General features: G+C 58.5%; 46 protein-coding genes, 2 tRNA genes and 1 pseudogene (2 of these 49 running past the window's edge). 31 read left to right on the forward strand and 18 right to left on the reverse strand.

The features are described 5' to 3' along the window. The 18 genes from AC4BCN_RS06930 to AC4BCN_RS07015 form a co-directional block, all read left to right on the forward strand. Nucleotides 1–161: the 3' end of an ABC transporter ATP-binding protein gene (locus tag AC4BCN_RS06930; protein ID WP_490492868.1), read on the forward strand. 1,531 nt of this gene lie to the left of the window's left edge; 161 of the gene's 1,692 nt are visible here — the last part of the coding sequence; its start codon lies off the left edge, out of view; the stop codon is at nucleotides 159–161. A 27-nt stretch (nucleotides 162–188) separates the two neighbouring features. Further along, nucleotides 189–1,151 (forward strand): VTT domain-containing protein, encoded by a 963-nt coding sequence (locus AC4BCN_RS06935; RefSeq protein WP_070303333.1) that lies wholly within the window; start codon nucleotides 189–191, stop codon nucleotides 1,149–1,151. Nucleotides 1,152–1,528: 377 nt separating this feature from the next. Then, the gene (locus AC4BCN_RS06940) at nucleotides 1,529–2,548 is read left to right on the forward strand and encodes a glucokinase (protein ID WP_485882449.1); all 1,020 of its coding nucleotides are present in this window, start codon (nucleotides 1,529–1,531) and stop codon (nucleotides 2,546–2,548) included. Nucleotides 2,549–2,567: 19 nt separating this feature from the next. Then, nucleotides 2,568–2,744: a hypothetical protein gene (locus AC4BCN_RS06945; protein ID WP_160309317.1), complete on the forward strand. Its 177-nt coding sequence runs from the start codon at nucleotides 2,568–2,570 to the stop codon at nucleotides 2,742–2,744. 204 nt (nucleotides 2,745–2,948) lie between these two features. Further along, nucleotides 2,949–3,743, forward strand: coding sequence for an SMC-Scp complex subunit ScpB (scpB, locus tag AC4BCN_RS06950; RefSeq protein ID WP_034760153.1), 795 nt, complete (start codon nucleotides 2,949–2,951; stop codon nucleotides 3,741–3,743). Continuing rightward, on the forward strand, nucleotides 3,736–5,829 hold the full coding sequence (gene rluB / locus AC4BCN_RS06955) for a 23S rRNA pseudouridine(2605) synthase RluB (RefSeq protein ID WP_490492869.1): 2,094 nt from the start codon (nucleotides 3,736–3,738) through the stop codon (nucleotides 5,827–5,829). The genes scpB and rluB overlap by 8 nt, the downstream gene beginning before the upstream one ends. Nucleotides 5,830–6,174: 345 nt before the next feature. Beyond that, nucleotides 6,175–6,663 carry a ribosome maturation factor RimP gene (rimP, locus tag AC4BCN_RS06960; protein ID WP_034760462.1) on the forward strand — a complete coding sequence of 163 codons (489 nt, stop codon included), beginning with the start codon at nucleotides 6,175–6,177 and terminating at the stop codon, nucleotides 6,661–6,663. Continuing rightward, nucleotides 6,660–8,225: a transcription termination factor NusA gene (gene nusA, locus AC4BCN_RS06965; protein ID WP_034760148.1), complete on the forward strand. Its 1,566-nt coding sequence runs from the start codon at nucleotides 6,660–6,662 to the stop codon at nucleotides 8,223–8,225. Before rimP ends, nusA begins: the two co-directional genes overlap by 4 nt. 46 nt (nucleotides 8,226–8,271) lie before the next feature. Continuing rightward, nucleotides 8,272–11,130 (forward strand): translation initiation factor IF-2, encoded by a 2,859-nt coding sequence (gene infB, locus AC4BCN_RS06970; protein ID WP_034760145.1) that lies wholly within the window; start codon nucleotides 8,272–8,274, stop codon nucleotides 11,128–11,130. A gap of 114 nt (nucleotides 11,131–11,244) precedes the next feature. Next, nucleotides 11,245–11,661 carry a 30S ribosome-binding factor RbfA gene (gene rbfA, locus AC4BCN_RS06975; RefSeq protein ID WP_035825200.1) on the forward strand — a complete coding sequence of 139 codons (417 nt, stop codon included), beginning with the start codon at nucleotides 11,245–11,247 and terminating at the stop codon, nucleotides 11,659–11,661. A 2-nt stretch (nucleotides 11,662–11,663) separates the two neighbouring features. Next, complete coding sequence (gene truB / locus AC4BCN_RS06980) at nucleotides 11,664–12,599, forward strand: tRNA pseudouridine(55) synthase TruB (protein WP_490492870.1); 936 nt, start codon at nucleotides 11,664–11,666, stop codon at nucleotides 12,597–12,599. 207 nt (nucleotides 12,600–12,806) lie between these two features. After that, entirely contained in the window at nucleotides 12,807–14,639 is a 1,833-nt protein-coding gene (typA, locus tag AC4BCN_RS06985; RefSeq protein ID WP_092716010.1) for a translational GTPase TypA, read from the forward strand. A gap of 120 nt (nucleotides 14,640–14,759) precedes the next feature. Beyond that, nucleotides 14,760–15,755, forward strand: coding sequence for a tRNA dihydrouridine(20/20a) synthase DusA (dusA, locus tag AC4BCN_RS06990; protein WP_485882440.1), 996 nt, complete (start codon nucleotides 14,760–14,762; stop codon nucleotides 15,753–15,755). Then, complete coding sequence (locus tag AC4BCN_RS06995) at nucleotides 15,755–16,216, forward strand: hypothetical protein (protein ID WP_490492871.1); 462 nt, start codon at nucleotides 15,755–15,757, stop codon at nucleotides 16,214–16,216. The genes dusA and AC4BCN_RS06995 overlap by 1 nt, the downstream gene beginning before the upstream one ends. 535 nt (nucleotides 16,217–16,751) lie before the next feature. After that, on the forward strand, nucleotides 16,752–18,494 hold the full coding sequence (locus AC4BCN_RS07000) for a methyl-accepting chemotaxis protein (protein ID WP_219329575.1): 1,743 nt from the start codon (nucleotides 16,752–16,754) through the stop codon (nucleotides 18,492–18,494). Nucleotides 18,495–18,557: 63 nt separating this feature from the next. Then, nucleotides 18,558–18,905 (forward strand): energy transducer TonB, encoded by a 348-nt coding sequence (locus AC4BCN_RS07005; RefSeq protein WP_233516259.1) that lies wholly within the window; start codon nucleotides 18,558–18,560, stop codon nucleotides 18,903–18,905. Between the two features lie 168 nt (nucleotides 18,906–19,073). Next, nucleotides 19,074–19,646 (forward strand): hypothetical protein, encoded by a 573-nt coding sequence (locus AC4BCN_RS07010; protein ID WP_490492872.1) that lies wholly within the window; start codon nucleotides 19,074–19,076, stop codon nucleotides 19,644–19,646. Between the two features lie 149 nt (nucleotides 19,647–19,795). Next, nucleotides 19,796–20,179 carry a hypothetical protein gene (locus tag AC4BCN_RS07015; protein ID WP_490492873.1) on the forward strand — a complete coding sequence of 128 codons (384 nt, stop codon included), beginning with the start codon at nucleotides 19,796–19,798 and terminating at the stop codon, nucleotides 20,177–20,179. Nucleotides 20,180–20,495: 316 nt separating this feature from the next. On the opposite strand, the gene AC4BCN_RS07020 is transcribed toward AC4BCN_RS07015, so the two are convergent. Together AC4BCN_RS07020 and AC4BCN_RS07025 are read right to left on the reverse strand one after the other, a co-directional pair. Continuing rightward, a complete protein-coding gene (locus AC4BCN_RS07020) occupies nucleotides 20,496–20,945 on the reverse strand; it encodes a hypothetical protein (RefSeq protein WP_128140430.1) in 450 nt (149 codons plus the stop codon). Nucleotides 20,946–21,227: 282 nt separating this feature from the next. Next, entirely contained in the window at nucleotides 21,228–23,339 is a 2,112-nt protein-coding gene (locus tag AC4BCN_RS07025; RefSeq protein WP_490492874.1) for a TonB-dependent receptor family protein, read from the reverse strand. Between the two features lie 287 nt (nucleotides 23,340–23,626). On the opposite strand from AC4BCN_RS07025, the gene AC4BCN_RS07030 reads away from it, so the two are divergent. Next, nucleotides 23,627–24,073 carry a response regulator gene (locus AC4BCN_RS07030; RefSeq protein WP_081368151.1) on the forward strand — a complete coding sequence of 149 codons (447 nt, stop codon included), beginning with the start codon at nucleotides 23,627–23,629 and terminating at the stop codon, nucleotides 24,071–24,073. Nucleotides 24,074–24,082: 9 nt separating this feature from the next. Here AC4BCN_RS07030 and AC4BCN_RS07035 read toward each other — a convergent pair whose 3' ends face one another. From AC4BCN_RS07035 to AC4BCN_RS07055, 5 genes are all read right to left on the reverse strand, one after another. Then, the gene (locus AC4BCN_RS07035; RefSeq protein ID WP_490492875.1) at nucleotides 24,083–25,441 is read right to left on the reverse strand and encodes a family 43 glycosylhydrolase; all 1,359 of its coding nucleotides are present in this window, start codon (nucleotides 25,439–25,441) and stop codon (nucleotides 24,083–24,085) included. Between the two features lie 181 nt (nucleotides 25,442–25,622). Then, nucleotides 25,623–25,698: transfer RNA gene (locus tag AC4BCN_RS07040), tRNA-His, on the reverse strand. Nucleotides 25,699–25,831: 133 nt separating this feature from the next. Beyond that, entirely contained in the window at nucleotides 25,832–26,677 is an 846-nt protein-coding gene (gene murI, locus AC4BCN_RS07045) for a glutamate racemase (protein ID WP_490492876.1), read from the reverse strand. Between the two features lie 66 nt (nucleotides 26,678–26,743). Then, on the reverse strand, nucleotides 26,744–28,285 hold the full coding sequence (locus AC4BCN_RS07050; RefSeq protein ID WP_034784516.1) for a fumarate hydratase: 1,542 nt from the start codon (nucleotides 28,283–28,285) through the stop codon (nucleotides 26,744–26,746). A gap of 71 nt (nucleotides 28,286–28,356) precedes the next feature. After that, on the reverse strand, nucleotides 28,357–28,980 hold the full coding sequence (locus AC4BCN_RS07055) for a YqhA family protein (protein ID WP_490492877.1): 624 nt from the start codon (nucleotides 28,978–28,980) through the stop codon (nucleotides 28,357–28,359). Nucleotides 28,981–29,287: 307 nt separating this feature from the next. On the opposite strand from AC4BCN_RS07055, the gene acs reads away from it, so the two are divergent. From acs to AC4BCN_RS07075, 4 genes are all read left to right on the forward strand, one after another. Then, entirely contained in the window at nucleotides 29,288–31,294 is a 2,007-nt protein-coding gene (gene acs, locus AC4BCN_RS07060) for an acetate--CoA ligase (protein WP_490492878.1), read from the forward strand. 203 nt (nucleotides 31,295–31,497) lie between these two features. Then, a tRNA-Ser gene (locus tag AC4BCN_RS07065) sits at nucleotides 31,498–31,588 on the forward strand. A 221-nt stretch (nucleotides 31,589–31,809) separates the two neighbouring features. Further along, the gene (locus AC4BCN_RS07070) at nucleotides 31,810–33,099 is read left to right on the forward strand and encodes a tyrosine-type recombinase/integrase (RefSeq protein WP_338680954.1); all 1,290 of its coding nucleotides are present in this window, start codon (nucleotides 31,810–31,812) and stop codon (nucleotides 33,097–33,099) included. Nucleotides 33,100–33,109: 10 nt separating this feature from the next. Continuing rightward, the gene (locus AC4BCN_RS07075; protein ID WP_338680955.1) at nucleotides 33,110–33,733 is read left to right on the forward strand and encodes an Arm DNA-binding domain-containing protein; all 624 of its coding nucleotides are present in this window, start codon (nucleotides 33,110–33,112) and stop codon (nucleotides 33,731–33,733) included. Between the two features lie 39 nt (nucleotides 33,734–33,772). Here the strand turns inward: AC4BCN_RS07075 and AC4BCN_RS07080 are convergent, their stop codons facing one another. Further along, nucleotides 33,773–34,090 carry a helix-turn-helix transcriptional regulator gene (locus AC4BCN_RS07080; protein WP_338680956.1) on the reverse strand — a complete coding sequence of 106 codons (318 nt, stop codon included), beginning with the start codon at nucleotides 34,088–34,090 and terminating at the stop codon, nucleotides 33,773–33,775. A gap of 1,266 nt (nucleotides 34,091–35,356) precedes the next feature. On the opposite strand from AC4BCN_RS07080, the gene AC4BCN_RS07085 reads away from it, so the two are divergent. Both AC4BCN_RS07085 and AC4BCN_RS07090 read left to right on the forward strand, forming a co-directional pair. Further along, a complete protein-coding gene (locus AC4BCN_RS07085; RefSeq protein ID WP_338680957.1) occupies nucleotides 35,357–36,817 on the forward strand; it encodes an AAA family ATPase in 1,461 nt (486 codons plus the stop codon). Beyond that, nucleotides 36,814–37,755: a hypothetical protein gene (locus tag AC4BCN_RS07090; protein ID WP_338680958.1), complete on the forward strand. Its 942-nt coding sequence runs from the start codon at nucleotides 36,814–36,816 to the stop codon at nucleotides 37,753–37,755. Before AC4BCN_RS07085 ends, AC4BCN_RS07090 begins: the two co-directional genes overlap by 4 nt. Nucleotides 37,756–38,033: 278 nt before the next feature. On the opposite strand, the gene AC4BCN_RS07095 is transcribed toward AC4BCN_RS07090, so the two are convergent. The 9 genes from AC4BCN_RS07095 to AC4BCN_RS07135 form a co-directional block, all read right to left on the reverse strand. Then, entirely contained in the window at nucleotides 38,034–39,218 is a 1,185-nt protein-coding gene (locus AC4BCN_RS07095; RefSeq protein WP_338680959.1) for a hypothetical protein, read from the reverse strand. 277 nt (nucleotides 39,219–39,495) lie between these two features. Continuing rightward, the gene (locus AC4BCN_RS07100; RefSeq protein ID WP_338680960.1) at nucleotides 39,496–41,292 is read right to left on the reverse strand and encodes an ATP-dependent nuclease; all 1,797 of its coding nucleotides are present in this window, start codon (nucleotides 41,290–41,292) and stop codon (nucleotides 39,496–39,498) included. Nucleotides 41,293–42,061: 769 nt separating this feature from the next. Continuing rightward, nucleotides 42,062–43,096 (reverse strand): coiled-coil domain-containing protein, encoded by a 1,035-nt coding sequence (locus AC4BCN_RS07105; RefSeq protein WP_338680961.1) that lies wholly within the window; start codon nucleotides 43,094–43,096, stop codon nucleotides 42,062–42,064. 5 nt (nucleotides 43,097–43,101) lie between these two features. Further along, nucleotides 43,102–44,604, reverse strand: a complete 1,503-nt coding sequence (locus tag AC4BCN_RS07110) for a hypothetical protein (protein ID WP_338680962.1) — start codon at nucleotides 44,602–44,604, stop codon at nucleotides 43,102–43,104. Nucleotides 44,605–45,667: 1,063 nt separating this feature from the next. Beyond that, complete coding sequence (locus tag AC4BCN_RS07115; RefSeq protein ID WP_338680963.1) at nucleotides 45,668–47,401, reverse strand: MAG1210 family protein; 1,734 nt, start codon at nucleotides 47,399–47,401, stop codon at nucleotides 45,668–45,670. Beyond that, nucleotides 47,398–48,135 carry a LemA family protein gene (locus tag AC4BCN_RS07120; RefSeq protein ID WP_046685382.1) on the reverse strand — a complete coding sequence of 246 codons (738 nt, stop codon included), beginning with the start codon at nucleotides 48,133–48,135 and terminating at the stop codon, nucleotides 47,398–47,400. Before AC4BCN_RS07120 ends, AC4BCN_RS07115 begins: the two co-directional genes overlap by 4 nt. Nucleotides 48,136–48,852: 717 nt before the next feature. Then, nucleotides 48,853–50,433 (reverse strand): isocitrate lyase, encoded by a 1,581-nt coding sequence (locus AC4BCN_RS07125; protein WP_490492879.1) that lies wholly within the window; start codon nucleotides 50,431–50,433, stop codon nucleotides 48,853–48,855. A gap of 425 nt (nucleotides 50,434–50,858) precedes the next feature. After that, entirely contained in the window at nucleotides 50,859–51,422 is a 564-nt protein-coding gene (locus AC4BCN_RS07130; RefSeq protein ID WP_490492880.1) for a cysteine hydrolase family protein, read from the reverse strand. Nucleotides 51,423–51,505: 83 nt separating this feature from the next. Further along, nucleotides 51,506–52,810 (reverse strand): MFS transporter, encoded by a 1,305-nt coding sequence (locus tag AC4BCN_RS07135; protein WP_034760055.1) that lies wholly within the window; start codon nucleotides 52,808–52,810, stop codon nucleotides 51,506–51,508. Nucleotides 52,811–52,962: 152 nt separating this feature from the next. Between AC4BCN_RS07135 and AC4BCN_RS07140 the strand changes: the two genes are divergently transcribed. After that, nucleotides 52,963–53,679, forward strand: coding sequence for an SDR family oxidoreductase (locus AC4BCN_RS07140; RefSeq protein ID WP_490492881.1), 717 nt, complete (start codon nucleotides 52,963–52,965; stop codon nucleotides 53,677–53,679). A 21-nt stretch (nucleotides 53,680–53,700) separates the two neighbouring features. Here the strand turns inward: AC4BCN_RS07140 and AC4BCN_RS07145 are convergent. Next, a pseudogene (locus AC4BCN_RS07145) lies at nucleotides 53,701–54,000 on the reverse strand (DUF1993 family protein); the annotation flags it as partial. A gap of 95 nt (nucleotides 54,001–54,095) precedes the next feature. Here AC4BCN_RS07145 and AC4BCN_RS07150 point away from each other — a divergent pair. The 5 genes from AC4BCN_RS07150 to AC4BCN_RS07170 all read left to right on the forward strand — a co-directional run. After that, complete coding sequence (locus AC4BCN_RS07150; protein ID WP_490492882.1) at nucleotides 54,096–54,518, forward strand: hypothetical protein; 423 nt, start codon at nucleotides 54,096–54,098, stop codon at nucleotides 54,516–54,518. 69 nt (nucleotides 54,519–54,587) lie between these two features. Continuing rightward, nucleotides 54,588–55,544, forward strand: coding sequence for a bifunctional helix-turn-helix transcriptional regulator/GNAT family N-acetyltransferase (locus AC4BCN_RS07155; protein WP_490492883.1), 957 nt, complete (start codon nucleotides 54,588–54,590; stop codon nucleotides 55,542–55,544). 94 nt (nucleotides 55,545–55,638) lie between these two features. Further along, nucleotides 55,639–56,277, forward strand: coding sequence for a TetR/AcrR family transcriptional regulator (locus AC4BCN_RS07160; RefSeq protein ID WP_223278823.1), 639 nt, complete (start codon nucleotides 55,639–55,641; stop codon nucleotides 56,275–56,277). A 116-nt stretch (nucleotides 56,278–56,393) separates the two neighbouring features. Beyond that, nucleotides 56,394–57,215 carry an alpha/beta fold hydrolase gene (locus AC4BCN_RS07165; RefSeq protein ID WP_490492884.1) on the forward strand — a complete coding sequence of 274 codons (822 nt, stop codon included), beginning with the start codon at nucleotides 56,394–56,396 and terminating at the stop codon, nucleotides 57,213–57,215. A 148-nt stretch (nucleotides 57,216–57,363) separates the two neighbouring features. Then, on the forward strand, nucleotides 57,364–57,671 hold the 5' portion of the coding sequence (locus tag AC4BCN_RS07170; protein ID WP_490492885.1) for a TonB-dependent receptor. The gene runs 1,897 nt beyond the window's last position; only the first 308 of its 2,205 coding nucleotides appear in the window; its start codon is at nucleotides 57,364–57,366; its stop codon lies off the right edge, out of view.

The raw sequence follows: 57,671 nt of genomic DNA on the forward strand, positions 1-57,671 counted from the left end.
CGCACGATTTGTCGGTGGTGAAATACATCGCCGACCAGGTGATGGTGATGCACAAGGGGCAAGTGGTGGAGCTGGCCGATTCGGATGAGCTGTACCGCAATCCCGTGCATCCGTACACGCGCGCCCTATTGAGCGCCATACCGAAGGGCGTGCAATTGTAAGGGCCTTTTTACGGTAAGATAGCGGCCATGCCCAACCTCATTTACCTGCTCGAACATTACGGTGTCCTGATAGTCTTTGGCATCGTGCTGGTGGAGCAGCTCGGCCTGCCGATTCCCGCTTTCCCCATCCTCGTAGTGGCGGGGGCGCTGGCCGTCGATGGCGACATGAATGGGGCGCTGGTGCTGGCCGCCGCCCTGGGCGCCTGCCTGATCAGCGACTTCACGTGGTTCCGCGCGGGCCGCCATTTTGGCAAGCGCATCCTGCGGCTGCTGTGCCGTATCTCGCTGTCGCCCGATTACTGCGTCAGCCAGACGGAAGACAAATTCAAGCGCTGGGGCCCGAAAGCCCTGATCGTCTCCAAGTTCGTGCCGGGTTTCAATACCGTGGCGGCTCCCATGTCGGGCGCGCTGGGCACGCCGCCGGGCCTGTTCTTCCTGTACGCAGGCCTGGGCGCCTTGCTGTGGAGTGGCACGGGCATCGTCGTCGGCGTGATTTTCCATGCCAGCGTGCAGCAGGTGCTCGACTTGCTCAGCACCATGGGCAGCACGGCCTTGCTGATGCTGGCCACCTTGCTGGGCTTGTTCCTGCTGTACAAATTCCTCGAACGCCGGCGTTTCCGCCAGGCCCTGCAGATCGAGCGCATCGGCATCGATGAATTGCTCGAACTCATAGAGCAGGGCGAGGAACCGCTGATGGTCGACGCGCGCAGCGCCACGGCGCAGGCGCTGGAACCGGCCGTACCGGGCGCCTTGTTCTTCAATGGCAAGGAGCCGGTGCCCGCCATGATCGCCATGGACAAGGACCGCCACATCATCGTGTATTGCAGCTGTCCCAACGACGTGACGGCCGCGCAAGTGGCCAAACTGCTGCACCAGCACGGCTTTCACCGCGCCAAGCCCTTGCATGGCGGCCTGGACGCGTGGAATGCCGCCTACCGCTCGGACCAGCCGGCGCCCGCCAGCCTGCTGGGCGAAGGCTTGCCCTCCTGATTTCCCTCCTTCCTGCTCGCCAGGCGGGCAGTCAAAAACCGGTAGTAATAATACGAAAACCGCTTTGCGGCAGCGCCAGGACGGTGGCGCTGCACCCGCGCCGCCGCGTACAAAGCGGCTTTGCGCAAACTCCGGCATACTGTGTTTTCAAGGCGGCTCCTGCTGCTGTGCAGCATGCTTTTCGCGCGCCTGATGAGTGCAAGCACTTACTATAAATCATTGTTTCTAAGTAATTTTAGCGTTGCCTGTTGCATTTGGAGTGGAACTACCAATAAAGGCTTGTTTTGATGTACTTAAACTACAAACTTCGCTTGCCTCCGGGCGCATTCATCCTTTAAGCTTGGCGTCCCATGCGTCCCACTTCATCATTTAAAATCATGAGCGCTTCGTCTTCTCCCGTACTGCCGACTTCCGCCTTCGCCGATGGACCGCGCCTGCTGGCCGACGTGGGCGGCACCAATGCCCGTTTCGCCCTGGAAGTGGCCGCTGGCCACATCACCCTGGTGGAAGTGCTGCCCTGTGCCGATTACCCTAGCCTGTCCGCCGCCCTGCAAGCCTATCTGGCCTTGCCGCACGTCGCTGCCGCCGGCGGGCAAGCCGTACGCCATGCCGTGATCGCCATCGCCAACCCGGTCGACGGCGATTTCCTCAGCATGACGAACCACCACTGGTCGTTCTCGATCCGCGCCATGCGCGAAGAGTGCGGTTTCACGACTTTGGACGTGGTCAACGATTTCACGGCGCTGGCGCGCTCCCTGCCGCAGCTGTCAAACGAGCAAAAGCACCAGGTGGGCGCGGGCACGGCCCGTCCGAATACGGCCATCGGCCTGATCGGCGCCGGCACGGGCCTGGGCGTGTCGGGCCTGATTCCATCGCACGGCGGCTGGATCGCCCTGCAAAGCGAAGGCGGCCACGTCAGTTTTGCGCCGTTCAATGAAGTGGAAGTGAGCATTTTGCAATTCGCCTGGCGCGAATACGAGCACGTCTCGGCCGAACGCCTGATTTCCGGCGATGGACTGGAACTGATCTACCGGGCCCTGGCCGACCGCGCCGGCGTGCCGGCGGAAGACTTGCCGGCGGCGGAAATCACGCGCCGCGCGCTGGCCGGCGAATCGCAGCTGTGCGACGACGTCATCGAAGCGTTCTGCTGCATGCTCGGCACGGTGGCGGGCAACGTCGCCGTCACCCTGGGCGCGCTGGGCGGCATCTATATCGGCGGCGGCATCGTGCCACGCCTGGGCGCGCGTTTCGACCGCTCCGGTTTCCGCGCCCGCTTCGAGCGCAAGGGCCGCTTCGCCAATTACGTCTCGCAAGTGCCGACCTTCGTCATCACGGCGCAATACCCAGCGTTCCTGGGCGCATCGGCTATTCTCTCGGAGAAACTCGCCTCCCAGTGATGTGCGAGCAGGGGCCGATATGTCGCGCCAGGGCCGGGTAAAACGCGTGTTTTGCCCGGTTTTGCGCTTTTCCGCTTTTTATCAGGTACAATTGGCATCGTTGGATGAAACGACGACTGTCGCTCTCCTGTCTGGCTGGTTCGCCGCCACGGGAAAAGCAGCTGCTCCGGAGTTCGTTTCATTGCTGGTTATTTAAGGCCAGCACCATGGATGGCAGGACTTTCACTGCATCCGCTTTAGTCCCGCTTTGCGCGCATCGGCCAAGGCGTCGGAAAAACAGCCTCAACTAGTAACCCAGCACGGCGTCATCATCGATGTCTGCCATCTGTTACGTTGAAATGAACGTTTTTGATTTCTTTCTCTGCATACGAATTGCAACACACATCCGCACAGAATTGCTATGAATACAATTGAGGCTAAAAAAGTCCTCGAAACCGCGTTGCTGTGCGCTCGTGAATCGCTGACGATCCACAGCTTGAAGAAGCTGTTCGTCGATGCGGACGAGAATGGTCGCGTGCGCGGTGTCGGCGTTGGCGCCGATACGATCAAGCAGTTGCTGGAAGAGTTGCGCGATGAGTGGGAAGGGCGCGGCATCGAGATCGTCAGTCTGGCTTCCGGCTGGCGCTTTCAAAGCCGCCCGGAAATGAAGATGTATCTCGACCGTTTGACGCCCGAGCGGCCGCCCAAGTATTCGCGGGCGACCCTGGAAACCCTCGCCATCATCGCCTACCGCCAGCCGGTGACGCGCGGCGATATCGAGGAAATTCGCGGCGTTGCCGTCAATTCGCAGACGATCAAGATGCTGGAAGATCGTGGCTGGGTCGATGCCATCGGCTACCGCGACGTGGTGGGACGGCCGGCCTTGCTGGCCACCACCAAGCAATTTTTGGATGACCTGGGTTTGCAATCGCTGTCCCAGCTGCCGCCTTTGCAGCAAATCAGCGAGATGCAGGGCAATGGGCTCGAAGCCCTGGAAGCGGCCCTGCAGGAAAATTTTGACAAGGCAAGCAATGAGCTTGTCCCCCAGCTTGGTGCAGGTAGCAATACGGCTGTGACAGATGTAGATGTGACAGCAAGCCTTGATGCCGGCCCCGATGCTTCGCCCACGGACGAAGCCTACACTCACGACCCTGCGCCAGAACTAACGGTTGACGCTGCGCCAGGTCAGCACAGCCAAGAAACGAAGAATGAATAATCCGAACACACCCGAGACAGTTACCGCCAGCGACGAAGCCATCGTTGCCAAGCCCAAGCGCCGCACCAAGGCCCAGATCGAAGCTGATACGGCCGCTGCCGTCGCTGCCGGCGACACCGCCACTGCCAAGCCGAAGCGCCGCACGAAAGCTGACGTGGCCGCCGACGCAGCTGCTGAATCGTCCGTCGTCGCTGCTGCTGAAACTGAAGCCGCGCCAGCCGTCAAGAAAACCCGCGCCAAGCCAGCCTTGAAGGCCGTGGCCGATGCCGCCGAAGCGGCTGCCGAGGCGGTTGCCGCCCCTGCACCGCGTCCGCCGCGCGCCCGCGCTGCCGCCAAGGCCGCTGCCGCCGTCGCTGAAACGGCGCCCGAAGCTGTCGCCGACAAGCCGGCCGAAGCACGTCCTACCCGTGGTCCGCGCCAGATGCGTGGCGTGCAGGCGGAACGCGCACTGCGCCAGCCGCCGCGCGCCGAAGCGCCGCAGGCAGCCGAATCCGTTGCAGCAGCACCTGTCGCCGAGCAAGCCGCCGCGCCTGTGACCGACGTGTTCGATGCCGAAGGCAACCTCGTGTCCGGCCCGCGCCTGCCGCGCGGCCCGCGCAACGACGTGCCGGGCGCTGGCAAGAATGCCGGCAAGAGCCGTAAAAAGGGCAAGGGCCGCCAGGCTGCGCCAGGCAAGCTCAGCGACGCTGATGCTGTCTTCTCGTTCGTTACCTCCGACGCGTTCGACAGCGAAGAGGGCGGCACGGGCCGCGTACAGAAAGTGGCCGTGCGCCGCGACCTGACGTCCGACGACGACGCGCCGAAGCTGCACAAGGTGCTGGCCGAAGCCGGTCTCGGTTCGCGCCGCGACATGGAAGACCTGATCATTTCGGGCCGCGTGTCCGTCAATGGCGAGCCGGCCCACATCGGCCAGCGCATCCTGCCGACCGATCACGTGCGCATCAACGGCAAGTTGATCCAGCGCCGCGTCAGCAAGAAGCCGCCGCGTGTATTGGTGTACCACAAGCCGGCCGGCGAAATCGTCAGCCACAACGACCCGGACGGCCGTCCATCCGTGTTCGACCGCCTGCCGACCATGAAGGCGGGCAAGTGGCTGGCCGTTGGCCGCCTCGACTTCAACACGGAAGGCTTGCTGCTGTTTACCACCTCCGGTGACCTGGCCAACCGTTTGATGCACCCGCGCTATGGCATCGACCGCGAGTACGCCGTGCGTACCCTGGGCGAGCTGGAAGAGGGCATGCGCCAGAAACTGCTGGCCGGCGTCGAGCTGGAAGACGGCCTGGCGCAGTTCTCGAAGATCGCCGATGGCGGCGGCGAAGGCATCAACAAGTGGTACCGCGTGGTGATCGGCGAAGGCCGTAACCGCGAAGTGCGCCGCATGTTCGAAGCGATCGGCCTGACCGTGTCGCGCCTGATCCGTACCCGCTACGGCGCCATGACCCTGCCGAGCGGCCTGAAACGCGGCCGCTGGGAAGAAATGGATGAAAACACCGTGCGCGACCTGCTGGCCGCCTATGGCATCGAAAAGAAAATGCCGGCATCGGGCGATCCGCGTGCCGCTGGCGCAGCCAAGGGCCGCGAAGCGCGCAAGGCGAGCCGCGATGATGAGCCGAATGGCAACCGCATTGATGTGAGCAACCGCAACGCCGATCCTTTCCCGGTCGCGCCGCGCCGTGGCCAGCCGCAAGGCCAGTTTGCCCGTCCGCAAGGTCAGGGTCGTCCAGGCGGCGCCGGTCGTCCAGGCGAAGCGCGTGGTCCTGGCCGTGGCCAGCCGCAAGGTCCATTCCAGGGCGGCCAGCTGCGCTCGTCGGCCTCGTTCGAAGGTGCGCCGCAAGGCCAGGGCCGTCCGCCGCGTGCGGCAGGCCAGGGCCAAGGCCGTCCGGCCGGTGGCGGCGAAGGCCGCGCGCCGCAGCGCGGTCCGCGCCAGCCCGATCCGCTGCAAACGGCATTCGGCTTCGCCAACACGGGTCCGCGCCGCAATACGGGTGGTGGCGCCGGTGGGCAAGCGCGCTCCGGTGGCCAGCCGCGTGGCGGCATGGATCGTGGCGGCATGGATGGCATGCCGCGCCGCCGCAGCAAAGGTTAATCGGGAAGAGTTTCTTCTTGCGCGCCCGCTGATCTGCCGTGGGTGCGCGCTCTTGTAACTGTTGTAAGCCGGGCCGCTCCTCGTGTGCGGCATTGCGGCGAAGTTAATAAGAGGTTATAATCTGCAGCCTAATAAAAGTTCTCCGCAGGGTTGTTTGGTGGGGAGTGCTTTCATCTGGTTGGGGAAATACAAGAAGATGGGCAGATGCCCATTTTTTTTTTGTTGAACCGTTTGTAATGGCGCCAGCAAGGCGCCATATATGACTTGAATGCGTGTTTTTGCATGGTGTCGGCGCTCATTGCGGCGCCGTCATGCCGAAAACGGGCCTTATTTCTGGAGAATTTTTTGCAGCAGTTGGGATTAATTGAAAAGACAGTTACAGGTCTGGGCTATGAGCTCGTTGATGTCGAACGTGCCGAGCGCGGGCTGCTGCGCGTCTTTATTGATTTCAGCGCCGCCGATGCCGCTGAAAAAGGTCCGATCACGGTCGAAGACTGTGCCACGGTGAGTCACCAGTTATCGCATGTGTTGACGGTAGAGAACGTTCCTTACGAGCGTCTCGAGATTTCTTCCCCGGGTCTCGATCGTCCGGTGCGCAAGCTGGAAGACTTCGTCCGTTTCGCAGGCCAGGAAATCATCGTCAAGCTGACTGTGGCGATGCCGGGTACGAACAACCGGAAATCGTTCCAGGGGATTCTGCAAGAACCCGTGGGCGATAAATTGTCGTTGGAATTTGAAGGTAAGGATGGTCCGGCGATGTTGGAGTTTACGCTCGCCGATGTGGATAAGGCACGCTTGGTGCCGCAGGTGGTTTTTAAGGGACGCAAAGCATGAGCCGCGAAGTTTTATTATTGGTTGACGCGCTGGCGCGCGAAAAAAACGTCGATAAAGATGTCGTCTTCGGCGCCCTCGAATTCGCGTTGGCGCAAGCCACGAAGAAACGGTATGAGGGTGAGGTAGACATCCGCGTTTCGATCGACCGCGAAACGGGCGAATTCGAATCGTTCCGCCGCTGGCACGTCGTGCCCGATGAAGCGGGCCTGCAATTGCCGGATCAGGAGATCCTGCATTTCGAGGCAAAAGAACAGATCGCCGATATCGAAGTCGATGACCATATCGAAGAACCGATCGAATCCGTCGAATTCGGCCGCCGTTTCGCCCAGGACACCAAACAGGTCGTCCTGCAGCGCGTACGTGACGCCGAACGCGAACAGATCCTGGTCGACTTCCTGGAACGCGGCGATTCGCTCGTCACCGGCACCATCAAGCGCATGGAACGCGGCGACGCCATCGTCGAATCGGGCAAGATCGAAGCGCGTCTGCCACGCGACCAGATGATCCCGAAAGAGAATCTGCGTATCGGAGACCGTGTGCGTGCCTTCATCTTGCGTATCGACCGCAACATGCGCGGCCCGCAAGTGATTCTGTCGCGCACCGCGCCGGAATTCATCATGAAGCTGTTCGAACTGGAAGTGCCGGAAATCGAGCAAGGCATGCTGGAGATCAAATCCGCAGCCCGCGATGCCGGCGTCCGCGCCAAGATCGCCGTCTACACGGCCGACAAGCGCATCGATCCGATCGGTACTTGCGTCGGCATGCGCGGTTCGCGCGTGCAGGCCGTCACCGGCGAACTCGGTGGCGAACGTGTCGACATCGTGCTGTGGTCGGAAGATCCGGCGCAGTTCGTCATCGGCGCCCTGGCGCCGGCGAACGTGTCGTCGATCATGGTCGATGAAGAAAAACACGCGATGGATGTCGTCGTGGACGAAGAAAACCTGGCAATCGCGATCGGCCGTTCCGGCCAGAACGTGCGCCTGGCCTCGGACCTGACCGGCTGGAAGATCAACATCATGACGGCCGAAGAATCGGCTGACAAAGCTGCCCAGGAAACGGCTGCCGTGCGCATCCTGTTCATGGAAAAGCTCGATGTCGACCAGGAAGTGGCCGATATTCTGGTGGAAGAAGGTTTCGCCAGTCTGGAAGAAATCGCTTACGTGCCAATTTCCGAAATGCTGGAAATCGAATCGTTTGACGAAGATACCGTCAATGAACTCCGTACCCGTGCGCGTGATGCGCTGGTTACCGAAGCGATTGCTTCGGAAGAGGGTCTGGAAGGCATGGACGAGGCGTTGGTGGGTCTGGAAGGCATGGACCGCATTACCGCCGGTAAGCTGGGTCTGGCTGGTATCAAGACCGTTGAAGCATTTGCAGCACTGGCATACGACGAATTTGGCGCAATCCTGGCCTTGTCTGCGGACCGTGCGCGTGAACTGATTACAAGTGAATTTAAAGATGTGACCGACGATGAGATGAAGTTGGTTGACTCGAAATACGACGATCGTGCCAAGGCGTTGCAAGCCAAGGCATGGAGTCTGGCCGAATCCGCAAAGGCTTAATTTGAGTATCTTTATCATCTCCGCGACACATAGAAAAGAGGACTGAATGGCGAGTAACAACGTAGCCCAATTTGCCACCGAACTGAAGATGCCTGCAGATTTGCTGCTGACGCAGCTGCGTTCTGCCGGCGTCGAGAAAAGTTCGACGTCAGATCCATTGTCGAAAGATGATAAGGACAAGCTTTTGGATCATCTGCGCCGCACACACGGCGCAGCGGCTGACACAGAAAAGAAAAAAATCACCGTGACCCGCAAGGAAACGACTGAAATCAAGCAAGCTGACGCCACCGGCAAATCGCGCACCATCCAGGTGGAAGTGCGCAAGAAGCGCACTTTCGTCCAGCGTGACGAAGCTGCGCCGGTCGCGGCAGAACCGGTCGCGCCTGCCGCACCGGTGATCGATCCCGCCGACGTGGCGCGCCGTGAAGAAGAAGCCCGTAAACAGGCTGAACTGATCGCCCGCCAGGAAGCCGATCTGCGCGAAAAGCAAGAACGTCTGGCCAAGCTCGACGCGGAAAAAGAAGCCCAGGCGAAAGCCACGCAACAGGCTGAATTGGCTGCGAAGAAAGAAGCTGAAGCAGAAGCGAAGAAAGCGGCCGCCAAGGCTGCCGCCGCGCCTGCCGCCAGCGCCGCTGCGCCTGTCGTTGACGATGCCGCCGCCGAAGCGAAGAAAGCTGCTGCCGCTGAAGAAGCGAAGAAGAAAGCGGCTGCCGCTGCTGTTGCCGCCAAGGAAGCCGCTGACAAAGCGGAAGCCACCGAGCGTGCACGCAAGGCCGTTGCCGACGAAGTTGCCCAGATCAAGGCCATGATGAACGCGCCACGCCGCGCCATCAAGGCACCGGAACCCGTACCGGTTCCCGTCAAGCCGAAGGCGCCGGAAGGCACCCTGCACAAGCCTGCTGACAAGAAACCAGGCGACAAGCCGGGCGACAAGAAGCCTGCTGTTGCAGACAAGAAATCGATCAAGTCGGCCAATGTGTCGTCCACCTGGTCCGATGACGCGAAAAAACGCGGCACCACCGGTGGTCCCAAGCCACGCGGCAATAGCGGCCCAGGCGGCCGTGATAGCTGGCGCGGTGGCGCGAAGGGCCGTCGCCCGACGCACCATGACGACCGTGAATCGAACTTCCAGGCTCCTACGGAAGCCGTCGTCAAAGACGTGCACGTACCGGAAACGATCACCGTGGCCGAACTGGCGCACAAAATGTCCGTCAAGGCATCCGAAGTCATCAAGCATTTGATGAAATTGGGCCAGATGTGCACGATCAACCAGGTGCTGGACCAGGAAACCGCCATGATTCTGGTGGAAGAAATGGGCCACAAGGCGTTTGCCGCCGAACTGGACGATCCGGAAGCGCTGCTGGCCGATGTGGGCGAACACGCGCACTTCGAAACCAAGCCACGCGCACCGGTGGTCACCGTCATGGGTCACGTCGACCACGGCAAGACCTCGTTGCTCGATTACATTCGTCGCGCCAAGGTTGCTTCCGGCGAAGCGGGTGGCATTACGCAGCATATTGGCGCTTACCACGTCGATACGCCACGCGGCATGATCACCTTCCTCGACACCCCGGGTCACGAAGCGTTTACCGCGATGCGTGCCCGTGGCGCCAAGGCAACCGACATCGTGATTCTGGTGGTTGCCGCCGACGATGGCGTGATGCCGCAAACGAAAGAAGCGATTGCCCATGCGAAAGCAGCCGGCGTACCGCTGGTGGTGGCGATCAACAAGGTCGACAAACCAGGCGGCAACGTTGACCGCGTGACGCAGGAACTGGTCGCAGAGCAAGTCGTGCCGGAAGAATACGGTGGCGAATCGCCATTCGTGCCGGTGTCGGCGAAAACGGGTCAAGGTATCGACGACCTGCTGGAACAAGTGCTGTTGCAAGCCGAAGTGCTGGAACTGACGGCACCGGTCGATGCGCCTGCGCGCGGCCTGGTCGTCGAGGCACGTCTGGACAAGGGCCGTGGTCCTGTCGCGACGATCCTGGTGCAGTCCGGTACCCTGAAGCGCGGCGACGTGATTCTGGCGGGCTCTTCGTATGGCCGTGTTCGCGCCATGCTGGACGAGAACGGCAAGTCGATCGCTGAAGCCGGTCCTTCGATTCCGGTCGAAATCCAGGGTCTGACGGAAGTGCCGGTTGCCGGTGAAGAAGTCGTCGTCATGGCTGACGAACGCAAAGCGCGTGAAATCGGTCTGTTCCGTCAAGGTAAGTTCCGCGACGTGAAACTGGCGAAACAGCAAGCTGCGAAACTGGAAAACATGTTCGATCAGATGGCCGAAGGCGAAGTGAAAAACTTGCCATTGATCATCAAAACCGACGTGCAAGGTTCGCAAGAAGCGCTGGTTGGCTCGTTGCAGAAACTGTCGACCTCCGAAGTGCGCGTACAAGTTGTGCACGCAGCCGTCGGCGGCATCACGGAATCGGACGTCAACCTGGCAGTCGCCTCGAAAGCGGTCATCATCGGCTTTAACGCCCGTGCTGATGCCCAGGCACGCAAGCTGGCCGAGTCGAATGGCGTGGACATTCGCTACTACAACATCATTTACGATGCGATCGACGAGATCAAATCGGCGTTGTCGGGCATGTTGGCACCAGAGAAACGCGAAACCGTTATCGGCCAGGTCGAGATCCGCCAGGTTATCCTGGTCTCGAAAGTGGGCGCGATTGCCGGTTGCCTGGTCACCGATGGCGTGGTCAAGCGTGCTTCTTCCGTCCGCCTGTTGCGCAACAACATCGTGGTGTGGAGCGGCGAGATCGACTCCCTGAAACGCTTCAAGGACGATGCGAAAGAAGTTCGCGCCGGTCTGGAGTGCGGCCTGTCGCTGAAGAACTACAACGACATTCAGGTTGGCGACACGCTGGAAGTGTTCGAAGTCCAGGAAATCGCTCGTACCCTGTAATCACAGAAGCAATGGCGCGGACATAGTGATGTCCGCGCAAACACGTGGGGCGCATTGGTCAACGGGCAACCGTTTGACCCATGCGCCCTGCGGCACTTAGGACAGCATAAAATCATGGCTAAACATAGCAAAACCATGCCAGCGCGCGGCTTGCGCGTGGCCGACCAGATCCAGCGCGATCTGGCTGAAATCGTCGCCTACGAATTGAAGGATCCGCGCGTCGGCACGATGATCACCATTACCGAAGTGCAGATCACGCCCGATTATGCGCACGCCAAGGTGTTTTTCACGATGTTGAAAGACAGCAAGGAAGCCATCAAGAACACCACCGAAGGCCTGATGGCCGCGTCCGGCTTCATCCGCGGTTTGCTGGGCAAGCGCCTGCACATCCACACCTTGCCGATGCTGCATTTCGTGCACGACAGCTCGACTTCGCGCGGCATGGAAATGTCGCTGCTGATCGACAAGGCCAACGCCACGCGCGCGGCTGACGCCGAGCCGGATGTCAAACCAGAAGCGGACGAGCAATAACAGTGGCGGGTCCGAAGAAACCACCCGGCATCAAGCGGGTGCGCGACCTGGTCGATGGCGTCTTGCTGTTGGATAAGCCTGTCGGCTGGTCCAGTAACGACGCCCTGATCAAGGTCAAGCGCGTCTTGAACGCCAAGAAGGCGGGCCATACGGGCACCCTGGATCCGTTCGCCACGGGTTTGCTGCCGCTGTGCTTTGGCGAGGCGACCAAGTTCTCGCAGGACTTGCTGGAAGCCGACAAAACCTACGAAACCCTGGTGCACCTGGGGCAGACGACGGATACGGGCGATACGGAAGGCGACGTGCTGGAAACGCGCGACGTCAACGTGACCGAAGAGCAGATCGAAGCCGTGCTGGCGCAGTTCCGCGGGCCTATCCTGCAGACGCCGCCCATGTACTCGGCCTTGAAAAGGGACGGCAAGCCCTTATATGAGTATGCAAGGGCAGGCATCACCCTGGAGCGCGAAGCGCGCCCGGTGACCATCCACAAGCTCGAGTTCCTCGGCTATGAAGCCCCGTTCCTGAAATTGTCCGTGATGTGCAGCAAGGGCACGTATATCCGCGTGCTGGGTGAAGACATCGGCCATGCCCTCGGTTGCGGCGGCCATCTGAACGCCTTGCGCCGCACGCAGGTGGGCAACCTGACGCTCGATGGCGTCGTCACGCTCGATGAACTGACGGCGCATGCCGCGCCGTTGAGCCTGCTGGCTCCCGTCGATGCCTTGCTGTCGAGTTTCCCTGCCGTCCAGCTGACGGAAGAATTGGCCAAGCGCTTCCTGCATGGCCAGCGCATCGCGCTGGGCAAGGAAGACGTCGCCGTGCCAGCCGAGCCGGGCAGGGTGCGCGTGTATCACGACAGCAAGCTGCTGGGCACGGGGCAGTTGCAGGAATACAGCATCCTGGCGCCGGAGCGTCTCATTGCCACGGCGCACCAATAAGTCACGGCAACGTCACATTACCCAGCGACACTCTTGAACCAGTGTCGCTTTTTTAAACAAATCGTCCCCGACTGCAAGAGCCGCCAGCATTTTTAGATAGCGTTGCAACGCAACATGCTATACTACGCGGTTCCGGAAATAGATTAGCATTCGGGTATCTCGTACACCTTGTACGCACTCCGCAGTTTTTCAGTAACTACTACGACCATGTCAAATACAAAACGCGCAATTCGTAATATCGCCATTATCGCCCACGTTGACCACGGCAAAACCACGCTGGTGGATCAGCTGCTGCGCCAGTCCGGCACCTTCCGTGAAAACCAAGCGGTCGACACCCGAGTCATGGACTCGAACGACCTGGAAAAGGAGCGCGGCATTACGATTCTGTCGAAGAACTGCGCCGTTGAGTACGAAGGCACCCACATCAACATCGTCGACACCCCAGGCCACGCCGACTTCGGCGGCGAAGTGGAACGTGTTCTGTCGATGGTGGACTCGGTTCTGCTGCTGATCGATGCACAGGAAGGCCCGATGCCGCAAACCCGTTTCGTCACGCGCAAAGCGCTGGCACTGGGTCTGAAGCCTATCGTTATCGTCAACAAGATCGACCGTCCAGGCGCACGTCCGGACTGGGCCATCAACCAGACGTTCGAACTGTTCGACAAGCTGGGCGCTACCGATGAGCAACTGGATTTCCCTATCGTTTACGCTTCGGGCCTGAACGGCTATGCCGGCCTGACCGAAGACGTGCGCGGCGGCGACATGAAGCCGATGTTCGACGCCATCCTGGAACACGTTCCAGTGCGCGACGACAATCCTGAAGGCCCGCTGCAAATGCAGATCACCTCGCTGGACTACTCGTCGTACGTCGGCAAGATCGGCATTGGCCGCGTCAACCGCGGTACCGTCAAAGTCGGTCAGGACGTGCTGGTCATCAATGGCCCAGGCGCGACCCCGATCAAGGGCCGCATCAACCAGGTGCTGAACTTCAAGGGCCTGGAGCGCGTGCTGGTTGACGAAGCCGTCGCCGGCGACATCTGCCTGATCAACGGTATCGACGAAATCGGCATCGGTTCGACCCTGTGCGCACTGGATACCCCGGAAGCGCTGCCGATGCTGACCGTCGACGAGCCGACCCTGACCATGAACTTCATGGTCAACAACTCCCCGCTGGCTGGCCGCGAAGGCAAGTTCGTTACCTCGCGTCAACTGCGTGACCGTCTGGAAAAAGAATTGAAAGCCAACGTTGCTCTGCGCGTTGCGCCAACCGACGACGACACGATCTTCGAAGTATCGGGCCGCGGCGAGCTGCACCTGACGATTCTGATCGAAAACATGCGTCGCGAAGGCTTCGAGCTGGCCGTATCGCGTCCACGCGTGGTCTTCAAAATGGTCGATGGCGTGCGCCACGAGCCGTTTGAAAACCTGTCCGTCGACGTTGAAGAAGCCAACCAGGGCGGCGTCATGGAAGAACTGGGCCGTCGTCGCGGCGACCTGCAAAACATGGAATCGGATGGCAAGGGCCGCGTGCGTCTCGAGTACCTGATCCCGGCGCGTGGCCTGATCGGCTTCCAGGGCGAATTCATGACCCTGACCCGCGGCACCGGCCTGATGAGCCACGTATTCCACGAATACGCGCCAGTCGACAACACCCGTGGCGAAATGGCCGGCCGTCGTAACGGCGTGCTGATCTCGCAAGATGACGGCGCTGCTGTTGCCTACGCGATCTGGAAACTGCAAGACCGCGGCCGCATGTTCGTGTCGCACAATGACCCAGTCTACGAAGGCATGGTCATCGGTATCCACTCGCGCGACAACGACCTGGTCGTCAACCCGATCAAGGGCAAGCAGCTGACCAACGTGCGTTCGTCGGGTACCGACGAAGCGGTGCGCCTGGTACCACCAATTCAGATGTCGCTGGAATACGCAGTCGAATTCATCGAGGACGACGAACTGGTGGAAATCACGCCTAAATCGATCCGTCTGCGCAAGCGCTTCCTGAAAGAGCACGAGCGTAAAAAAGCGTCGCGTGATTCGTAATCTGTTGTAGAGCATGGCCTGCGGGCCATGCCGCGCTCAAGCCCGTTGCTCCGCCTTTCCTTCACCGGTGAGGCGCGCAGCGGGTTTGTCATTTGCAGCTCCTGTTTTTTTGTAGATACCATGACTTCCACTTCTTTGCCTTCCCGCCGCCTGTCCGTCGCCCCGATGATGGACTGGACCGACCGCCATTGCCGCAAGTTCCACCGCGAAATCACGCGCCATACCTGGCTCTACACCGAGATGGTGACGACGGGCGCGCTGGTCTACGGCGACGTGGAGCGCCATTTGCGCTTCAACGAGGAAGAACATCCGGTCGCGCTGCAGCTGGGCGGCAGCGATCCGAAGGACCTGGCCACCAGCGCCAAGCTGGGCGAGCAGTGGGGTTACGACGAGGTCAACCTGAACTGCGGCTGCCCGTCCGAGCGCGTGCAAAAGGGCGCATTCGGCGCCTGCCTGATGGCCGAGCCGCAACTGGTGGCCGACTGCGTGAAAGCCATGCGCGACGTGGTCGACATTGACGTCACGGTGAAGCACCGCATCGGCATCGATGACAGCGAGTCGTACGACTTCGTGCGCGACTTCGTCGGCACCGTGGCCGACGCCGGCTGCAAGACGTTTATCGTGCATGCGCGCAACGCCATCCTGAAAGGCCTGAGCCCGAAGGAAAACCGCGAAGTGCCGCCCCTGAAATACGATTACGCGTATCGATTGAAACGCGACTTTCCCCAGTTCGAGTTCATCATCAATGGCGGCATCAAGACGTTCGATGAAATCGACCTGCACTTGCAGCACCTGGACGGCGTGATGCTGGGGCGCGAGGCGTACCACAACCCGTATGTGATGGCGCAGTTCGACCAGCGCTATTACGGCGACGATGCGCCTGTCAAAACGCGCGAACAAGTGCTCGAAGCGATGATCCCGTACATCAGCGCACAGCTGGAAAAAGAAGCGGGGAGATTAAAACTGAACAGCGTCACGCGCCACATGCTGGGCCTGATGCAAAACCTGCCCGGCGCGCGCGGCTTCCGTCAGACCTTGTCCGATTCCAAGAAGCTGGCCTCGGGCGACCCGCGTCTGCTGCTGGAAGCGGCAGCGCGCTTGTCGCTGCCTGCGTAATGGACGATTGCCACGGCCATGCGCGGCACATCGACGGCTACCTGCAAGCCGTCAGCGCGCTCAAGGATGACGGCAGCGACTTGCTCTGCACGTATCTGGGGCCCGCCGCGCCGCAGGCATCGTTCGATGCCTTGTGCCGCGCGCTGGATGTGACGCCCGACGGCTTGCGCCTGCAGCCGCTCGAAACGGTCGTGTGCAGCGGCGTCTTGTGCACGCCGCGCCAGTGGCTGCTCGAGCGCCTGCATCCGGCGAGCGAGGCCGACCGCCAGCCGCTCGACGTCCGTTTATATGACGGTTTCGAGCGCGAACTGGTCGAACTGCTGGGCAGCGAGCCCCGCTGGTATCAACTGGTATCGTCTGGCCAGCGCAGCCTGGCCAGCCAATTGGGCGCCATCTGGAGCGTCTTTGTCTTCGGCACAGAGTGCCACGCCTATGTGATGCATTGCAGCTGGGACAGCTGAGTCAACTTGTCTATACCGGTACCACTGCGCACTGGTATTGTCCGCACTTCCCCTTCCTCTGAGTCCCCCTCCCAAAACGATGCAATATGGCTACGCCATGTGTTGTAAATGCGCTGTTTCGGCGCATGCCCGCACTGTCGTGGGGCATTTCTAAGAGGCAAGAAACGGCGTTGTTGCCATTTCCCCGAAGAAAGTTAATCAGCCATTTATTCAGGTACATATTGCTTGCTTTGAGGCAAAATTTACACCTATAATTGATTATAGACAAATATTTCTCATATGAATGTTTGATGTTGATCTCACATCAACGGTGTCAAAAATTCAGCGTGCGGAGCAAGTTTGCATTCGCAGTCACTGGCGTTTCCAGGGCTGCTGAAAGACCAGGAAGTACCCCGGGCTGCGTGCGGCCGGATACCGCCAGCATACCAATGGGTAAGGGCGGACACCGGTGTTGCGCAGCCTTCGTCTTGTCGTGCCGGGCAAAAATCCTTATCAATAGTTTCATTTACGAAGAGCCGAAATGAATTTAGCAAAAATGAAGGTTGGTACCCGCCTGGGCCTGGGTTTCGCCCTGGTACTGGTTCTGCTGGTGGCCGTGACCGTCCTCGGCATCGCGCGCATGGCGCAAATCCAGGAGCGTCTCGATCACGTGATCAATGTCAACAACGTCGTCACCCGCCTGGTGATCGACATGCGCGGCAACGTCAGCGACCGCATCACCTCGCTGCGCATCCTGACTCTGATGACCGACGCGGGCGATATGGAGCCGGAAATGGCGCGTATCAAGACGCAGACGAGCACCTATCAGGAAACGCAGAAGAAGCTCGAAGAAAAATTCGCCGTCGAGTCCACTCCTGAAGAAAAAGCGCTGCTGACCTCGATCAAGGAATACGAAGCGGCCGCCATGCCGGCCATCGCCAAGGCATCCGCGCTGTGGATGGCCAACGATGCGGAAGGCGCCACGCGCGTGATGATCAAGGAAATCCGTCCGGTACAGAAAAAATGGATGGAAGCGCTGGAGCAGCTGGCCGTGCTGGAAGACAAGCTCAACGAGCAGATGCAATCGGATGCCCGCAAGGCCTTCGACAGCGCGCGCCTGTTCATGATCATTCTCGGCGTACTGGCCGTGGCGATGGGCGTGGCGGCAGCACTGGTAATTACCCGCGGCTTGCTGAAACAGCTGGGCGGCGAACCTGACTACACGGCATCGATCGCCGGCAGCATCGCCAATGGCGACCTGTCGATCGGCATCCACACGCAGCCTTCCGATACGTCCAGCCTGCTGGCGGAAATGAAGGAAATGCGCAACAGCCTGGTGGGCATCGTCGGCCAGGTGCGCGTCGGTACGGAAACCATCGGCACGGCGTCGCGTGAAATTGCCGACGGCAATATCGATCTGTCGTCGCGCACGGAAATGCAGGCAAGCGCGCTGGAAAAAACGGCGTCGGCCATGGAAGAGCTGACCTCGACCGTGAAACAGAATGCGGACAATGCGCGCGAAGCCAACAAGCTGGCCGCCACGGCATCGGATGTCGCCATCAAGGGCGGCTCCGTGGTGTCGCAAGTGGTTGATACCATGAGCTCGATCAATGAGTCGGCGAAGAAAATTGTCGACATCATCGGCGTGATCGATGGCATCGCCTTCCAGACCAACATCCTGGCGCTGAACGCTGCCGTGGAAGCGGCACGTGCCGGCGAGCAAGGGCGCGGCTTTGCCGTGGTCGCGTCGGAAGTGCGCAACCTGGCCCAGCGTTCCGCTGGCGCCGCGAAAGAAATCAAGATCCTCATCGACGATTCGGCCGAGAAGACGGAACGCGGTACGCGTCTGGTCGGCCAGGCCGGCGTGACGATGGGCGAAGTGGTTGACAGCGTGCGCCGCGTGACCGACATCATGAGCGAGATCGCCAGTGCCAGCCAGGAACAAAGCGCCGGCATCGAACAGGTCAACCTGTCGATCATCGAGATGGATGGCATGACGCAGCAAAATGCGGCCCTGGTGGAGCAGGCAGCCGCCGCGGCGCAAAGCTTGCAGGACCAGGCGGCTGAACTGGCCCACGTGGTCAGCATCTTCAAACTGGTCGAAGGCGAGGAGAAACCGGCAGCGTATGTGCCGGCACCCGTGGCGGTCGCTGCGGCACCAGTGGCCGTGCGCAAGCCGGCACCGGCATTGCGTCCGGTGAAGTCGCTGACCCGCAAGACGGAAGCTGCCGCTCCCGTGGCTCCGGCGCCACGCAAGGCGGCAGGCGCGGGCAGCAATGACGAGTGGGAAGAGTTTTAAGCGCGGCCAACAGCGCACAGGAAATGGTAACTGCCGTATTTGATAATAATCATGGGGAAGCACATGTTTGAGAATAAGCGTTTGATGAGTGTTGCAGCAGCCTTGCTGGTGTCCGTTTCTTCCGCCGCCTTCGCGGCCGAGGTGCCGGCGTCGTTCGATGCCAAGAACTGCAAGGCCGACTATCCGAAAGCCTCGCTGATGAACGAAGAGCAGGGCACCGTGTCGATGTCCTTCCTGGTCAACGCCGATGGTAGCGTTGCCGATTCGAAAGTCGACAAGAGCAGCGGCTTCAAGAACCTGGACAAGGCCGCCATCAAGGCCCTGTCCGCATGCAAGTTCAAGCCGGGCACCAAGGATGGCGCCGCAGCGCAAACCTGGACCAAGGTCGACTACGCCTGGAAGCTGGACTGATCCACGTATCGCCGGGAGCGATGCTCCCGGCATGGCCGTATCCGCTACGGGCGGCGCCTGCAAAGGTGCCGCCCGTACTGTTATGTGCGTCAGCCAACGGCACTGTTGCCGCCGATTCTGTTACCCTCGAAACATATCTTCGGGATCTCCCACCACAAGAGGCCTATCATGCAGCGCATCCTGACACTTTCCTCCCTGGCCGCCACCGGTTTGCTGCTTTCCGCCTGCGCCTCGCTGGGCACGCCCGTGGGCTTGCAGGCGGGGCAGACCGTGGCCATCGTCAATAGCCTGAGCTGGGACAATCCGCTGACGGGCAAGCGCGACGGCGTGCGCACGAGCTGGCCCATCAAGAATGGCAAGATTGCTCCTGAATATTTTCCGCTGGCGCAGCTGAAGCAATGCGAGGCCGGCGGCAAGCCTTGCGCCTGGGGCGTGATGCGGGCGCAGCGCGACGCGCCCACGCTGAGCTATGCGGACGGCGGCGTCGACCTGGCCGTAAGCGTATCGATGGACGTGGCGCGACGCCAGGATGCGCGCCAGGGCGAGACGCAAACGGCGATGGCGATTCCCCAGGATGTGGCCGCGCTGGAAGGGCGGCAACAGGTGCAGCCCAGCTGGAAATTGAAGTATGGCAAGGTCGAGCAGGTCGAGCTCGATTACGGCGTGCGCTATCAGGTGTGCGTACAGCGTTACGATGCGGCTGGCAAGGCCATCGATACGTGCGCGATTCCATTTATTTGAGGAAACATGCGGCGTAGGCCGCTTGTGGTGTCATTGCCACATTTCATGTTGCGGCGTGCGTCGGGGTGTAACAATCGGTAAAAGCGCAGCAAAGGCCCGCGTAATTTCTTATAGTGGTTAATTAAGTAGTACACATTAGGAGAATTGCGATGAAAACCCTGTTGGCAGTAATTTCGCTGGCCGCCTTGGGTGGCTGCGCCGTGGCGCCGCCCGGTCCCGCGTATTACGGTTCGCGCGCGCCGCAGGGGGCTTACAATCCCTATGAATGGCATACGGTCTCGTCCGAGCCGGTGCAGTCGGGCCGCGTGATGAGCGCGCCGCGCGTGGAATATACGAATGAACCCGTGTATGTGCCACAGCAGCCGGTGTACGTGCAGCAGCCCGTGTATGTGCCGGCGCCCGTGTACGCGCCGCAACCGTATTATTACAATCCGCCCGTGACGATCGGGCTGGACTTCATGTTTGGCTTTGGGCGCTACGGTGGACACCGCCGCGGCTGGGGCGGGCATGGCCGCTACCACGGCCGCCGCTAATCTATCGCGCTTGGCAGAACAAAGCCGGACAAGCATTGCTTGCCCGGCTATTTCATTTTATTAGTGGAAATACACGGCCGTCTGGTGCAGCACGTCCGCCGAGCACAGGATGTACATCGCCGCCGCTGCCAGACCTATTTGCAAGGCACCAAAGCTGATCGGGATGAGGCGGGACATGTCGTACTCCTGAGTAGAATGAGGTGTGTTGTCAGGCTTTCATCATAGGATGAGTTGATGCCTTTGGGCATCGGATGAATGTCCGCCACGATGTAGGACAACACCCCGTGCGTGTGGCCCCGCCTTGCTCTCCAGCCGCCTAGCGGTTTTTCCAGCGCAGGACCGGCTCTTCCGGCGCCGTGTCCGGCACGTTCGAAATCGTCAGCCAGTGCGTCAGGCGTTCCGGGTGCTTGAGATTGATGCCCATGCCATCGATGATGCCCACCTGTTCCAGCATGCGCGCATCGATTTTCGCCTTCGACACCGTGGGCGCGCCCATGACCATGCGGTCATATGCCTTGCGCGCCTTGTGTTCCCACTTGTGCAGATTGCTTTCGTCGAAGCGGTTCGCTTCGAAATACACGGTCAGGGTGCCATCGAGGTTGCCGAAGCCGACAATGCCCGCGCCCTTGCGGATGGTGGTGTTGTTGCTGATGTCGAATTCCGCCGTGGGCACGAAAATGCCGGCGCGGCCATCGATGTCGGGACGTCCCACGGGTGTTTCCTTGCCGTAGGAACTCGTTTCGGTAATGGTTTTTTCTGCAGACATGGTGCGTGTGCGGTGGCCGTGCCGGGAGCGCAATCGGGCCCGGTGGTGCCAGCCTTCCTGTTCAAAAAATGCGTGCTGATGATCAGGGCGGGGTAGGGGCCCTGGCGGAGCGATGCTTGGCATTGCTTGATACCCCGCTATTGTAGCGCCAATTTAATTCTTTATGGCAACATTTATTGATATGGTGCACCTATTTTTTTCATGAAAAATGCCGCCCGGCCATACGGCGGGGCGGCATTTGTACGTCTGCTGCGCTTTGACGGGCGCAGCTGTGCACGGACATCAGAACGCCAGGCGACCCTGCAGGTAAACCATGCGCGGCGCGCCCACCAGCTTGCCCAGGTTGCCGTCCGACGTGCGCGTGAAGTAGCGCTTGTCGGCGAGGTTGTTGACGCCGGCAACCAGCTCCAGGCCACTCTGGCCCGGTACTTTCCATTTCACTTGCGTGTTCCAGGTACGGAAGCCGGGAATCACGCCCACGCTGCCGGCCGCGTTTTCCGCCACGGTGTTGGCTTCGTCGGCGAACTGGCGGCTCTGGTGGCTGCTCGACAGGTCGAAGCCCCAGGCGCCCAGCTGGTAGTGGGCGCCGATGGTGTCCGTGGTACGCGAATAGAAGGGCACGTCGTTGCCCGCGTTCACGCCATCCTGCAAGGTCGCCTTGGTGTAGGTGTAGGTGGCGTAGGCGTTCAAGCCGGCCAGCGGGCCGGACTTGTCGAAGTGGTAGTCGACGGCCGATTCCAGGCCCCGGTGGTGCGTGGCGCCGACGTTGTAGAAGACGACGTTCTCGCCGCTGCCGATGGACTGGATCTGGTTGTCGAACTTGATGTTGAACAAGGTCGCTTCGGCCGACAGCTGGCCGCTCTTCCAGCGCGCGCCCAGCTCGGCCGTTTTCGCCAGTTCCGGCTGCAGCGGGTTCTTGCTTGACTGCGCATTGAGCTGCGTATTTTGCACGGCGCCAAACGAGCTGTTGTAGTTGCCGAACAGGGTCACGTTGTTGTTGAACAAGTAGGCGACGTTCAGCGAGGGCAGGGCCTTGTTGTTGAGCAGATCGATCTTCTGGTCTGTCGGCAAGTGATTGAAGCGTTCCGTCTTGATGTGCTCGTAGCGCACGCCCGGCGTGATGCGCCACGCGTCGATGGCGATCTTGTCGTCGATATACACGGCTTGCGCATCGGTCGAGTTGTCGGCGAAGCGCGTCGGCTTTTGTTGCAAGCCGGTGGCGATGACGACGTTGTAGATGGTCTCGTCAGCCCGTTCGGCCAGGTAGCGGTAGCCGACGGTGACGTCTTGCGACACCTTGCCGGTCGTGAAACGCTGCGTGTAGCGCGGCTCGATGGCCGTCGTTTCATAGTTGCGCGGCTGGCGGCCCAGGCCGGTGCGGTTCGCATTGATCAGGGTGCTTTCGCGCGAACTCTTGTAGTAGTAGCTGCGCACCTCGAATTCCTGCGTGTTTGACATGGCATTCAGGTAGCCGATGTCGAAGGCCTTGCGCTCGCCGCTCCAGAAGTCGGTCGGACGCGTGTTCTGGAATGGGTCGGCCTTGTATTGCGCGGCGCTCAAACCGCCCGGCGTGCGCGACGTCACGTCGTAGTAGGACAGTTTGGCGTACACCTCGGCGGTCGGGCTCAGGTCGTAGCGGAATTTCAGGGCGAAGTCGTTGACCTTTTCATCGCTGCCCACGCGCCAGTCGCTGCCGCGGATGCCCGAATACAGCACGGCCAGGCCCAGGCCGCTGTCGAGCTGGGTGCCGGCAAAGACGCTTGCCTGCGTGTTGTGGCCCACTTCGCTGTACGAGTTGTAGCGCACGGTGGCGTCGCCCGTGATGCCTGGCGTGGTGGGTACGCGGCGCGTCTTGAAGTTGATGATGCCGCCCACGTTTTGCGGGCCGAAGCGCACGGCGCCGCCGCCGCGCACCACGTCGACCGTCTCGACATTGGCCAGGCTGACGGGGGCGAACGACAGTTGCGGCTGGCCATACGGCGCCACCGACATCGGGATGCCGTCCAGCAAGACCGTGCTGCGCGGCGAATAGCGCCCGGCCAGACCGCGCACGCCGATATTGAGCGAGATGGCGCTGCCGGCACTGCCCGAGTTGTCGCTGATCTGTACGCCGGGAATGCGGCGCATTACGTCGCTGAGGCTGGTCGCGCCCGAGTTCTCGATGTCGTCCTTTTGCACCACCGTGCGGGCGCCCGCGAAATTCTTCGTGCTGGCGGCCATGCTGGTGCCCAGCAGGTTGCTGCTGACCTGAATCGATTCCAGGATGGGACCGGCATTATCGGCCGTATTGGCTTGCTGTGCCTGCGCGGCGATGGGCGCGTTCAGGCAGGCGAGGGCGATGGCCAGCGCGCACGGGCGCAGCGAAAAGGGCAGTGTGAAAGGTGTGGCAGCCATGCATGGATCTCCGTAATGACAATGTTTGCGCGGCAATCGGGAAGCGCGACAACATCGTGGCGTGGACATCCGGCGCAAGGGGATAAGAATGATAATGATTCTCATTTTATCCGTCAATTGCGAATGTTGCGTAGTGGCTATATGCCTGCCTGTGTGATGGGGAAGTGTTGCTGGCGCGGTACGGTGGGCGGTTTGGATTGCCGCTTGGCACCATTGCTCGGGTGCGGCGGCATTGCGGGCGCTTCTTGTATACTCCCGCTTTTGCAGCCGTCAGACGTGAACGTACAATGAGCCAGACAACTGAAACGACACCAGGCATTTCCTCCGTGGAACGCCGCCAGGGCGACCAGCCGGCAAGTGCTGCGCGCAAATTGAATCTGCTGGTGGTCGACGACAACCAGGAAGTGGGCGAATCGCTGGCCATGCTGCTCGAAGCGCTGGGCCACCACGCCGTGGTGGTGCGCAACTGGCAGATGGCCGTCGAGCAAGTCAAGCTGTGCGTGCCCGACGCCGTCTACCTCGACATCGAAATGCCCGGCATCAGCGGCATCGAAATCGGCCGCCGCCTGCACCACAATCCCGAAACGGCCAACGCCGTGCTGATCGCCGTCACCGGCCACAGCCTGCCCATGTACATGGACGACGCGCTGGCCGTGGGCTTCCGCCACTTCCTCGTCAAACCCGTGCGCCTGGAAGACCTGGCGACGACGGTGCAGTCGGTGCTGGCGGGGTAGTTCGCTGACCTACGGCCGGCTCAGCGACCACTGCTGGTTATTTGCATTGGTCAAGTTCCACTGGATGATCTGCGCGTTTTCCGCCGTGCTCAGGTTGAGTACGTCCAGGGTCAGGTTGCTGTAGCGGTTGCTGATTGTCTGGTAGCCGGCAGCGGGGCTGGCGAAACGCCATTGCTGGCCCAGTCCGCCCCAGTAGCTCCATTGCGCGATATTCGTGCCGGCTGTGGTCGAGTTGTTGTAGTCGTCCAGGCCCAGCAGGCTGTTCGCATTGATCAGGCTATAGTAGCCATCGCCGTGTCCCACCACATACCATTGCTGGTGTTTTGCCCCCGTATACGTTTGCTGCTGCACCAGCGCGCCATTCGCCGTGCCGGCGCCCGCCACGGCCAGCGCCTTGCCGCTCAGGCGCGAGCGCAGCACCGTGGGACCATCCGAGATGCCGCCGCAGCTGGCGACCGTGAAATTACGCGTCAGGCTGGGCCAGCCGCTGTCATACGTCATCTTTAAAATGTCGAGCTTGGCCGCGCCATTGTCGTTGACGTCGTAGTAGTGGATCGACGTGTAATTGCAGCCATCCTGCTTGAGCACGCCGATATGGCCCGGGCCCTTGTACTTGCCGTCGAGGTTGGGCAGCACCGTGCGCGTGCCGCTGTACGGCCCCGTCACGCTGCTGGCGCGCTGCACTTCCACGTAATACGTGCTGGCGGCGCCCTGGCAGCATTTGCCGCGGTTGACGAACAGATAGTAATACTCGCCGTCGCGCGTGATGTTGGGTGCTTCGATATCCTTGCCGCCGCCACCGAGGATGGTCGTCACGTTGCCCGTGGTCTTGCCCGTGGCCTGGTTGATTTCCGTCACGCCGATGCCGCCGAAAAACGAGCCATACGACATGTAGACCTTGCCGTCATAATCGCGGAACAGGGCCGGGTCGATGGCATTGATTTCCCCGCCGCCCCCATACGATTGCACGACGATGCCCAAGTCCGTCCAGCTCGGATTTTTCAGCGAGGCCGAGCGGGCCACGCCGATGGCCGACACGGACGTGCCGAAGGTGGAGACCGAGTAATACAGATAATAGTAGCCGTTCATGTGGATCACGTCCGGCGCCCAGTACGAGCCGCTGAAGTTGGGGATTTTATTGGCGATCCAGGCAGGCGGCGTGCTGAACACGGGCGCGGGGCCGGCTGACCATTTCAGCAAGTCCGTTGAGGTGGAATACCAGATGCCGTCGCCCGTCGTGAAATTGAAATACGTGTCGCCGTCGCGCGTGAGGGTGCCAGGATCGTGCGCGTTGGGCACGCCCGTCAGGTTGATCGCTTGCGCATGGGCGCAGAACATCAGGCACAGTGCTGCCAGGATTTGCTTCATCGTTGTCTCCGTACTGTTTTTATGGGGCGGTCCAGGCCGCACCCCAGAGTAGGGCGATGGTCAAATTTGCACTAATGAATTTTTTGCAGGAAGCGATACCGGGGCGGGTATCTGAGGAGAGATAAAACGGGCGCCGGAATAGAAAAAGCCCGGTTCGAAAACTGAACTGATACTTATTCTGTGGGGTGGCTGATGGGGCTCGAACCCACGACAACAGGAATCACAATCCTGGACTCTACCAACTGAGCTACAGCCACCACTGTCTTACTTACCTGTTTAGCTGTTTTGCTGAACAGGTGCCGAATTATACAAAGAACTCGGCAAAGTGGCAAATCTAAATGCAGTCTTTTTTAAAGAATCGAAAGATTGCATGAAAACGCCTGTTTTCCCTCATACGGACAGGTGTTCGACGGGCGGGTGCAAGTCCAGCAAACCGGCGAAGGCTTGCGCCAGGGCTTCGACCTTGGCCGTCGTGTAGCCCTGCAGTTGCGGCGCGTCGTTGCCGCTGCGGCGCAGGCTGGCAGCGTCGAGTAGGCGGGTCAGCTGGCGCGCCACGGCTTCGCCGGTGTCGACCAGGGTGACGGGTTCCGCCGTATGTGTGCGCACCGTACGTGCGATGGCGTCCTGCACGAATGGGTAGTGGGTGCAGCCGAGCACCAAGGTATCGACGCCTTGCGCCAGCAGTGGGGCGATATAGCGCTCGAGCATGGCGCTGGTGGCGTCGAGCGGGTCGCTGCCCATCGCGGACTGTTCGATGCGTTCGACCAGGCCGACGCAGGGCTGCAAGATGAACGTGGCGCCGGTCGCGTTGCTCACCTGTTCGCGCAAGGCCAGCAGCTTGTCGCCGCGCAAGGTGCGCTCGGTGGCCAGTACGCCGATCTTGCCGTTGCGGCTGATGGCGGCTGCCGGTTTCAGGCCAGGTTCGACGCCGACGATGGGCAGGTCCGGGTAGCGCGCGCGCAGCGCCTTGATGGCGGCAATCGTGGCCGTGTTGCAGGCGACGACCAGTGCTTTCGCGCCTTGCTGCAGCAGATAGCTGGCCACTGCCAGTGAGCGGTCGATCACCTGCTGTTCCGTCTTGTCGCCATACGGCGCATGGCCGGAATCGGCAAAGTAAATCAGGTCTTCCTGCGGCAGCTGTGCGCGGATATGGCGCAGCACCGACAGGCCGCCCACGCCGGAGTCGAAGATGCCGATAGGCGCGTCAGGGTGGGCATTGCTTGCAATAGAAGTCATGGGAAACCGGAGTAGATAAAAAAAACGCCGCGCTGATTGCTGCGCGGCGTTAATGGTAGAGCTTGTTTAAGCAACCGTCACGGGAATCTTGCTCACGCTATTGAGTTGCTCGATCTTCGCCTGCCATTCCTTCGGCCCCGTGTTGTGTACCGACGTGCCTTTCGCATCCACGGCCACCGTGACCGGCATGTCGACCACGTCGAATTCGTAGATCGCTTCCATGCCCATGTCGGCAAAGCCCAGCACCTTGGCGTGCTTGATGGCTTTCGACACCAGGTAGGCGGCGCCGCCCACGGCCATCAAATAGGCCGACTGGTGCTTCTGGATCGATTCGATGGCGACCGGACCACGCTCGGCCTTGCCGATCATGGCGATCAGGCCGGTTTTTTCCAGCATCATGTCGGTGAATTTGTCCATGCGCGTGGCGGTCGTCGGACCGGCCGGGCCGACGGCTTCGTCGCGCACCGGGTCGACCGGGCCGACGTAGTAGATCACGCGGTTCTTGAAGTCGACCGGCAATTCCTCGCCCTTGGCCAGCATGTCCTGGATGCGCTTGTGCGCGGCGTCGCGGCCCGTCAGCATCTTGCCGTTTAACAGCAAGGTCTGGCCCGGCGTCCACGAAGCGACTTCTTCTTTTGTGAGGGTGTTGAGGTCGACGCGCTTGGACTTTTCCGTGTCCGGCGTCCAGTGCACTTCCGGCCACGACGACAGCGATGGCGGTTCCATGTAGGCAGGGCCCGAGCCGTCCAGCACGAAGTGGCCGTGGCGCGTGGCGGCGCAGTTCGGGATCATGGCGACAGGCTTCGACGCGGCGTGCGTCGGGTGCATCATGATTTTCACGTCGAGCACGGTCGTCAAGCCGCCCAGGCCTTGCGCGCCGATGCCCAGCGAGTTGATCTTGTCGCACAGCTCGATACGCAGTTCTTCCAGCTTGTTCTGTGGGCCGCGTTGTTTCAGCTCAAACATGTCGATGTCTTCCATCAACACTTCTTTTGCCATCAGCATGGCTTTTTCGGCCGTACCGCCGATGCCGATGCCCAGCATGCCTGGCGGGCACCAGCCGGCGCCCATGGTCGGCACGGTCTTCATGACCCAGTCGACCAGCGAGTCGGACGGGTTCATCATGATCATCTTCGATTTGTTTTCCGAACCACCACCCTTGGCAGCCACTTTCACGTCGACGGTATTGCCTTCGACCAGTTCCATGTGCACGACGGCTGGCGTGTTGTCCTTGGTGTTCTTGCGGTCGAAGTGCGGGTCGGCCACGATGGAAGCGCGCAGCTTGTTGTCGTCGAAGTTGTACGCGCGGCGCACGCCTTCGTTGACGGCGTCGGTAACGGTGCCGGAGAAGCCTTCGAAGCGCACACCCATGCCGATTTTCAGGAAGACGTTGACGATACCCGTGTCCTGGCAGATAGGACGCTTGCCTTCCGCGCACATGCGCGAGTTGGTCAGGATTTGCGCGATCGCATCTTTTGCCGCCGGGCTTTGCTCGGCCGCGTAGGCGCGCGCCAGGTGCTCGATGTAATCAGCAGGGTGGTAGTAGCTAATGTACTGCAACGCTGCGGCGACGGATTCGATCAGGTCTTCTTGCTTTATGACAGTCATGGTGTTCTCGCGGTGGATAAGAAGGGTAAGACTCTTATGCTGAAAGCCCATCCGCCGCGGAGCGGCTGTTCTTAGTGTGGTGCTCTGGCTTGGTTCTGTGTCACCGTCATGATGCGGTCCGTGTAGGCAATCGCCATCGCCGACAGGATGAAGACCATGTGGATCACCGTTTGCGCGATGATCACATTCGATTCCTTGGCGTACGAGTTGGCGTTGATGAAGGTCTTCAGCAGGTGGATGGACGAGATGCCGATGATGGCCATCGCCAATTTCGTCTTCAGCACGGAAGCATTGACGTGCGACAGCCACTCCGGCTGGTCTGGGTGGTCATCGAGGTGCATGCGCGAAACGAAGGTTTCGTAGCCGCCGATAATGACCATGATCAGCAGGTTCGAAATCATCACCACATCGATCAGGCCTAATACCACCAGCATGATGGTCGCTTCGTTGAGCTTGGCGGCAGGGTGCACGCCCGGTACGGCAACGGCCGTCAGGACATGCTGCAGGGCCGCATCATTGCCGAACACGGCGCCGATCAGGTCGGACAATTCCACCCAGAAATGGAAGACATATACGCATTGTGCGAGGATCAGGCCCAGGTACAGCGGTAACTGCAGCCAGCGCGACATGAAGATGAAGGCGGACAGGGGGCGCAGCTTGGTATTTTTGGCAGACGGTGGTAGGTGGTCGATCATGTGGGGGTTCCTGGGGGAGTAAATACCAATTTTTGGCATGCCCGACATTTTACACTTGCTGTTGATTACTGCGCATGGCCTTGCTCCTGATTATTAGGTTTGATGAAACACAAAGTGGTATTGAACCTTCGGCGCACCATGCATTTTCCCAGCGAAAATACTGTACGGCGTCCCCTTGACTCCTATTGCTGAAGGCGCTTATGGTTAGCCTTGATAGGGGTAAACGCTGCATAAACGCGACATGTAAGGCGTCCGTAAGACATGGGGCCTATCGTGTTAGCAAACAATTACTACACTGGAGACAAGCATGAGCGCTACAGAGAACCAAGGGCAGGGCACACAGCAGCAGGGACCAGAAGAGTCGCGCGTATTTGAACCGTCGGCAGCGTTTGCCGCACAGGCAACGATTTCCGGCATGGACGCTTACCGCGCCATGGTAGCCGAGGCCGAACGCGACTACGAAGGCTTCTGGGCCAAGCTGGCGCGCGAGAACCTGAGCTGGAAAAAGCCGTTCACCCGCACCCTGAACGAAGACAACGCCCCATTCTACAAATGGTTCGAAGACGGCCAGCTGAACGTGTCGTACAACTGTCTGGACCGCAACATCGAAAATGGCTTGGGCGACAAGACGGCCATCATCTTCGAAGCGGATGACGGCACCGTCACCAAGGCAACGTATAAAGAGCTGCACGAAAAAGTCTGCAAGTTCGCCAACGGCCTGAAATCCAAGGGCATCGCCAAGGGCGACCGCGTCATCATTTATATGTCGATGTCCGTCGAAGGCGTGGCCGCCATGCAAGCGTGCGCGCGCATCGGCGCCACCCACTCCGTCGTGTTCGGCGGCTTTTCGGCCAAGTCCTTGCAGGAACGCATCATCGACGCGGGCGCTGTGGCCGTCATCACGGGCGACGAGCAATTACGCGGCGGCAAAAAGCTGCCATTGAAATCCATCGTCGACGAAGCGCTGGCGCTGGGCGGTTGCGACTCCGTGAAAAACGTCATCGTCTATAAACGCACGGGCAGCGACCTGCCGATGGTGGCCGGCCGCGACACGTGGCTGCACGACTTGGTCGAAGGCCAGAGCGCGCAATGCGAACCGGAATGGGTCGATGCCGAGCATCCATTGTTTATCTTGTACACTTCCGGTTCGACGGGCACGCCGAAGGGCGTGCAGCACTCGAGCGGCGGCTACCTGCTGTGGGCCGCGCTGACGATGAAGTGGAGTTTCGACATCAAGCCTGACGATGTGTTCTGGTGCACGGCCGACATCGGCTGGGTGACGGGCCACAGCTACATCGCGTATGGCCCGATGGCCGTGGGCGCCACGCAAGTGGTGTTCGAAGGCATCCCGACTTACCCGAACGCGGGCCGTTTCTGGGAAACCATCAAGAAGCACAACGTCAGCATTTTCTACACAGCCCCCACGGCCATCCGTTCGCTGATCAAGGCGGCCGACGTGGACCCGAAAGTCCATCCAGGCAACTACGACCTGACGAGCTTGCGCCTGCTGGGCACGGTCGGCGAGCCGATCAATCCGGAAGCGTGGATGTGGTACTACAAAAACATCGGCGGCGAGAAATGCCCGATCGTCGATACTTTCTGGCAAACGGAAACGGGCGGCCACATGATCACCCCATTGCCTGGCGCGACGCCGATGGTGCCCGGTTCCTGCACCCTGCCATTGCCGGGCATCATGGCCGCCATCGTCGACGAAGCGGGCCAGGACGTGCCGAACGGCCAGGGCGGTATTTTGGTGGTGAAACGCCCATGGCCATCGATGATCCGCACGATCTGGAACAACCCGGATCGTTTCAAGTCCAGCTACTTCCCGGAAGAGCTGGGCGGCAAGATGTACCTGGCAGGCGACGGCGCCATCCGCAACAAGGACACCGGCTACTTCACGATCACAGGCCGCATCGATGACGTCTTGAACGTGTCGGGCCACCGCATGGGCACGATGGAAATCGAATCGGCCTTGGTCGCCAACCCGCTGGTGGCCGAGGCCGCCGTGGTGGGCCGTCCGGACGACACGACAGGCGAATCGATCTGCGCCTTCGTGGTGCTGAAGCAAGCACGTCCGACAGGCGAGGAAGCGAAGAAGCTGGCCCTGGAGCTGCGCAACTGGGTCGGCAAGGAAATTGGCCCGATCGCGAAACCGAAGGAAATCCGTTTCGGCGACAACCTGCCCAAAACCCGCTCCGGCAAAATCATGCGCCGCCTCCTGCGCGTGCTGGCCAAGGGCGAGACGATTACGCAGGATGTGTCGACCCTGGAGAATCCGGCGATTCTGGATCAGTTGAAGGAAGCGTCCTGATGTTGCTTGGGTAGCCAAAACCCAAACCAACATCCGGGGTCGGACCCGCCGGGTTCGACCCCAGCCTTTACTAGGTTACTGTAGAAGCGCAACTTTTACCCCACGGTAAATAACTTTGGCAGTCCGTAGATTCTTTGCTATAATCTGCGGCTTCGCGACAAGCGAGAAATAGTACGCAATGTAAGTAAGACACATTGCCTGCAGGAGAGGTGGATGAGTGGTTGAAGTCGCACGCCTGGAAAGCGTGTATAGGTTCATAGCCTATCGGGGGTTCGAATCCCCCTCTCTCCGCCAAAGATACAAATTGGCCAGTTCAAGGAAGTCCAAGAACGTCCACAAAAAACCGTTTTAGCCCGTGCTAAAGCGGTTTTTTTGTATTCTGGCGTCCAGCACTGTCCAGCTGCAGCCAGCAAAAATCGGAGCTAGATACAGATCAGCTTACCCCAAGTCTGGCAACCAAGCCCTCATTCACCGGTCTAAAGTGATTTCTGACGCATATGCTGAGGAGACCAGCCATGGCCAAGATTATCCCTCCCCTGACCGAGTTCCAGGTTAAAAATGCCAAGCCCAGGCAAAAGTCATACAAGCTGTTCGATGGCGGCGGCCTGTACGTTGAAGTGATGCCCAGCGGTTCGCGGATCTGGCGCATGAAATTCCGTCAATCGAACGGCAAGGAGAATACGCTGACCTTCGGGCCTTATCCGGAAATTTCGATCATGGTGGCGCGTGAAAAGCGCACGGAAGCGCGCCGCTTGCAGTTGCAGGGAATCGACCCCGGCAAGTACCGCGACGACGCCAGGCGGCTCGCCGCCGAAAAAGCATCCAATTCCTTCGAGAAAATCGCCCGCGAGTGGTACGCGAATAAGGTGCCAACATGGAGCGAGCGCACTGCCAAGAACATGCTGCAGCGCCTGGAAGCCGATATTTTTCCAAGCATCGGCGACAGGCCGATCACGGAAATCCGGCACCGCGAACTGATTGCCACGCTGCGCAAGATCGAGGCGCGCGGCGCCACCGAGATCGCACATCGCCTGAAGGCCGTCTGCTCGCAGATATTCAGCTACGCCATCCAGTGCGGTCTGGCTGACCGCAACCTGGTGGTGGACATGAAGGACGTCCTGAAGACCAAGCGCGTTTCGCACTTCGCCGCCATCGATGCCGATGAATTGCCCGCCTTCCTGGACACGCTGGCGCGCAACGAGGCGCGCATGTTCGAGCCGACGCGCATCGCGCTGCGCCTGATGCTGCTGGTCTTCGTGCGCACCAGCGAACTGATAGAGACGCCATGGAGCGAAGTCGATCTGGAGAAGGGAGAGTGGATCATTCCCTGGCAGCGCATGAAGCGTGGCAAGCTGACCGTCAATCCCGACATGACCAATCACCACGTCTGCCTTTCGCGCCAAGCGCTGGCCTTGTTGCACCAGCTGCACACCATCACGGGCCGCAGCACGTATCTGTTTCCAAACCAGCGCGACCACGACAAGCCGCTGAGCAACAACACGTTGCTGGTGGCGCTGGCCCGCATGGGCTACAAGGGCCGCATGACGGGCCACGGCTTCCGGGCGCTGGCCATGAGCACCATCAAGGAGCGCCTGGGCTACCGCCATGAAGTGGTGGACCGCCAACTGGCGCACGCGCCCAAGGACAAGGTGGCCAGCGCCTACGACCGCGCCCAGTTCCTGTCGGAGCGCCGCAAGATGATGCAGGAGTGGGCCGACTATCTGGAAGCCGTGGAACGCGGTGATACGCCGCAGCCAGGCCATCATGGATCGCTGGAACTGGTGTGGCCAGCGCCGCATCGTTAAGGAGACAGTCATGCCAAGACGAATTGAACCTCTGACAGAGCAGCAGCTGTTACAGGCAGAGCCTGGGGACAAACCATTCAGGTTATTCGACGGCTACGGCCTGTATGTTGAAGTCATGCCGACTGGCTCGAAGGTCTGGCGCATGAAATTTCGCCAGAAGGACGGCAAGGAAAATGCCCTGACATTCGGCCACTACCCGGAAGTATCGCCAACGCTTGCTCGATGCCGCCGCGCAGTCGCCCGCCAGATGCTGCATGATGGGCTGGACCCGCGTACAGAGTTCGACGCGGCCCACATGCGTCCACCGAAGCCCGTCAGGCGGCATTGCCTGCTTCCAGTTGCCATGGACGATAGAAAGGTGGAGCGCTGCGTAAGCCAGGTTGGAAGGCAAGCGCTGGAGCGGTTGCACGGCCTTGTATTCCCGGCGCTGAGCCGCGTCGTGGCCGACGAAGGCGTGCGAAGCGACATGCAGATCATGCTGGAGGAAATCCAGAAGGAGCGCGGCACAGAGGTGATTGATTTGCTGTACGACTACTGTGCCGACATCATCTTTGGCTGCCTTGGATTGGGCATTGATGAAGATGATTTGATCGAGGCCATGAGGGATGCCAGGGTGGCGCAGCGGCGGAGGTGAGTCTATCTATGCCGCAGGTATCCCGGTACTTTCCCGGCTTCATTCGGTTCTGGTCCCTTTGTTAGCGAATGGCTTGGCGCTTGATGAAGTGTCGATTATTGAGGATGCTGTGTTTGCAGGCCTGCTGGCCTCGATACACGCTTGCATCCAACATAGCACCTCGCTCCTGAGCCATGCAGAGGAGCGTCCTTGAAGCTTGACAGGGGGAGGGAAGGTGCCTTCCTTGATGCCCGCATAAACGCTGCTGCGCGACTTGCCGCAGGTCGCCAGCACTTCGCCCAGGCGGATGAAGCGCTCTTCGCCCATGCGAGGTTCAACGCGGCGCTCTTTCAGGTATTCGGCTGTCGCTGCTTTCATGGCGTCCCCCTTCGTGAACCAAAAATGCCAGCGGCAGCACCGGGGCGAATGGCATATGTGGCAGGCCTTGCCCTGCCACCGATTCGTCCTTCGTCGAGACCCGCTCGCAATCATTATTCCGAAAACATGGGTCCAGTATCGAATGCCGTAATCGCTGGTGCAACAAGAATCGGCCTGCCATGCCACTTGGATCAAGCCTGCCGCGCACTTTGTGTGAGATCAAGGCTGGACACAGGAGCGGGTTCGTGGAAGCTTTAGCAGCTAAAAATTGGGCAATCGACAGCGAATTCCTCATGCCATAGATGCATTGGCGCGGCCCCGATTTCATTGATCCTGTTGGTGTATCGCCGCCACAAGTGCATACGACTGCTGGCATCTCACGCCGTCAATACCTGCCAGCAATCGTTTTGACCGCCTCCAGGGGGAGCTCTTTCTGTCCACGCGGAAAGGCGCAGCCATCAGAGGAGAAGCGCGCTATTGCCGTGTAGTACTCGTACAGCAGACTATGAAAATTTGTTGCTGACATTGATCAAGGGCAGCACAGATGTATGTCAAATGTTCCCACTTGGACGCTGCCTATTGCCGCTGATCAACCGTGCTACTTTCGGCATACATTCCTGCTAAATCTGCTCTCGTACCTGCAAAAAAATGGTTCGACCGAGGTATTACCCGGTGATTAAAGGGTTTCAGTCGCTGCACAGGGCGGAACTACCGTGCTAGTTTCGGCATACATTCCTGCTAAATTTGCTTTCGTACCTGTAAAAAAATGGTTTGGTCGAAGTTGTGTCCGACGATTTTTGTGGTTTAGTCGCTGTGCGAAGCGGGGCAGGATAGGTGAAGTTAGCTAACCTGCGGTTAGCTAACTTCACATCCCTTATTCGCGCCTGCGGCACTCAACGGTATCCTGCTCTGCGAGGCCCGGCGGCCGAGGGCGCGAACAGCATGCGGCCCTGGTAACTTGCCAGGGCAAGCTGGTCGGAGGCCAGACGGGGCACAAGGTAACGATGCTGAAACGCGTCGCGCAGCCGACAAAGAGCGGCTTCCAACCGTCGCCGCAGCAATGCGAGCGATGCCACGGTATTTTCGGAGGTGATTGAGGCGGGTGGTGTGTTGAGCACGTGCGTTCACGAGCTGGTGCATAAGTATGACCTGCGGCGATCCTAGTGTATGAAGGATAGCAGTCTTTCGGAAAGCCGTAGAGGACTTGTTGAGCCGGGGAACTCTCGGTTACAGTGGCGGGAATCTATTAAAACCAGAGGGGAAAAGGTGATCGAATACGTTCATATCGATGGCCATCGTGCCAAACTCGCAAATCAGAAGTTTCCCCGCTATTTCAGTGTCGACTCTATTGCTGTCTTGATTGGCGCAAACGGCTCGGGTAAGACACGATTGCTGATCAACGTCGCTGAGGCACTTACTGCAGGCACCCAGATTGGTGGCCAGGGCCATTGGCGAGGCTGGGATCAGCATGGCCAACCGACAGGGGACGACACAAGGAATCCGCCACCCGGTCAAGGGGTGGTCTATTACACGCCGCTACCCTATCGGCGCGCGATCTCGCCACACCGGCACTTTTTTGACGCGTCCGGGTTTGGCGGTCACTTGTCTCGCTCCCGCTCATATCGGCAGTATCGATTCGTTACTGAGAGGCTTGAAGTCGAAGCACGTCTTATGGCGCGGATGTCGTACCGAAATGACGTGTTTCAACGGCTGATCGTTCCGAGGATGCTTGAGCCCGACTGTCAGCTGATTGATCCAGTGATGGACGCTCGCCGTCTGGAGCTGGTAAAAGGTCAAACGTTGTCGTTGGGCGATATCAGCTACACGGCTGATCTTGGCTCTTTTGCCAATTCCATCGAATCGTGGATTCTCCACCTTCTGGAAAACTCAGAGCACGAGCCTGTGGTGCTACTGGCTACCCTTGAGCATTCGGCGAAGACCTTGAAACAGCGACCTCACGCGATCCGCGCTTTCCTGGAATTTATCGGGATAGCAACTTTCAATCCAATCCGGGACCAGGATAGCTCCCAGGCATTTCAGAAGCTTGAAGGTTTCAGAAAACTCGTTTCGACGACAGCGAGTTTTTATAGAGCTTCCCTTTCGAAAGGCCTCAATCCGATCGCCAGCAGAGAACAGATTGGATACGAAATGGAGCTGGACTACGAGGGGGCGCCGCGCCGGCTTGGCTCAAGTGTCGGAGCGTTTGAAATAGGATGGGAAAACCTGAGCTCCGGATTATTGTCGCTTGTAGAGCAATTCACGAGGCTGGAACTGGGACTCGAGCGACTGCGGAAGCGCGGCTTGACATCCGTACTAGTGTTGATCGACGAAGGGGACGCATATCTTCACATGGATTGGCAGCGACAGTATGTACTCCATTTGAATGCATTCCTGGAGCGTATCAAACGTGATCTCCGCTACGATTCTCTTCAGGTCTTGCTAGCAACGCACTCACCCATTATTTCAGGTGACTTTCCGTCTCCGATGGTGCAGCTCCTGGGGCAGGATCGCCATCATGAGTTCAAGACCTTTGGCAGCTCTCTTGATGCGCTTGTACTCGACACCTTTGGTACGGCTTCTATTGGCGAGTTTGCCGCGCGCAAAATCAAGGAGCTACGTAAGAATTTTGTCGAAGGGAAGCTCGAGCCGAGCGACTATGCATTAATTGACGAAATTGGGGACGAAGGGCTGCGCAGAGCCATCCTGTCATCGATGGAGGGCGAATGATCATCGATATCCATGACGTATGGCACGCGGCCTCTGTTAAGCATGAGCAATACGTTCGTGCAAAGATGGAGGCCGCCTGGAAAAAACTTTACCGGGTTGGCCCGCCTACGCCTCTTCTCGCTCAGGTGTACGCATTCATCCGCAAACATGAAATCGAGATCGTATGCGCTTCGACACGAAGCTATATCGCAAGTGCCCGCGATTACGATTCCCAGTTTCCGCCCGGATCAGTGGAGCGAACGACGGCGGAACTCATCTTGAACAAAGTCTTCAATTACGACATGTTCAGGGATGCCAGGATAGGCTGGAGAGCTTACGAATTATGTGCGAGCAGCCCGTATAGGGTTTGTCCTTATTGCCATCTCGTCCCTACCGATACGAAAAAAAAGGACGCCGATAACAAGGGCTATCGGCCACAACTGGATCACTTCATTACAAAAGCGGACTATCCGTTTCTTGCGCTGTCGCTCGGCAACCTAGTGCCAAGCTGCGGAGATTGCAACGGCCCGGCCATGAAGCACGAAGTGCGCGTTCTGACGAACGCGCACTTGTTTCCTTTGGCTGATACAGCTGTGCTGACGTTCAAACTGCGGCCTAGGGAGGGGAAGCCATGGTCACCGTTGCTAAAGGCGCTTCGGTTACCTCTTGATGAGTATGAAATTCTCATCGATACCCCTTCAGGTAACGTAGCCGCTCAAAACTCGCTTCAGACATTCCAGCTGACCGATCGCTATCAAAATTATTTGCATGAAGCGTATCGCGTCGCGAAGATGGACAAGAACCCCGCCTGGCTGCGAACGATCGCAACGAAGCTGGGGTTTCATCTATCGTTGGAAGATCAACTAGGTTTCCCCATCGAGGACAAGGGAATGAGGTTTAAAAATATTCCCCAAGGAAAAATGCGGTTGGATGTGTATGTCGACAGCCGCAAGTGGTGATGCCGCACGGGGACGCCTGATCATGAAACGCCAACGTCAAAAAAAGGGGGGGGGCTATGGGGATATTCTTGGTGGCCCTGGGCGGAATCGAACCATCGGCACAAGGATTTTTAACCCTAGGCTCGACGCAATGAAACTGGTTGCTGAATTCGATTGGTAGTGGCCAACTAGCTAAAAGCCACCATTATCGATAGTCAGTTGGTAGCTTAAAATCGTTCAAATAATGTCTTGGCCGACGTTGCCATTATGATTTGTGGGTGATAAGAGCCATTATGCGGTTAAAGGTCACGCAATTTTGCCGTCTGCGAGACCAGTGCGTCCATCATTCTTTTTTGACGTATATCGTAGCTTTCCCGTTGGGGGATCATGCCAATTTTGTCTAGTTTCAATTCTGCTTTTTGTTCCGGGTATTGTTGCGCAATCGACCTACGCAAACTGTCGAACAAGGTCATATCGTAGTCTTCGTAGAACCGCTGTTCATTAATGAATGTAGAATCGTGAAGGAATACATCGCGTTTTTCGGTGGGCATCTCAACCAACACCGACGGAGTCATGTACCAGTCATTACTACATGACATGATTGACTCTACAAGGTTGAGGGCTGCAATATCGGAGGAGAAGCCCTGCATTAATCTATCCAGTAGCCACTGTTTGCTCTCTTTCGGAGCGATGCCCATAACCAATGTGGACTGCTCATATGGAATGACAGTGAAAAAGAAATCAAGGGCCATGTCACCACCTTCGACGATGGAGAGAACAGTGTTCAAGGCTGCCGGAATCCTGAAGCCCAAGCGTCGGAAGACAATATGGTGGCTAAGCTGTTCTGTGGAAACAACGCTGAAACCATCCAACGGTACTTCGTCGATGATTTCCAGCTTTGCTAGTAGTTGTTCTGGCAGCTGCATCACCTGATTCGCGCGTCGACTCACGGATTCCACCACTTTCGCGTATTCGGTCATAAAAAAAGTCTTACCTTGCTCTTCTTGCAGCCAAGGATATTCTTCGACATGGGCTTCGATAATGCTTGTGATATCCATTTCGTTTAGACTTGCATGTTTCAGTTCCGCGATCCTGGATTCGGTGGAACAAACCGATATGACTGACCTGTATGCTTGCAGTAGTAGGCTTCTCGCGTTAGAAATTTCCTCGATATCTAGAATCGAGAACAATGAGTCGTGTGTTTCGCAAAAGCCATTGAAGGCCGTAGCGTCGTTGACACCAATACTGCCGAACTGCAATGTCTTGATGTCATTTTCTCTACGTGAAACAATTGTCTGCAGGTGCCCTTTTTCGACAAGAGGTGCTAGCGAAATCGACTTGGAGATCGCGTGCGAGAAAATGCTTTTATCAGCGCAACAGGGATAGAGGCAACGCCACTTCCGGTTTCGATTAAGAATTTTTTTCAATGCCACTTCATGGTGATTATCGCTATTGAGAATTTTTTTTAGTGCATCGTTATCCATCTTGATAATCCTAATAATTTTTCATTGCAGATATGAAGGTTGTTGCTGTCGGCCTTTTCTATCTAGAACTTCCAACATGGCGCTGCTCAGAAGTCATATATAACAATCTTGTAGAATTTTGCTTTACGTGTACCAGAAGAAGGGGGAATAATCAATCGTGAGTATCTTCCGGAGTAAGTGGGCACGAGACCATGACGACTGACCACGTTCTCCGGAATACGGAATATTCACTCATGAAAGAGGCAGCATTCTGGCTGGATCGTTCGACGTGGCCTACTTATACCTCGAAAGGCTTATTTCCCCGCGATACCTGCTTGTCCAATCTGCTATTTATTAATTCAAATAACGTCTCGAATTGGATTAGACTTTGATCCGACAATATTTTCTCCGGCTCTGAGGCCATCTTCTTAAGAAATAAGCGCGTTGGTCTGGTTTTGTGAAATGCGATGCCTAGATCGCTTAATCCTGTTTCAATTCGCCTCGCAATCCGTGGGATGTTCGCGTTGAGACTTAAAGTCCTGCCCTTCAACTCAGCGCTGTAGCTCTCTGTCACTAAGGATTCGTAGATTGCTGGGTCTAGAAGATCCTCAATATCGGCCTCATTTGGAGTTGGAGTAAATGCTTCTGACACGAAGACGACGTTTTGCTCGCGAATGAGCCTCGACTTCAGCAACTCAGCCTTGGTAGCTTTGGAGTCTCGCTCGGTGTCGAGTAGAACCAAAACATTTAGTGACTCGGATGTCAGCAGCGCGACCATGTATGAGACCTTCTGAGCTCCTCCAGCTGGCGTCATTGTAAGTGTTGGATTAAGCGATGTCCTATTCGTTTCAATCATGTAGGCGCTGACTGCGCTCATAATCCAGAAGTCTGTGACCCCCTCTACAATCAGATTGTTGGGGCCAATAAAAAGGCTCTGAGCAAGATCGTAACCAAGCGCAGCTTGAAGTGGGAAAAGTGTCTTGGCATCGCCCGTTGGGTCATTTGTGACGGTGGTGCCAGCGCCTTCTGCAATATTAACGGTACGCACCGAATCGAGCGCATGTGTTGGCACCATGAATGGCGAGTGCGTGGAATAGAGAATCTGATTGGAGAAGTCAACATCAAAGTGGCGTAGCAGGTCGGATTGGGACTTTGCATGTAAATATAGGCCTGGTTCATCGAGTAGGATCACCGCGTTCTCCGCGTGGCCTCCATCAGTATCTGCAGAAAATGCTATGTAGAACGCAAAAAACCATTGGAAGCCACGACTTCTTTCGTTGAGGTTAATTTCAACGTCATAAGTGCTCGTTGGATCAGAGATGATTGTATCCAGATGGTGGGCATCGAGGTTGAATCGAATCTTGAGGGCGCGATCCTTCCATAGGCGTTTAATTTCAGCCGTCACTACAGCACTGGCACGATTGACGAGTTGATTGCGAGTCTCGTGATCATTCTGCCCAAGTAGTGTCTGAAGCCCTTCTGGATCAAGTCCTGCGACTTTACATAGCTTCTCAAAGTTTTTGTCCGAGTCATTTAATTGACTCTGCGACTTCCGTTGTATGTAGGCCGCAATGTCCTGGTGGCCCGCAAGATCCGGATACTCGTCGATATAGATAAATTTTGGAATAGTGGTAACCGCCCAGCTTCGAGCTTTCTGCTGAGCGTCTTTGTCTCCCGTAATGTTTTCGGCCAGTTCTTCGATTTCTGAGAGCAGCTCTTCCTGTTTATCGGTTAATTCAGCATCAGCGCCAGCCAGGGTCGTTCGTAGAGATTTGAACGCAGGTTCAGCTACGGTCGCCCAAGTCTCGCGCGTTTTTGTGATAGAGGTTGCAGTTTCAAAGACATCGGCTGCGGTATCCAGCGTGGTGGGATCCTCTTGTTTTTGGGCTACAGCTCGAACTGCTGCCGCCACTTTCTTGACCTTGTTCTTGATGTCGGCTTCATCGAAAGGTATGCTCTTTAATTCTGGGAATCCTACTGTTCTTATACCACCGTAGGTTCGTCCGATGGTTAGCTGTGCCACTGAGGTGGCACGTGGAAGCAACTCCAGTAAAGCGTATTTATCGTCATCGTTTAGTTCCCAAGTGGTAGACAACACTGGTGTGTTGTCTATGCATTCCTCTAGGCGCCTGTGCCGTGGAAAGTCTTTTATGGGATTCAGAGCCCGGAATCCTTCAATGGGGTTAAGGCTGTGCAATGCCCGTAGGAGGTTCGATTTTCCACTTTCGTTTCGGCCTAATAGGGCAGTTATGCGAGCAGCGGAAATTTCACCGCTATCATTGATCGAGCGATAGTTCCGTACTCTGAATGAAAGTAATCTCATCGGTCCTCCATCGTTAATATTCAGCAATGGTACCCGATTGTCGGGCGTCGATATTACCAAATGTTTGAAGGCGATAGTACCTTCATCAATTTTTCGGATCTTTGACGACTATAGGCCGGGACTGCGCCGTATTAGCAAAGATCCATTGCAAGAATACGTACTACAACGTGTGTCCGGCTCTTGATGCCAGCGGCCAGTGCTATATGGCCGGAATGGGAGGAGACGTATGCAATTGTGCGGGATGGAAATGCACTTGCATACGGCATGGTCCGCCATCATCCTATTGCAGCTAGTCTGTAGAAAGTGCGCATACTCTACGGCGCGTTCTTCGCGCCAAACTACGAACTTGTCAGGGGTAAGCCGGAGAACGGTTCGATTCCGGACCGTGTCTGAACAGATGCCCCGGCTTTTGGCCAAAAGCTCACTGTTTCGGCGATTTGTCCCTGAGGCCTAGGGCGGAATCGAACCACCGACACAAGGATTTTCAAGCCGGGACTTGTTGTTGCACCAAAATCGTTGATCCCCCTGCGCCAAGACGCCGCTAGCGCAGAAAGTAGATTGCGACAGGAATTGCCATCACCCATATGGCCAGTAGAGCGGTGCGCATATTGAGGCGTGAGCGCAGGCTGGCGATTGATTGCTCAGCCTGCGAACCAGCTTGAGTAGATGCGGTTCTAAGCTGTTCCAGCTCCTCTTGCTGTGCCGAGATGTGCTGCTGAAGGGCCTTGATTTCTTGCTGCCGCGATTGCGAAGACTGTTCCAAGTATTTCAGCAAGTTGGCAAAGGTGGTTTGTTGGGCATGCTGATCCTGGAGCCGTAGCTTCAATTCCTGGGTTTCTGCTAGAGTCCGAGAGTCCGCCTGAACCAGCCCTTTGCCGAGCGCTTCGAGTTCGAGCTGCTGTGCAAGGGACTGTTTCTGAAGGCTCGACAGATCTGCTTGCTGCCGCTCGGATTCTTGCTGTAATGTGCCGACCGTTTCGGCAAGAGTATGGTAAAGGTCTACCTGCTCTTTGACAGCCTGCCCTAGATCATCGGTCTGATCCAGCAAGAGGCTGATTTTGGTATCGTGCCCGCCGAGCGTTCTCCCCATCTGATCTTGCTTTCGGAGCAAATCCTCCTGCTCCTTCAATTGCTTGATGACGGATAGTACTTCAGTGCGTGCCAGCTCGGACAACTCCTCCTCAGAAGCGCTGCGCAGGCGCATTTCCAGTTCCCGCACCACGGTGCGGTTGGCGGCGATGTTGCTTACCCCCAAGGTAAAGAGATATTTGGTGACATCGGCAAGCCGTTTTTGCATTTCAAAAGACAGCTTCTGAGCCTTGGTGCCCGATGTGACTGCGTCAGCCAGTGCAATACCCGCCTGCTGAAGCCCCTCAATGGCGGCTTTTTTCTTGTCGGTAAAAAAACCTCGGTCTGCTGATTGCTCGCGTGCTTTTTTCGCACTGGTTTCGGCGAGTTCCGCATCGGCGAGCGCTTTTTTCACTCCCTCATCCAGTTCATTGAGTTTCCCGATCTGGGCCTGAATGAGTTCAGGCAGCCTGTTGTCGTCGCGCTGTATTTCCGGATAAGCAGTCATATTAATTAGCCCCATTTAAGGAGCTGGTGAATGTCGTCAATAAGTCCAGGGTTGTTGGCTTCAATGCCGGTTCGCATCGTCCCGATCCGCTGCAGGGACGAGCGATTCTCTTTCCATGCACGTGCAAAGATGTCCATGGACTGGGACATGATTTGTTCGGCCTCCCGCAGGCAGGTTTCGGTGTGCGTAGCGGTTTGCCACATGTCGGCCTGCAGATAGGCGACCTTGGCATTGGCCCAGTGCAGTTGCTGGCTCAGCACCGCGATGCGCTCATCACGTGCCCGGCTCCTTTGTGCGCCCATCGATACGTCGGAGTACACCGCGACCGTAAAGCGGCCAATCCCCACGAAGTTCACGCGCAGTAGCAGCTGTGCGCCAAATTGTCCCCAGTTGCCGCCAGATTTCAGTGCGGCGCGAATGGCCGCATCAGCAAGGTCCACGGCCGTAAAGGTACCGGTGGCGATAGTGAGCATCCGCGCGATGGTGCGATTTTTCCAAGGCAGCGTCTTTTTCCATTCGATGTCCTGGAACGATTTTTTGGCTTTTACCTCCGTCACCAGGCGGCTAATGAAATAAAAGGCACGTACCAGCACTTCGTTGATCAACACAGGCACTGCCTGGCGTTTTACTTCGTGCAAGACAGCCAATTCAGCGCGCAGATCGAATCGCTCGTTTACAAAAATCTCCTTGAGTTTTTTTGGCAGGCCCGTCTTGTCCAAGCTTGGAATGGTTGAGAGCTCCTTGAGCAAAGACACGATAGGTCCGGGGATGCCCATGCCTGCGCCGGCCGTCTTGTTGCTGCCAGACATATCGCTGACAAGGTGAAAAAACCAGTTGACTGTGCCGCAAAAGATCTTCGAGGGAATGTCAGAGCCGATCAGTTTCAACCCATTTTCATCAATGTCGATGGGCAGGAAGGTGCCCTCACTATTTTGGAAATATCCTGTCTTGGTAAACTGTGTCAGGATAGAAAAGAACAGGCCGATTGGCGTCGGATGGTGCGCCAAGTCATCAAGGTGATGGCTTCTGGCCGAGATTTTTGCGTTTTGGTTTTTCCAGATGTTGTCGGTTGGGAGCGGAAACTTCTTTTCCAAGAATTCGATGGCGCCATCCAGGCGTTCGCCTTTGTAGCCTTGCGCCTTGGCACTCTTCATGACGAAGTCGTTAACCGCATGATTACTCCAGGCTTTGCCACGCTCGAAGCTGAATTCGCCTACCCAAAACACATCTATCAGTCCCGCCAGCAAGCCGCTTCCAACGGCCACCCAGTTATCAATGTGGTCTGCATGGTTGGTCAGGCGGTCAATCTGCTGGTCCAGCTCATCGATCCGATCTTGTGTGGACTGCATCTCACGTTGAACGTGGTTCAAGCCAGCGAGAATGTCGTCGGATGCTGATCGCCCAGAAGACGGCGCGGTCGCGCAGAAATCGAATACGACCTCAATGCTGTCATCAACGACCTTGAAGGCGGGAAGACCCAGTCGGAGTTCGTTCGATTCGTGAAGCATGCGGCACCTGTGTTGTTGAGCGTAGGCTTTTCGTTTGCGCTACCGCCCGCGATGCCGTTCTACCTGGAAATACAATTGTATTGCATCAACATCCGGAGCAGAGAATATACTTTTGCAGCCACCAAACTTTTGCAGCCACCAAACGTTCGGATGGCCTGCGTCTGTGTGCGTATTCCGCTGAAACTGGACAGCTGCTAAAGGCCAAGCTGGACACTTGGGACGTGGCGGCGCGGGGGAATGGTGTGGTTTTACACCTGAGGGGATTGTCAAATTGGTCAACGCAGAACAAATGGATGCATGGGCATCTCGGTCATTTGTGGGCAGCACGATGACGAGGCGCTGGATACTCCGGACGATTGGATGATTCTGGCGGTTTCGCGGAGGGGAATGTGGTGGGACGCTGGTCGGAAATAGACCGGACGCAAGGACTTTCTACTCTACAAACAAAAACGCCAACCGGTGATGGTTGGCGTTTCGTGAGGCATATTCTTGGTGGCCCGGAGCGGAATCGAACCACCGACACAAGGATTTTCAATCCTTAGCTCGAATGGATATTTTTTGTTGCATTAATCCATGGTGCAGGTAGGCAACTTTTCGGTAAGGGCATCGTTGGGGGTATTCTTTAATCTAGCATCCGTCAAATTTAGCTATCCATGCGCGTTTTCAGGCATGATTGGAATCCCCCTCTCGAAAAACATAAAGCTACCCTCGGGTAGCTTTTTTTTCATCTGTACGTGGAGAGAAGCACTTCGTTCCGCTGGCGCAGGGCGATGCTCTGCGAATTCTCTGCTTCACCTTGCGCGCTCTACGCGGGAGATTCGAAGGATCAGGCCTACCGGCCCTTTCCGAATCGACCAACTGCTACCGCTGCGCGGCAGCCCCGCGCGCCTGTGGCGCGCGTTCGTGGTTCTAATCAGCTTTATGAATGAGCATGCTTTTACGGCGCCTAGCGCAACAGTTCGTGTCCAAATGGTGGACCTTATCCCGCGTCTATGCCGGCACACAGCTTTATGATTTCATACTAAAGCGTCCAACTTCTGCCACTGTAATCCGCGAAGCTGCCCTAACCAGCCAAAACCGCCGAAACAATCGAGCGGCGAAGCACGGTCTTCCCGGCATCGATGCCACGCTGTGAAAACGCCGGCGGCAACGCGACTTCATCCGCAGCAGTGTTGCCTGGCGAAGCCGTTTCCTTTACCAGCATGTTGGCGCTATTCTCGACCTCGAAGTACTCGTCCCAATGCACTGGAACTTGATGGGAGCGGCCATCTCCGCCTCTCACCGAGACGTAGTGGGTTCGCGCGATGCTGCGGAAGCCGCTCGCCGTTACCTGCACTTTCTGCGATCCGTCGGCCTCCTGTTGCATGGATGTCTTCAGGATACTTCGCGTGACGCACTCGGGATGCCTGAACATTGCCTCGCCGTGGTAATTGGCAATCGCTTCATGCTCCCAGAAACAGGGTTTGTGCGAATACGTGTCTTTATAGATGTCCGAGTGCGGTCGATGCTGTTGGTACAAGGGGATGGCAAGCAGCGGGGCGATCCCGAAGTAGAATGACTTGAAGAAATCGTTGTGATAGGCGTTGAAAAACATGCGCGCCTGGGCGAGTTCGTAGGCAAGAAATTTCTCCGGGGCGCCGCTGATATCGGTAGCACGCATGTGTCCCGATTCCAGGACGTTGATCATGCGGGTTTTTTCGAATACGAAGGTGTCGCCAAAACCTGTTTGACTATCCTTGAGCAGCTTGAGCATTTCCTGTTGCGCCAATGGCGTGAACAACAGCCGGAACTGGACTTCATGGTTGCGGTCCGTGGCATCGAACAAGGCGTCGAATTCGCGGTTGGCCATCACCGTAAAAGTATGCCCCTCGTCGACATCGCGGGACTTTTCTTCCAGCTTCTTGATGGCGCGATTCTTCCGCCATTTGTCGAGGAAGCCGTCCTCCAGGCGGGAGAGTTTTGACGGGTGGCGGCTGAACACGAGATCCGGCGCCGCTTCGTTGCCGTAAACGATAAACGTCTGGTTTTCGTACTCGGGCATGGGACGCTCGATCGATGCCCGCAGAGTTTCGTGGCGGGTTCTGGTTTCCGATTTGCCTTGCGAATTGCGGTACTGTTCCGTCCAGCTGATAGCCAGCGAGCCATGGTATGTCTTGCTGCCCATCGAGTGTGACAAGGTGCGTGCAAGAATGAACGGGTTGCCGTTCAGTACGCCGCTGTGCGAGAACTCGATCGAGTGGTTCTCACCAAGATTGCCATACCAGCCAAAGCTGTTGCGCAGCTCTTCCATGCGGCCGTTGCTGAAATACGGGTCGAATGCGATGCGAGGCACTGTTTGTTGCATCAGCTTCGCCACGATATCCCAGTCGTACAGGTGGTTCAGCGGCACCATCTGGCCCCAGGCCACGGCACGCTTTTCGTCGCAGGCATCCTGCAGCCGCTTTAACTGCGCGTCGGAATCGTTGATGATGCGGTTGAGCGTATGAATCGCAGCGGCAAGCGCAATCGCCGGGACCATGAGCCATGGCCATGCGTGATAGGCGTAGATATAGAGTGCCGCCAGTAACGCGGCCACGATGCTGGCGCCGCGCAGGATACGCCACCATTTGTTGCTGGAACCGGCGCCAGCGGCCTGCTTTTCGAGCACGCGTAGTTCCTGCACCGTCGTGATGTTGGCGTTCTCGTCCACGCCGGATTGGCGCACGAGGTCTTCGAAAAAGTCCGACGTATTGCTGGCGTGAGCATTTTTGAAGTGGAAAGAATACTGCTCCAATGGTTCATGGACGTCGTTGATCAAAAGAAGACGCTCCGGGCGGCAGCCTTGGTTTCGGCGGAGGCAGTGAAAGGAATGCGCGTGGTATAACCTTGTCGCGCCGCGACGATCTGCTTGGTCGGCCAGGCAAAGACGTCCTGGTTCCACATGCCGACGGTATCGTTATACAGCGTGCGCGCGGCGGTCACTTCCTTTTGCAGATAACTGTTCTGGCGCATGGCATCGGCGATGACGGCTTGTGCCTTCAGATCGGGATAGGCTTCGCACGCCAGGCTGATGCGGGAAAAAATCCCGTCGATTTTCTGGGATGCCTGATTGCGTTCGGCATCGGGGTTTTGTCCACTCCGGTAAGCCGCTACCGACTTCATCACGTCCTTGTCGAGGTCGATCGCTTTTGCGACCAGGCCAACCACGTTGTTCAGGACGACGACGCGCTGTTCCAGGTAATTGTCGATCTGTGAAGCATCGGCCTGGATTTTCTGCTGCAGCTTGCGCAGATACGCCAGGGCGGAGATCTTCATGAACAGGAAGACCAGGCCTGGCAGTGCCCCCAGCACCAGGAGTGCCAAGCTGTACGTTTGCGGCAACGCACCGGTCAGCAGCGCCAAGCCTCCAATCAGCGGAAGGACGGTCCACAGGGCGATTTCAAATATGAGCGACCCGGTGCCGACTTGGACGGAAATCTGCTTGCTGATGACGTTGATGTCGCGCCCCTGCTCATTTATCGGGCCAGTTACTTCGTCCAAATCATTTGCCATGCTTGAAAATCCTTTGTATTGAGTGTTTCTTATTGAGCGACTCTCGCTCGGTTGCAAAATATTTCGCTTTAGCTTTTTAAGTGCGGGAGCGAAATGTCGGTGTATTGTGTATATTTCCCAAAATCAATTTTTTTTGTCATCATATCTTGAAGGATGAGGCCCTATCAAGGGCGGTCAAGCCGATATTTCACATAAAGTTTCGGGGAAAATCCTCGATACTTTCCGGTGCGACCAATTTTCAGCCAGCCGCCTGCATAAACCCGGCAGCAGGGAGGTGGGCACTGGATAAGGGACACCCGCTTCCAGCCGGCCATAGCGTCCCAATAAATTCCTTCTGGGCCGGCAGGCAATCCCGCGCTCCACCGTATCTTCGGCTGCGCCAGACCAGACCTTGCGGAGAAATAAATGATCGAGAATTTTTTAAGGCTTTGCCATCGGCAAATAGAGGAAATGCAGGAAGGGGCTGCAATGCAGCGGTGAAATAACACTGTCGAGCTGGATGAACGGCAGTATTAATTAATTTTTACGAATTTAATGACAGGAATGGCAGTACGGCCGGATAGAACGATATCGATATCGATTGCCGTTAGCATCGGCGCTATCGATTCGCGGTATGCCTATCAAGCATTAACATCCATCAGCAAGCGGGATTGCCGTTCGGTTAACGCAAAAAAGCCCGCCGAAGCGGGCTTCTCACTCTACAACTAAGCCAAAAGCTCAGAACTGGTTCATGGTGTTGTCTTTGCCAGCCGCCTTCAGCGCCGCGTCGCCGCTGAAGTAATCCTTGTGATCGTCGCCGATGTCCGAGCCGGACATGTTTTGATGTTTCACGCAGGCGATGCCCTGGCGGATTTCCTTGCGCTGCACGCCGGCCACGTAGCCCAGCATGCCCTGGTCGCCGAAGTATTCCTTGGCCAGGTTGTCGGTCGACAAGGCTGCCGTGTGGTAAGTCGGCAGGGTGATCAGGTGGTGGAAGATGCCGGCTTCGCGGGCCGAGTCGGCCTGGAAGGTGCGGATCTTCTCGTCGGCGGCGATCGCCAGTTCCGTCTGGTCGTATTCCACGCTCATCAGCTGGGCACGGTCGTAGGCGGACACGTCCTTGCCTGCCGCTTTCATGCCGTCGAAGATTTGCTGGCGGAAGTTCAGGGTCCAGTTGAACGACGGGCTGTTGTTGTACACCAGCTTGGCGTTCGGGATGACCTTGCGGATTTCGCTGACCATGCCGCCGATCTGCGCGATATGCGGTTTTTCCGTTTCGATCCACAGCAGGTCGGCGCCGTTTTGCAAGGAGGTGATGCAGTCGAGCACGCAACGCTCTTCGCCGGAGCCGGCGCGGAACTGGAACAGGTTGCTTGGCAGGCGCTTAGGACGCAGCAGCTTGCCTTCGCGCTTGATGATGACGTCGCCATTGCCCAGCGCGTCGGCCGACACTTCTTCGCAATCGAGGAAGGAGTTGTATTGGTCGCCCAGGTCGCCTGGTTCATTGGTGACGGCGATCTGCTTGGTCAGGCCGGCGCCCAGCGAATCGGTGCGGGCAACGATGATGCCGTCGTCCACGCCCAGTTCCAGGAAGGCGTAGCGGATGGCGCGGATCTTGGCCAGGAAGTCTTCGTGCGGCACCGTGACTTTACCGTCCTGGTGGCCGCATTGTTTCTCGTCGGACACCTGGTTTTCGATCTGGATGCAGCAGGCGCCCGCTTCGATGAATTGTTTCGCCAGCAGATAGGTCGCTTCGGCATTGCCGAAACCGGCGTCGATGTCGGCGATGATGGGCACGACGTGGGTGACGTGGCCGTCGATCTTGGCCTGGATGGCTTGCTTCTCAGCACCTTGAGCCGCGTCCAGCTGGCGGAACAGGCCGCCCAGTTCGCGGGCATCGGCCTGGCGCAGGAAGGTGTACAGCTCTTTGATCAAGGCCGAGACGGCGGTTTTTTCATGCATCGACTGGTCTGGCAGCGGGCCGAACTCGGAGCGCAGGGCGGCAACCATCCAGCCGGACAGGTAGAGGTAGCGGCGGTCGGTGCTGTTGAAGTGCTTCTTGATCGAGATCATCTTCTGTTGACCGATGAAACCGTGCCAGCAGCCGAGCGACTGGGTGTACTTCGATGGGTCCGCATCGTAGGCGGCCATGTCGTTGCGCATGATCTTCGCCGTGTACTTGGCGATGTCCAGGCCCGTCTTGAATTTGTTCTGGGCGCGCATGCGGGCGGCGGACTCGGGATTGATGGCGTTCCACGCGCTACCTTGTTGGTCTTTCAAACCGGCAACAGCCTTGATGTCGTCTTGATATTGGGACATGTGTATCTCCTAAAGAAAAACTAAGTTTGAGAAAATCGTCGAGTGCGCCGCTTTGTCGATGCGAACTGCATGACTAAATAGTAGGCTTATCCGTGTCGATGTTCAAGTCTTATATAAGACATATAACTTAAATTAAGTCTTTGTTTTTCAATGATTTAATTATATATTTTCATGATATGAAATGAATTTTCAAAAAGTGAGAGAAATAATTGCTGAGTCCGCTGCTTAAAATTTCGCGATGTGAAACGTCTTTTCAGATTTTGGTGCAGCGCGACAAATCGGGACGAAAAAAAGCCACCCGAAGGTGGCGCAAGCTTGTGCATGTCTGCAGGGAATGGGCGGGAGGCCTTGCGGGGAAGGCTGTTCCAGCGTGACTGTCGTGTGCCGGCAACAGCCTAGCGGGCATGATGGTGCGCTGGCGCATGTCAGGGGCGGGACAGCACATCGATCGCGTCCGCAGCTGTCACCACTTGCGCATACTCACCGTGCAAATTGGCCAGCGCCATCGCATGCACCTCGTCCGCCGTTCTCGGCGTGCCCGCATAATCGACTTGCGCAAATGCAAAACACGCATCGGCGACGACTTGCGTGGCAAAGCCCAGATTGCCCGCCGTGCGCGCGCTCGACTCCACGGAATTGTTGGTGCTGACGCCCACGATGACAAGCTTGCTGATGCTGCGCACGCGCAGCCAGCGTTCCAGTCCCGAGTGAATGAACGCATCGGGCACATTTTTCTCCACGACATGCTCCTCCGGCAAAGGCGCCAGCGTTGCCTGAAATTCCACGCCGGGCTGGCCCGGCCAGAAGGGAGAGCCTGGCGTTCTGGAAATGTGGCGTACGTGCACGACGGTGGCGTCCGCCGCGCGCCAGGCGTGCAGCAGGGTGGCAATCTGGTGTTCCGCAGCGGGATTGTTGCGGCTTCCGGCAGCGGGGCTGGCCATGCCTTGTTGCATGTCGATGATGATCAGTGCGGGATGGTCGGCATGCATATTGGTAGCCTGGAATGGATGGCAGGCGCACTTGGCGCCTGCCTGGAGAATATTGCCGGAGTGATTGCCGCAGGGGAACGGGTCTAGCGTCCCACGGTCTGCCGCTGATCCTTGATGAACAGCGCCGTCAGCATGCCCACCACGCATACGCCGATCACGTAATAGGCGGGGCCCAGCACGTTGTTCTTCAACATCAGGGTCACGACCACGGGCGTCAGGCCGCCAAAAATCGCGTACGACAAATTGTAGGAAAACGACAGTCCCGAGAAGCGCACCTGGGCCGGAAACGCTTGCACCAGCACGTAGGGCACGGCGCCGACGACGCCGACGAACAGGCCCGTCATCGCGTACAGGGGCAGCAGCAGGTCGGGGCGGCTGCCGACGGTGGTGTAGAAAATATACGTACTGATGGCCAGCAGCACGGAACCGACGAAGATCACGCGCTTGCCGCCCAGGCGGTCGGCCAGCATGCCGGCGATGATGCAGCCGAAGGCCAGGCACAGTGTTGCCACGGTATTGGCGACCAGGGTGGTGCGCGGCGCGATGTGGTGGATTTTTTGCAGCAGGGCAGGCGTCATCAGAATGACGACGACGATGCCGGCCGACAGCATCCACGTCAGCAGCATCGACACGACGACGGCGCCGCGGTGGCTGCGCAGCACGGACTTCAAAGGCATTTCCGTGGCCAGCGCCTTGCGCTGCTGCATTTCCGCAAAGACGGGCGTTTCATGCAGCCAGCGGCGCAGATACATGGCGCCGAAACCGAAGATGCCGCCCAGCAGGAATGGATAGCGCCAGGCGCCATCGGTGATTTCTGCTGGCGTGTAGACGGTGTTCAGGCCCGTCGCGACCAGCGAACCGAGCAGGATGCCGACCGTCAGGCCCGCCGTCAGCACGCCGCAGGCAAAGCCCGTGAAACGGCTCGGCACGTGTTCGGACACAAACACCCACGCGCCCGGCACTTCGCCGCCCACGGCCGCGCCCTGGAAGATGCGCATCAAGAGCAGCAGGAGCGGGGCGGCCAGGCCGATGGTGGCATATGTTGGCAGCAGGCCGATCAGCAATGTCGGCACGGCCATCATCAGGATCGACAGGGTGAACATGCGCTTGCGGCCGAGCAAGTCGCCGAAGTGGGCCATGACGATGCCGCCCAGCGGACGCACGACGTAACCGGCGGCAAAGATGCCGAAGGTTTGCAGCAAGCGCAGCCATTCCGGCATTTCCGGTGGGAAGAACAACTGGCCGATGGCGTTGGCAAAGAAGACGAAGATGATGAAATCGTAGAATTCCAGCGCGCCACCGAGGGCGGCCAGCGACAGGGTTTTGTAGTCTTGCTGGGTGAGGGGACGGCTTGCGGCGTTGATTGCGGCGGTGTTGGAAGTAGGCATGTGTCTCGTTCTTGTGTGTTATCGGAGATTGCCAGATCTAGCATACGCATTTCCGCCGCGTGAGTAAATGCGGGGCGTATGGGGAGCAGCCTCAGCTGTGCTTAATACAACGCCGCTATCATCAGCGTTGACTTCATTGGAAAGGATACTGCATGAACATCATGATCGTGGGCGCCAGCCGGGGCCTGGGACGCGCGCTGGTCGACGGTTTGCTCGCGGACGGCCATGCCGTCATCGGCGTATCGCGCCAGCAACCCGCCGACTTGCCTGCCGGCCAGGGTACGCAGCTGCAATGGATCGGCGCGGACCTGGCGGCACCCGCCGAGGCCGTCGAGCGCATTGCGCGCGAAGCGCCTGCCGCGCTGGACGCCGTGATCTACAACCTGGGCGTGTGGGAAGAAAAGGCCTTCAGCGATGACTACGCTTTCCTCGGCGATGCGGACGACGCCATCGTCGACATGGTCAATACCAACATCACGGCAACGATATTGCTGCTCAAGCGCCTCGTGCCCCGCTTGCTGACCAGCAACAAGCCGCAACTGATACTCACGGGCTCCACGTCAGGCCTGCGCCAGAGCGGCCGCCCGGAAGTGACGTTCAGCGCGTCGAAATTTGCCCTGAACGGCATCGCCGACGCCTTGCGCGAGGGTTTCCGCGAACAGGGGCTGGCCGTGACGGCGTTGCAGCTGGGCTACCTGAATACCTACGATGGCTTGTCCGTGCCGCTGGCGGACGCTGCCGCGCGGGGCGAGGGCGAACTGATACCCGTGCATGACGTCGTCGCCGTCGTGCGTATGCTGCTGAGCCTGTCGAATGCCTCGTTCGTGCGCGAACTGGTGATGCCGGCGCTGCGCGACGAGCGCGTTTAGCAGTGTGGCTCGATACAGCGCCTTGGCTTCTCGCATGCTGGCGGGTGTGGCGAGCTGGGGCAGCGCTTGCTGCGTCAGCCTGCACAGGGCTTCCTGCGCCTGGGTACACGTGAATTCCACCTGCCGCGCCAGGGTGTGCATGTCGGGCGCCAGGCGCGCGTCGAGCAGATTTTGTGGATCGAAACCCAGCGCCTGGGCGCGTTCTTCGCCTTTGTTTAACAGCGTCGTCAGGGAACGCAGCATCTGTGCAAAGCAGGGGATGGTGATGGCGTAGACCGACATGGATTTTCTCAAGTAAAGGGGCGAGAGCAATGCCGGCATTATGCCCGGGCCAGCCGTGTTTCGGCGTGCCGCTTGAACATGCTACAGTCCGCCATTGCCGCCAGCCCAGTGCGGCGCTCCCTGGATCAAGATTGATGCCCACCTGGACTTCCCCGCCCCAACTCGTCGCTCTGGCTGCCTTTTATGCGCAGGTGCAAGCCCATCCTGAAACGATCACTGACGCTGCCTTCCTGGACACGGTGAAAAACGCCCACTGGCCCACCAATTGCTGGAGTTATGTGGAAGCGTCGTTCGCCATCATCGCACCCGCCTGTCTGCTGCGTCCGCATCTGACCGCCGAGCTGATCGCCATGCCCATCGACGCCATGATCGCTGGCGGCCTGGACGATGCGGAACAAGTCATCGCGATGGGCCTGGCCTGCGCCACGCGCGACGCGCCGTATGTGGCGGTGAGCGAAGAGGGTAGGCGCTGGCTGACGCAAGTGTGGCCGGGACTTGGCGAGATGGCTGGGGCGGTATTCCGGGCCAGGCTGCAAGCGGCGCTGGAAGAGGACTAAGCCTGCGCTTGACCTGCAAGACCGGTTTACGTTACGATATACGTAACTACTTACATATATCCGTTAAACATGTCCTCCACCCTGCAAACCTACGGCTCCCTGATGCTGGCCAGCCGCCTGCGCCGTCTTTCCGATCAACTGTATGCCGGTGTCGATACCAGCTATGTGGCGGCCGGCGTCGAGCTGACGTCGCGCTGTTTCCCTTTGTTATTGCTGCTGCGCGACAATGGCCCCACGTCGATCACGGTCCTGGCCGCGCAGATCGGGCAGACGCATCCGGTGGTGGTGCAGCTGGGACGCAAGTTGCTCGATGCGGGTATGGTGGTGGAAATGCCGGACGCCAAGGATGAACGCCGCCGCCTGCTGGCGCTGTCCGACGCGGGGCTAGCCTTGCTGCGTGACATGGCGCCCCTGTGGGACGACGTGCGCGCTGCCGTCGATACCGTGTTCGAGCAGGGCACGCCGCAACTGATGGCCAGCCTGGACCGGGCGGAAGCGCGCCTGCAGGCGCAAGGTTTCGGCGAGACGATCGCCGACTGCCGGCGCCAGCGCGAGCGGGCCGCCGTGGAGATCATCGATTACTCTGCTCACTATGCGGCCGACTTCAAGCGTTTGAATATCGCATGGCTGGAACGGTATTTCTATGTCGAGGCGCTCGACGACAAGGTACTGTCCGATCCGCAAAGCTCGATCCTTGACGCTGGCGGGCAGATTTTCCTCGCGCGCCTCGATGGCAAGATCGTAGGCACCTGCGCCCTGATCCGCGCTGGCGACGCCAGCATCGAGCTGTCGAAGATGGCCGTCACGCCCGAATGCCAGGGCCTGGGTATCGCGCGCCGGCTGATCGAACGGGCTTTCGACGCCTTCGAGGCCAGCGGCGCGCAACTGCTGTTCCTGGAGTCGAACAGCAAGCTGGCGCCCGCCATCCGCCTGTATGAAAGCAGCGGTTTTAGCCACGTGGTGCGGCCGGCCGGCGACGCCCATTACCAGCGCGCCGACGTCTATATGGAGTGGCAGGGCAGGTAGCACATTTGAACGCACCCATCGGCCGTCTCCCGCGTTACAATACGCGCACCCATAACGGAACCACGGTTCCACTATCGAGAGACGCCGACGCCGCATGCCTTCCTTTCCGATGCCCTTCCCGCAAATGATCGTTCCCCCCGAGCCCACCCAGGCGCGCAGCAAGCAGGCGTTCGAGCGCCTGCTGCAGGTCGGTGAACAGTTGCTCGCGGAAAACCGTTTCGATGAAATCGGCGTGGCCGACCTGGCCAGACTGGCGGAAACCTCGGTGGGCACGTTTTACCGTTTATTGGGCGACAAGGACACCCTGAGCCGTTTGTTGCTGCAGCGCTTTTTTTCCGATATGGTGGAAAAGGTCGAAACCCTGACGGAGCTGCGCCAGTGGGAAGGGCGCAGCCTGGAAGAGTTCATCCGCGCCATGGTGGCCATGTTCGTGGCCGTGAATGGCGGGCGCAGCGGCGTCTTGCGGGCTCTGATCACGCGCGCGTCGCAGGATGCACAATTTCGTGACAGGGTGCACCAGATCAATCATTTGATCTCGCAACGCACGGTGGCCGTGCTGGCCAGCAAGTCATCGAGCATCCGCCACCCGAATCCCACGCAAGCGATGATGGTGGTGCCGCCCGTGCTGCTGGGCATCCTCAACCAGCACACCCTGACGGGCTCGCTGTCCTTTTTGTCGGGCGCGGCACTGGAAGATGAACTGGTGCGTGTTGCTTTAAATTACCTGACTTGAACTATTTAGCGATTTAACTTGAAATCGGAATTCGGATTCCGTATTATGTTTTCCAACAGCGGGAAAACATATTCCTGCACCTGAACACAAAGCATGTTCAACAGCAAGGAGACAGAATGCGGCGTCACACGACATCCGATGTTCCATTGCATTACCTCGACCTGGGTCTTGGAACTGAGACGGGGCAGGGCGAACCCGCGCAGTCAGAGCCCGTTTTCCTGTTGCATGGCCTCGGTTCCTGCGCCGAAGACTGGCGCCCGCAAATCGATGCCCTCGGCAGCACCTTTCGTTTGATCGTGCCCGACCTGCGCGGCCACGGCCGCAGTCCCGCGCCCAACGGCGACTGGCAGATCGGCGACTTCGCCAACGACCTCTTCAACCTGATGGACCAGCTCGACGTGCCGCGTGCGCACATCGTGGGCTTTTCCCTGGGCGGCATGGTGGGCCTGGAAATGGCCAACCGCGCGCCGGGCAGGGTGGCCAGCTTGTGCCTGATCAATTCCCAACCGTTCCAGGGCAGTAAGCCGGCTTCCCTGCTGTTTGCCTACTGGCTGCGCCGCACCGTGATCGCCACGTTCGGCCTGAAAACCATGGGCAAGATCATCGGCAAGAAACTGTTTCCCGATGCTGCCCAGCACGCCCTCGTCGAGCGCTTCGCCACGCAGATGGCAGGCATGGACAAGCGCGCCTACCTGGCCGCGCTGGACGCCATTTTTCACTGGGATATCGATCCTCACTTCCAGGCCCTGGCCATGCCCGTTTTCATCATGGCGGCCGACCAAGATTACACGCCCGTCGCCAGCAAGCGGGTCTTTGCCGCACAGTTTCAGCAGTGCGAGTTCGAGGTCATTGCGAATTCGCGCCATGCCACGCCTCTGGACCAGGCGCAGCGTGTGAATACCTTGTTGCAGTCCTTCCTTACTATAAATTCAAAATAAACAGGCCACTCGCCGCACGGGCCGAGGGCCGGGAAACAGTCATCGCAGGGCAGGTGCTCGCATTGCGCGCGCGGGTACCGTTATGTCTTGCGATCCTGGCATCCGGCCGTCTTCCCTGGTGGCAGGCAAGCCTGACATTGGAGACGCTATGAAACTTGCTTTGAAATTGATGCCCGCCGCCCTCGCCGTTGCCGGCGCCTTTGCCACCCAGGCCCAGGCGCAGGAAACCATCCCGGCCACCGCCGCCAGCGCCCAGGAAGCCAGCGATGCGAAAGAACGCATGGAAACCGTGACGGTCTCAGCCCGCCGCCGCGAAGAACGCCTGCAGGACGTGCCGCTGGCCGTTACGGCGTTTTCCGCCAAGGCGCTGGAACGGGCGAATATCCAGAACCTGGCCGACTTGCAGGAGCGCGTGCCGAACCTGACCGTGTACGCGTCGCGCGGCACGAACACCAC

This window comes from Janthinobacterium sp. Bl 1, assembly GCF_058215535.1.

What these genes read in the sequence shown, in the direction of transcription:
- AC4BCN_RS07050 (WP_034784516.1), bottom strand. Translation starts at nt 28,285, where the DNA reads ATGACTGTCATAAAGCAAGAAGACCTGATCGAATCCGTCGCCGCAGCG.
- AC4BCN_RS07140 (WP_490492881.1), top strand. Translation starts at nt 52,963, where the DNA reads ATGAACATCATGATCGTGGGCGCCAGCCGGGGCCTGGGACGCGCGCTG.
- AC4BCN_RS07160 (WP_223278823.1), top strand. Translation starts at nt 55,639, where the DNA reads ATGCCTTCCTTTCCGATGCCCTTCCCGCAAATGATCGTTCCCCCCGAG.
- AC4BCN_RS07120 (WP_046685382.1), bottom strand. Translation starts at nt 48,135, where the DNA reads ATGGCAAATGATTTGGACGAAGTAACTGGCCCGATAAATGAGCAGGGG.
- AC4BCN_RS07020 (WP_128140430.1), bottom strand. Translation starts at nt 20,945, where the DNA reads ATGTCTGCAGAAAAAACCATTACCGAAACGAGTTCCTACGGCAAGGAA.
- rbfA (WP_035825200.1), top strand. Translation starts at nt 11,245, where the DNA reads ATGGCTAAACATAGCAAAACCATGCCAGCGCGCGGCTTGCGCGTGGCC.
- AC4BCN_RS07075 (WP_338680955.1), top strand. Translation starts at nt 33,110, where the DNA reads ATGCCAAGACGAATTGAACCTCTGACAGAGCAGCAGCTGTTACAGGCA.
- AC4BCN_RS07135 (WP_034760055.1), bottom strand. Translation starts at nt 52,810, where the DNA reads ATGCCTACTTCCAACACCGCCGCAATCAACGCCGCAAGCCGTCCCCTC.
- AC4BCN_RS06940 (WP_485882449.1), top strand. Translation starts at nt 1,529, where the DNA reads ATGAGCGCTTCGTCTTCTCCCGTACTGCCGACTTCCGCCTTCGCCGAT.
- AC4BCN_RS06995 (WP_490492871.1), top strand. Translation starts at nt 15,755, where the DNA reads ATGGACGATTGCCACGGCCATGCGCGGCACATCGACGGCTACCTGCAA.
- AC4BCN_RS07035 (WP_490492875.1), bottom strand. Translation starts at nt 25,441, where the DNA reads ATGAAGCAAATCCTGGCAGCACTGTGCCTGATGTTCTGCGCCCATGCG.
- infB (WP_034760145.1), top strand. Translation starts at nt 8,272, where the DNA reads ATGGCGAGTAACAACGTAGCCCAATTTGCCACCGAACTGAAGATGCCT.
- scpB (WP_034760153.1), top strand. Translation starts at nt 2,949, where the DNA reads ATGAATACAATTGAGGCTAAAAAAGTCCTCGAAACCGCGTTGCTGTGC.
- nusA (WP_034760148.1), top strand. Translation starts at nt 6,660, where the DNA reads ATGAGCCGCGAAGTTTTATTATTGGTTGACGCGCTGGCGCGCGAAAAA.
- AC4BCN_RS07155 (WP_490492883.1), top strand. Translation starts at nt 54,588, where the DNA reads ATGTCCTCCACCCTGCAAACCTACGGCTCCCTGATGCTGGCCAGCCGC.
- AC4BCN_RS07125 (WP_490492879.1), bottom strand. Translation starts at nt 50,433, where the DNA reads ATGTCCCAATATCAAGACGACATCAAGGCTGTTGCCGGTTTGAAAGAC.
- AC4BCN_RS07010 (WP_490492872.1), top strand. Translation starts at nt 19,074, where the DNA reads ATGCAGCGCATCCTGACACTTTCCTCCCTGGCCGCCACCGGTTTGCTG.
- AC4BCN_RS07130 (WP_490492880.1), bottom strand. Translation starts at nt 51,422, where the DNA reads ATGCATGCCGACCATCCCGCACTGATCATCATCGACATGCAACAAGGC.
- AC4BCN_RS07110 (WP_338680962.1), bottom strand. Translation starts at nt 44,604, where the DNA reads ATGCTTCACGAATCGAACGAACTCCGACTGGGTCTTCCCGCCTTCAAG.
- AC4BCN_RS06945 (WP_160309317.1), top strand. Translation starts at nt 2,568, where the DNA reads ATGTCGCGCCAGGGCCGGGTAAAACGCGTGTTTTGCCCGGTTTTGCGC.
- AC4BCN_RS07015 (WP_490492873.1), top strand. Translation starts at nt 19,796, where the DNA reads ATGAAAACCCTGTTGGCAGTAATTTCGCTGGCCGCCTTGGGTGGCTGC.
- AC4BCN_RS07030 (WP_081368151.1), top strand. Translation starts at nt 23,627, where the DNA reads ATGAGCCAGACAACTGAAACGACACCAGGCATTTCCTCCGTGGAACGC.
- AC4BCN_RS07070 (WP_338680954.1), top strand. Translation starts at nt 31,810, where the DNA reads ATGGCCAAGATTATCCCTCCCCTGACCGAGTTCCAGGTTAAAAATGCC.
- AC4BCN_RS07095 (WP_338680959.1), bottom strand. Translation starts at nt 39,218, where the DNA reads ATGGATAACGATGCACTAAAAAAAATTCTCAATAGCGATAATCACCAT.
- murI (WP_490492876.1), bottom strand. Translation starts at nt 26,677, where the DNA reads ATGACTTCTATTGCAAGCAATGCCCACCCTGACGCGCCTATCGGCATC.
- AC4BCN_RS07000 (WP_219329575.1), top strand. Translation starts at nt 16,752, where the DNA reads ATGAAGGTTGGTACCCGCCTGGGCCTGGGTTTCGCCCTGGTACTGGTT.
- dusA (WP_485882440.1), top strand. Translation starts at nt 14,760, where the DNA reads ATGACTTCCACTTCTTTGCCTTCCCGCCGCCTGTCCGTCGCCCCGATG.
- AC4BCN_RS07090 (WP_338680958.1), top strand. Translation starts at nt 36,814, where the DNA reads ATGATCATCGATATCCATGACGTATGGCACGCGGCCTCTGTTAAGCAT.
- AC4BCN_RS06935 (WP_070303333.1), top strand. Translation starts at nt 189, where the DNA reads ATGCCCAACCTCATTTACCTGCTCGAACATTACGGTGTCCTGATAGTC.
- AC4BCN_RS07150 (WP_490492882.1), top strand. Translation starts at nt 54,096, where the DNA reads ATGCCCACCTGGACTTCCCCGCCCCAACTCGTCGCTCTGGCTGCCTTT.
- AC4BCN_RS07005 (WP_233516259.1), top strand. Translation starts at nt 18,558, where the DNA reads ATGTTTGAGAATAAGCGTTTGATGAGTGTTGCAGCAGCCTTGCTGGTG.
- AC4BCN_RS07080 (WP_338680956.1), bottom strand. Translation starts at nt 34,090, where the DNA reads ATGAAAGCAGCGACAGCCGAATACCTGAAAGAGCGCCGCGTTGAACCT.
- acs (WP_490492878.1), top strand. Translation starts at nt 29,288, where the DNA reads ATGAGCGCTACAGAGAACCAAGGGCAGGGCACACAGCAGCAGGGACCA.
- AC4BCN_RS07055 (WP_490492877.1), bottom strand. Translation starts at nt 28,980, where the DNA reads ATGATCGACCACCTACCACCGTCTGCCAAAAATACCAAGCTGCGCCCC.
- AC4BCN_RS07165 (WP_490492884.1), top strand. Translation starts at nt 56,394, where the DNA reads ATGCGGCGTCACACGACATCCGATGTTCCATTGCATTACCTCGACCTG.
- AC4BCN_RS07025 (WP_490492874.1), bottom strand. Translation starts at nt 23,339, where the DNA reads ATGGCTGCCACACCTTTCACACTGCCCTTTTCGCTGCGCCCGTGCGCG.
- typA (WP_092716010.1), top strand. Translation starts at nt 12,807, where the DNA reads ATGTCAAATACAAAACGCGCAATTCGTAATATCGCCATTATCGCCCAC.
- AC4BCN_RS07105 (WP_338680961.1), bottom strand. Translation starts at nt 43,096, where the DNA reads ATGACTGCTTATCCGGAAATACAGCGCGACGACAACAGGCTGCCTGAA.
- rluB (WP_490492869.1), top strand. Translation starts at nt 3,736, where the DNA reads ATGAATAATCCGAACACACCCGAGACAGTTACCGCCAGCGACGAAGCC.